At 71.8% G+C, this 54,420-nt stretch carries 57 protein-coding genes and 3 pseudogenes (1 of these 60 only partly in view); 34 read left to right on the top strand and 26 right to left on the bottom strand.

Annotated elements, in window-relative coordinates; all coding sequences use genetic code 11:
* Window positions 1-51: the end of a helix-turn-helix domain-containing protein gene (locus ACIA6T_RS25000; RefSeq protein WP_030858495.1), read on the top strand. It extends 171 nt beyond the left edge of the window; the window shows 51 of its 222 coding nt (coding positions 172-222); its start codon lies off the left edge, out of view; the stop codon is at window positions 49-51.
* A 107-nt stretch (window positions 52-158) separates the two neighbouring features.
* Complete coding sequence (locus ACIA6T_RS24995; RefSeq protein ID WP_399448687.1) at window positions 159-962, top strand: enoyl-CoA hydratase/isomerase family protein; 804 nt, start codon at window positions 159-161, stop codon at window positions 960-962.
* 279 nt (window positions 963-1,241) lie between these two features.
* Here ACIA6T_RS24995 and ACIA6T_RS24990 read toward each other — a convergent pair whose 3' ends face one another.
* Window positions 1,242-2,015, bottom strand: coding sequence for a nucleopolyhedrovirus P10 family protein (locus tag ACIA6T_RS24990; protein ID WP_399448686.1), 774 nt, complete (start codon window positions 2,013-2,015; stop codon window positions 1,242-1,244).
* An 86-nt stretch (window positions 2,016-2,101) separates the two neighbouring features.
* Between ACIA6T_RS24990 and ACIA6T_RS24985 the strand changes: the two genes are divergently transcribed.
* From ACIA6T_RS24985 to amaP, 5 genes are read left to right on the top strand one after another with little or no spacing between them, the layout of a single operon-like run.
* Window positions 2,102-2,596 carry an Asp23/Gls24 family envelope stress response protein gene (locus tag ACIA6T_RS24985; protein ID WP_399448685.1) on the top strand — a complete coding sequence of 165 codons (495 nt, stop codon included), beginning with the start codon at window positions 2,102-2,104 and terminating at the stop codon, window positions 2,594-2,596.
* 25 nt (window positions 2,597-2,621) lie between these two features.
* Window positions 2,622-2,807, top strand: coding sequence for a hypothetical protein (locus tag ACIA6T_RS24980; RefSeq protein ID WP_073937463.1), 186 nt, complete (start codon window positions 2,622-2,624; stop codon window positions 2,805-2,807).
* Window positions 2,804-3,181, top strand: coding sequence for a hypothetical protein (locus tag ACIA6T_RS24975; protein WP_399448684.1), 378 nt, complete (start codon window positions 2,804-2,806; stop codon window positions 3,179-3,181). The genes ACIA6T_RS24980 and ACIA6T_RS24975 overlap by 4 nt, the downstream gene beginning before the upstream one ends.
* Complete coding sequence (locus ACIA6T_RS24970; RefSeq protein WP_399448683.1) at window positions 3,181-3,795, top strand: DUF6286 domain-containing protein; 615 nt, start codon at window positions 3,181-3,183, stop codon at window positions 3,793-3,795. The genes ACIA6T_RS24975 and ACIA6T_RS24970 overlap by 1 nt, the downstream gene beginning before the upstream one ends.
* Window positions 3,796-3,797: 2 nt before the next feature.
* Window positions 3,798-4,376 carry an alkaline shock response membrane anchor protein AmaP gene (gene amaP, locus ACIA6T_RS24965; RefSeq protein ID WP_399448682.1) on the top strand — a complete coding sequence of 193 codons (579 nt, stop codon included), beginning with the start codon at window positions 3,798-3,800 and terminating at the stop codon, window positions 4,374-4,376.
* 180 nt (window positions 4,377-4,556) lie between these two features.
* Here amaP and ACIA6T_RS24960 read toward each other — a convergent pair whose 3' ends face one another.
* The 3 genes from ACIA6T_RS24960 to ACIA6T_RS24950 form a co-directional block, all read right to left on the bottom strand.
* The gene (locus ACIA6T_RS24960; protein ID WP_399448681.1) at window positions 4,557-5,312 is read right to left on the bottom strand and encodes an SDR family oxidoreductase; all 756 of its coding nucleotides are present in this window, start codon (window positions 5,310-5,312) and stop codon (window positions 4,557-4,559) included.
* Between the two features lie 4 nt (window positions 5,313-5,316).
* Window positions 5,317-7,119, bottom strand: coding sequence for a glycoside hydrolase family 15 protein (locus ACIA6T_RS24955; protein WP_399448680.1), 1,803 nt, complete (start codon window positions 7,117-7,119; stop codon window positions 5,317-5,319).
* A 241-nt stretch (window positions 7,120-7,360) separates the two neighbouring features.
* Window positions 7,361-8,155: an SURF1 family protein gene (locus ACIA6T_RS24950; RefSeq protein ID WP_399448679.1), complete on the bottom strand. Its 795-nt coding sequence runs from the start codon at window positions 8,153-8,155 to the stop codon at window positions 7,361-7,363.
* A gap of 240 nt (window positions 8,156-8,395) precedes the next feature.
* Here ACIA6T_RS24950 and ACIA6T_RS24945 point away from each other — a divergent pair, with 240 nt between their 5' ends.
* The gene (locus tag ACIA6T_RS24945) at window positions 8,396-8,644 is read left to right on the top strand and encodes a hypothetical protein (protein WP_399448678.1); all 249 of its coding nucleotides are present in this window, start codon (window positions 8,396-8,398) and stop codon (window positions 8,642-8,644) included.
* A gap of 136 nt (window positions 8,645-8,780) precedes the next feature.
* Here the strand turns inward: ACIA6T_RS24945 and ACIA6T_RS24940 are convergent, their stop codons facing one another.
* The 5 genes from ACIA6T_RS24940 to ACIA6T_RS24920 form a co-directional block, all read right to left on the bottom strand.
* Window positions 8,781-9,764, bottom strand: a complete 984-nt coding sequence (locus tag ACIA6T_RS24940; protein WP_399448677.1) for a DEDDh family exonuclease — start codon at window positions 9,762-9,764, stop codon at window positions 8,781-8,783.
* A 107-nt stretch (window positions 9,765-9,871) separates the two neighbouring features.
* Window positions 9,872-10,858 carry a copper resistance D family protein gene (locus tag ACIA6T_RS24935; RefSeq protein WP_399448676.1) on the bottom strand — a complete coding sequence of 329 codons (987 nt, stop codon included), beginning with the start codon at window positions 10,856-10,858 and terminating at the stop codon, window positions 9,872-9,874.
* 410 nt (window positions 10,859-11,268) lie between these two features.
* A complete protein-coding gene (locus tag ACIA6T_RS24930; protein WP_399448675.1) occupies window positions 11,269-12,630 on the bottom strand; it encodes a CoA transferase in 1,362 nt (453 codons plus the stop codon).
* Between the two features lie 79 nt (window positions 12,631-12,709).
* Window positions 12,710-14,242: a S8 family peptidase gene (locus ACIA6T_RS24925; RefSeq protein ID WP_399448674.1), complete on the bottom strand. Its 1,533-nt coding sequence runs from the start codon at window positions 14,240-14,242 to the stop codon at window positions 12,710-12,712.
* 64 nt (window positions 14,243-14,306) lie between these two features.
* Window positions 14,307-15,836: a S8 family peptidase gene (locus ACIA6T_RS24920; protein WP_399448673.1), complete on the bottom strand. Its 1,530-nt coding sequence runs from the start codon at window positions 15,834-15,836 to the stop codon at window positions 14,307-14,309.
* Window positions 15,837-16,104: 268 nt separating this feature from the next.
* Here ACIA6T_RS24920 and ACIA6T_RS24915 point away from each other — a divergent pair, with 268 nt between their 5' ends.
* From ACIA6T_RS24915 to moaA, 3 genes are all read left to right on the top strand, one after another.
* Window positions 16,105-16,461, top strand: coding sequence for a DUF485 domain-containing protein (locus tag ACIA6T_RS24915; protein ID WP_399448672.1), 357 nt, complete (start codon window positions 16,105-16,107; stop codon window positions 16,459-16,461).
* The gene (locus ACIA6T_RS24910) at window positions 16,458-18,086 is read left to right on the top strand and encodes a cation acetate symporter (protein WP_399448671.1); all 1,629 of its coding nucleotides are present in this window, start codon (window positions 16,458-16,460) and stop codon (window positions 18,084-18,086) included. The genes ACIA6T_RS24915 and ACIA6T_RS24910 overlap by 4 nt, the downstream gene beginning before the upstream one ends.
* 193 nt (window positions 18,087-18,279) lie before the next feature.
* The gene (gene moaA / locus ACIA6T_RS24905) at window positions 18,280-19,269 is read left to right on the top strand and encodes a GTP 3',8-cyclase MoaA (RefSeq protein WP_399448670.1); all 990 of its coding nucleotides are present in this window, start codon (window positions 18,280-18,282) and stop codon (window positions 19,267-19,269) included.
* Between the two features lie 94 nt (window positions 19,270-19,363).
* Here the strand turns inward: moaA and ACIA6T_RS24900 are convergent, their stop codons facing one another.
* Entirely contained in the window at window positions 19,364-19,585 is a 222-nt protein-coding gene (locus ACIA6T_RS24900) for a hypothetical protein (protein WP_399448781.1), read from the bottom strand.
* A 225-nt stretch (window positions 19,586-19,810) separates the two neighbouring features.
* Entirely contained in the window at window positions 19,811-20,209 is a 399-nt protein-coding gene (locus tag ACIA6T_RS24895) for a DUF3099 domain-containing protein (RefSeq protein WP_399448669.1), read from the bottom strand.
* 244 nt (window positions 20,210-20,453) lie between these two features.
* Here ACIA6T_RS24895 and ACIA6T_RS24890 point away from each other — a divergent pair, with 244 nt between their 5' ends.
* Window positions 20,454-20,738, top strand: a complete 285-nt coding sequence (locus tag ACIA6T_RS24890) for a GlsB/YeaQ/YmgE family stress response membrane protein (RefSeq protein ID WP_399448668.1) — start codon at window positions 20,454-20,456, stop codon at window positions 20,736-20,738.
* 138 nt (window positions 20,739-20,876) lie between these two features.
* Here ACIA6T_RS24890 and tyrS read toward each other — a convergent pair whose 3' ends face one another.
* The 3 genes from tyrS to ACIA6T_RS24875 form a co-directional block, all read right to left on the bottom strand.
* Window positions 20,877-22,145 carry a tyrosine--tRNA ligase gene (tyrS, locus tag ACIA6T_RS24885; RefSeq protein WP_399448667.1) on the bottom strand — a complete coding sequence of 423 codons (1,269 nt, stop codon included), beginning with the start codon at window positions 22,143-22,145 and terminating at the stop codon, window positions 20,877-20,879.
* A gap of 65 nt (window positions 22,146-22,210) precedes the next feature.
* Window positions 22,211-23,605, bottom strand: coding sequence for a metallopeptidase TldD-related protein (locus ACIA6T_RS24880; RefSeq protein ID WP_399448666.1), 1,395 nt, complete (start codon window positions 23,603-23,605; stop codon window positions 22,211-22,213).
* An 82-nt stretch (window positions 23,606-23,687) separates the two neighbouring features.
* Window positions 23,688-25,211, bottom strand: a complete 1,524-nt coding sequence (locus ACIA6T_RS24875; RefSeq protein ID WP_399448665.1) for a TldD/PmbA family protein — start codon at window positions 25,209-25,211, stop codon at window positions 23,688-23,690.
* Between the two features lie 315 nt (window positions 25,212-25,526).
* On the opposite strand from ACIA6T_RS24875, the gene ACIA6T_RS24870 reads away from it, so the two are divergent.
* Window positions 25,527-25,862, top strand: a complete 336-nt coding sequence (locus tag ACIA6T_RS24870; RefSeq protein ID WP_399448664.1) for a hypothetical protein — start codon at window positions 25,527-25,529, stop codon at window positions 25,860-25,862.
* A 109-nt stretch (window positions 25,863-25,971) separates the two neighbouring features.
* On the opposite strand, the gene ACIA6T_RS24865 is transcribed toward ACIA6T_RS24870, so the two are convergent.
* Window positions 25,972-26,172 (bottom strand): DUF397 domain-containing protein, encoded by a 201-nt coding sequence (locus tag ACIA6T_RS24865; RefSeq protein WP_399448663.1) that lies wholly within the window; start codon window positions 26,170-26,172, stop codon window positions 25,972-25,974.
* Window positions 26,169-27,065: a helix-turn-helix domain-containing protein gene (locus ACIA6T_RS24860; protein WP_399448662.1), complete on the bottom strand. Its 897-nt coding sequence runs from the start codon at window positions 27,063-27,065 to the stop codon at window positions 26,169-26,171. Before ACIA6T_RS24860 ends, ACIA6T_RS24865 begins: the two co-directional genes overlap by 4 nt.
* A gap of 175 nt (window positions 27,066-27,240) precedes the next feature.
* On the opposite strand from ACIA6T_RS24860, the gene ACIA6T_RS24855 reads away from it, so the two are divergent.
* The 5 genes from ACIA6T_RS24855 (at window position 27,241) to fabI (ending at window position 30,709) form a co-directional block, all read left to right on the top strand.
* The gene (locus ACIA6T_RS24855) at window positions 27,241-27,642 is read left to right on the top strand and encodes an ATP-binding protein (RefSeq protein WP_399448661.1); all 402 of its coding nucleotides are present in this window, start codon (window positions 27,241-27,243) and stop codon (window positions 27,640-27,642) included.
* Window positions 27,643-27,743: 101 nt separating this feature from the next.
* Window positions 27,744-28,886: an SEC-C domain-containing protein gene (locus tag ACIA6T_RS24850; RefSeq protein WP_399448660.1), complete on the top strand. Its 1,143-nt coding sequence runs from the start codon at window positions 27,744-27,746 to the stop codon at window positions 28,884-28,886.
* 61 nt (window positions 28,887-28,947) lie between these two features.
* Window positions 28,948-29,085: a hypothetical protein gene (locus ACIA6T_RS24845; RefSeq protein WP_399448659.1), complete on the top strand. Its 138-nt coding sequence runs from the start codon at window positions 28,948-28,950 to the stop codon at window positions 29,083-29,085.
* A gap of 131 nt (window positions 29,086-29,216) precedes the next feature.
* Complete coding sequence (gene fabG, locus ACIA6T_RS24840) at window positions 29,217-29,936, top strand: 3-oxoacyl-[acyl-carrier-protein] reductase (protein WP_385057558.1); 720 nt, start codon at window positions 29,217-29,219, stop codon at window positions 29,934-29,936.
* Between the two features lie 5 nt (window positions 29,937-29,941).
* Window positions 29,942-30,709, top strand: coding sequence for an enoyl-ACP reductase FabI (gene fabI, locus ACIA6T_RS24835; RefSeq protein WP_399448658.1), 768 nt, complete (start codon window positions 29,942-29,944; stop codon window positions 30,707-30,709).
* Between the two features lie 76 nt (window positions 30,710-30,785).
* On the opposite strand, the gene ACIA6T_RS24830 is transcribed toward fabI, so the two are convergent.
* A complete protein-coding gene (locus ACIA6T_RS24830; RefSeq protein ID WP_385057556.1) occupies window positions 30,786-31,478 on the bottom strand; it encodes a FadR/GntR family transcriptional regulator in 693 nt (230 codons plus the stop codon).
* 70 nt (window positions 31,479-31,548) lie between these two features.
* Between ACIA6T_RS24830 and ACIA6T_RS24825 the strand changes: the two genes are divergently transcribed.
* From ACIA6T_RS24825 to ACIA6T_RS24810, 4 genes are all read left to right on the top strand, one after another.
* Window positions 31,549-32,865 (top strand): CynX/NimT family MFS transporter, encoded by a 1,317-nt coding sequence (locus ACIA6T_RS24825; RefSeq protein WP_399448657.1) that lies wholly within the window; start codon window positions 31,549-31,551, stop codon window positions 32,863-32,865.
* A gap of 274 nt (window positions 32,866-33,139) precedes the next feature.
* A complete protein-coding gene (locus ACIA6T_RS24820) occupies window positions 33,140-33,256 on the top strand; it encodes an SGM_5486 family transporter-associated protein (RefSeq protein ID WP_385057552.1) in 117 nt (38 codons plus the stop codon).
* A 155-nt stretch (window positions 33,257-33,411) separates the two neighbouring features.
* A complete protein-coding gene (locus ACIA6T_RS24815; RefSeq protein WP_399448656.1) occupies window positions 33,412-33,609 on the top strand; it encodes a hypothetical protein in 198 nt (65 codons plus the stop codon).
* A gap of 65 nt (window positions 33,610-33,674) precedes the next feature.
* On the top strand, window positions 33,675-34,193 hold the full coding sequence (locus ACIA6T_RS24810) for a SixA phosphatase family protein (RefSeq protein ID WP_385057550.1): 519 nt from the start codon (window positions 33,675-33,677) through the stop codon (window positions 34,191-34,193).
* Between the two features lie 79 nt (window positions 34,194-34,272).
* Here ACIA6T_RS24810 and serB read toward each other — a convergent pair whose 3' ends face one another.
* Together serB and ACIA6T_RS24800 are read right to left on the bottom strand one after the other, a co-directional pair.
* Window positions 34,273-35,481 (bottom strand): phosphoserine phosphatase SerB, encoded by a 1,209-nt coding sequence (gene serB, locus ACIA6T_RS24805; protein WP_399448655.1) that lies wholly within the window; start codon window positions 35,479-35,481, stop codon window positions 34,273-34,275.
* A 96-nt stretch (window positions 35,482-35,577) separates the two neighbouring features.
* Window positions 35,578-37,629, bottom strand: coding sequence for a streptophobe family protein (locus tag ACIA6T_RS24800; RefSeq protein ID WP_399448654.1), 2,052 nt, complete (start codon window positions 37,627-37,629; stop codon window positions 35,578-35,580).
* Between the two features lie 241 nt (window positions 37,630-37,870).
* Here ACIA6T_RS24800 and ACIA6T_RS24795 point away from each other — a divergent pair, with 241 nt between their 5' ends.
* The gene (locus ACIA6T_RS24795) at window positions 37,871-40,432 is read left to right on the top strand and encodes an FHA domain-containing protein (RefSeq protein WP_399448780.1); all 2,562 of its coding nucleotides are present in this window, start codon (window positions 37,871-37,873) and stop codon (window positions 40,430-40,432) included.
* A gap of 90 nt (window positions 40,433-40,522) precedes the next feature.
* Here the strand turns inward: ACIA6T_RS24795 and ACIA6T_RS24790 are convergent, their stop codons facing one another.
* The 3 genes from ACIA6T_RS24790 to ACIA6T_RS24780 all read right to left on the bottom strand — a co-directional run bounded on the left by ACIA6T_RS24790 (window position 40,523) and on the right by ACIA6T_RS24780 (window position 43,334).
* On the bottom strand, window positions 40,523-41,254 hold the full coding sequence (locus tag ACIA6T_RS24790) for a transglycosylase SLT domain-containing protein (protein WP_399448653.1): 732 nt from the start codon (window positions 41,252-41,254) through the stop codon (window positions 40,523-40,525).
* Window positions 41,255-41,595: 341 nt separating this feature from the next.
* Window positions 41,596-42,639: an S-adenosylmethionine:tRNA ribosyltransferase-isomerase gene (locus ACIA6T_RS24785; RefSeq protein ID WP_399448652.1), complete on the bottom strand. Its 1,044-nt coding sequence runs from the start codon at window positions 42,637-42,639 to the stop codon at window positions 41,596-41,598.
* Window positions 42,636-43,334, bottom strand: a complete 699-nt coding sequence (locus ACIA6T_RS24780; protein WP_399448651.1) for an SDR family NAD(P)-dependent oxidoreductase — start codon at window positions 43,332-43,334, stop codon at window positions 42,636-42,638. Before ACIA6T_RS24780 ends, ACIA6T_RS24785 begins: the two co-directional genes overlap by 4 nt.
* Window positions 43,335-43,581: 247 nt before the next feature.
* Between ACIA6T_RS24780 and ACIA6T_RS24775 the strand changes: the two genes are divergently transcribed.
* From ACIA6T_RS24775 to ACIA6T_RS24765, 3 genes are all read left to right on the top strand, one after another.
* Window positions 43,582-44,727: a GAF domain-containing sensor histidine kinase gene (locus ACIA6T_RS24775; RefSeq protein WP_399448650.1), complete on the top strand. Its 1,146-nt coding sequence runs from the start codon at window positions 43,582-43,584 to the stop codon at window positions 44,725-44,727.
* Window positions 44,720-45,361: a response regulator gene (locus ACIA6T_RS24770; protein ID WP_399448649.1), complete on the top strand. Its 642-nt coding sequence runs from the start codon at window positions 44,720-44,722 to the stop codon at window positions 45,359-45,361. The genes ACIA6T_RS24775 and ACIA6T_RS24770 overlap by 8 nt, the downstream gene beginning before the upstream one ends.
* A 158-nt stretch (window positions 45,362-45,519) precedes the next feature.
* Window positions 45,520-45,765 carry a chaplin gene (locus tag ACIA6T_RS24765; protein ID WP_385057536.1) on the top strand — a complete coding sequence of 82 codons (246 nt, stop codon included), beginning with the start codon at window positions 45,520-45,522 and terminating at the stop codon, window positions 45,763-45,765.
* Between the two features lie 437 nt (window positions 45,766-46,202).
* Here the strand turns inward: ACIA6T_RS24765 and ACIA6T_RS24760 are convergent, their stop codons facing one another.
* The gene (locus tag ACIA6T_RS24760) at window positions 46,203-46,994 is read right to left on the bottom strand and encodes a hypothetical protein (protein ID WP_399448648.1); all 792 of its coding nucleotides are present in this window, start codon (window positions 46,992-46,994) and stop codon (window positions 46,203-46,205) included.
* Window positions 46,995-47,156: 162 nt separating this feature from the next.
* Here ACIA6T_RS24760 and ACIA6T_RS24755 point away from each other — a divergent pair, with 162 nt between their 5' ends.
* The 3 genes from ACIA6T_RS24755 to ACIA6T_RS24745 all read left to right on the top strand — a co-directional run bounded on the left by ACIA6T_RS24755 (window position 47,157) and on the right by ACIA6T_RS24745 (window position 49,578).
* Window positions 47,157-47,954: an ABC transporter ATP-binding protein gene (locus ACIA6T_RS24755; RefSeq protein WP_399448647.1), complete on the top strand. Its 798-nt coding sequence runs from the start codon at window positions 47,157-47,159 to the stop codon at window positions 47,952-47,954.
* Window positions 47,955-48,047: 93 nt separating this feature from the next.
* Complete coding sequence (locus ACIA6T_RS24750) at window positions 48,048-48,479, top strand: NfeD family protein (RefSeq protein WP_399448646.1); 432 nt, start codon at window positions 48,048-48,050, stop codon at window positions 48,477-48,479.
* Window positions 48,480-48,627: 148 nt separating this feature from the next.
* Window positions 48,628-49,578 (top strand): SPFH domain-containing protein, encoded by a 951-nt coding sequence (locus ACIA6T_RS24745; protein WP_399448645.1) that lies wholly within the window; start codon window positions 48,628-48,630, stop codon window positions 49,576-49,578.
* Between the two features lie 113 nt (window positions 49,579-49,691).
* Here ACIA6T_RS24745 and ACIA6T_RS24740 read toward each other — a convergent pair whose 3' ends face one another.
* The 3 genes from ACIA6T_RS24740 to ACIA6T_RS24730 form a co-directional block, all read right to left on the bottom strand.
* Window positions 49,692-50,198 carry an HNH endonuclease gene (locus tag ACIA6T_RS24740; protein WP_311649380.1) on the bottom strand — a complete coding sequence of 169 codons (507 nt, stop codon included), beginning with the start codon at window positions 50,196-50,198 and terminating at the stop codon, window positions 49,692-49,694.
* Window positions 50,199-50,411: 213 nt separating this feature from the next.
* Complete coding sequence (locus tag ACIA6T_RS24735) at window positions 50,412-50,951, bottom strand: YbhB/YbcL family Raf kinase inhibitor-like protein (protein WP_399448644.1); 540 nt, start codon at window positions 50,949-50,951, stop codon at window positions 50,412-50,414.
* Between the two features lie 42 nt (window positions 50,952-50,993).
* Window positions 50,994-51,776 (bottom strand): sporulation protein, encoded by a 783-nt coding sequence (locus tag ACIA6T_RS24730; RefSeq protein ID WP_399448643.1) that lies wholly within the window; start codon window positions 51,774-51,776, stop codon window positions 50,994-50,996.
* Between the two features lie 189 nt (window positions 51,777-51,965).
* Here ACIA6T_RS24730 and ACIA6T_RS24725 point away from each other — a divergent pair.
* The 5 genes and pseudogenes from ACIA6T_RS24725 to ACIA6T_RS24705 form a co-directional block, all read left to right on the top strand.
* Window positions 51,966-52,225 (top strand): annotated as a pseudogene (locus ACIA6T_RS24725) (DNA-3-methyladenine glycosylase); the annotation flags it as partial.
* Window positions 52,226-52,237: 12 nt separating this feature from the next.
* Complete coding sequence (locus ACIA6T_RS24720) at window positions 52,238-52,849, top strand: DNA-3-methyladenine glycosylase (protein ID WP_399448779.1); 612 nt, start codon at window positions 52,238-52,240, stop codon at window positions 52,847-52,849.
* Window positions 52,850-53,052: 203 nt separating this feature from the next.
* Window positions 53,053-53,700 carry a dihydrofolate reductase family protein gene (locus tag ACIA6T_RS24715; protein WP_399448642.1) on the top strand — a complete coding sequence of 216 codons (648 nt, stop codon included), beginning with the start codon at window positions 53,053-53,055 and terminating at the stop codon, window positions 53,698-53,700.
* Between the two features lie 62 nt (window positions 53,701-53,762).
* Window positions 53,763-53,906 (top strand): annotated as a pseudogene (locus tag ACIA6T_RS24710) (ATP-binding protein); the annotation flags it as partial.
* A 2-nt stretch (window positions 53,907-53,908) separates the two neighbouring features.
* Window positions 53,909-54,077, top strand: a pseudogene (locus ACIA6T_RS24705) (3-methyladenine DNA glycosylase); the annotation flags it as partial.
* Window positions 54,078-54,420: the final 343 nt, after the last annotated feature.

Genomic DNA, 54,420 nt, shown 5'->3' with positions numbered 1-54,420 from the left:
CTGCGAGGGCGTGGCGGGGCGACACGGGGCAAAAGGGCCCCTTCGGCCTGACCCCGGGCGCCCCGGGAACCCGATGGTGACCACCCGGTCGGCCGACTGACCGGCCGGGTGGTTACTGTGCAGTCACTTAGGTCGACCGCACCCATCGGAGGCGCCCCATGGCTTCGTCCGCCCAGGACCTCGGTCCCGTACTCGACAAGGACGGCGTACGGCTCACCGTCGACGACGCGATCGCCACGGTGACGCTGACCAACCCGGCCAAGCGCAACGTACAGAGCCCGGCTCTGTGGCGGGCGCTGACCGAGGCGGGCCGGCTGCTGCCCGGCTCCGTCCGGGTCGTGGTGCTGCGCGGGGAGGGCAAGTCCTTCTCCGCCGGGCTCGACCGGCAGATGTTCACGCCCGAGGGGATCGAGGGCGAGCCGTCGTTCGTCGACCTGGCGCGTCGCGACGACGCCGCGCTGGACGCGACCATCGCCGAGTACCAGGAGGCGTTCACCTGGTGGCGGCGCGGCGACATCGTGTCGATCGCGGCTGTCCAGGGACACGCCATCGGGGCCGGGTTCCAGCTCGCCCTCGCCTGTGACCTGCGCGTCGTCGCGGACGACGTGCAGTTCGCCATGCGCGAGACCAGCCTGGGTCTCGTCCCCGACCTGACCGGGACGCACCCCCTGGTCGGCCTCGTCGGCTACGCCCGCGCGCTGGAGATCTGCGCGACCGGGCGCTTCGTCACGGCCGAGGAGTCCGTGACCACCGGCCTGGCCAACCTCGCCGTACCCGCGAGCGACCTGGACGCGGCGACCCAGGACCTCGCCGCGGCCCTGCTGGCCGCCCCCCGCGACGCGGTCATCGAGACCAAGACCCTGCTCCGAGGCGCCCAGACCCGCACCTACGACGCCCAACGCACCGCCGAACGAGCAGCCCAGTCCCGCCGCCTACGAGACCTGGCCGGCCTCGGCGAATAACCCACCCCCCTCCCCCCGCCCGCGGGCTGCCGCCACACCGCTCCCGCGGGCTGCCGCCACACCGTTCCCGCGGGCTGCCGCGTGCCGCGTTTCCGCGGGCTGCCGCGTGCCGCGTTTCCGCGGGCGGTCGCATGTCGCGTTTCCGCGGGCAGTCGTGCCGCTGGGGCGGCACGGGTGGGCGCGACGGCACCCCGTGAGCGACCTGGCCGCGCGAATACCCCCGGCCCGCACTCGCGCGGGGCACCCCGCAAGGCTCCGGGCCGCGCGACCTCCCCACGGTCAGTCGACCGCCGTGATCAGTACACCCACGGTGGGACGATCCGGCAGCGATTCGGCCACCGCCGAACGGACCCTCCGGGCCACATCCAGAGGGCGGACGTCCGCCGCGACCGCAAGGTCCACGCGCGCGTGGCGACGAGACAGGACGGTGTCCCCCCGGTGCTCGGTCAGGTGAACCGACCGCCCCAGCACCCCCGTCAGCCGACTCACCCCCGCCACCGAGAGCGCCGCCGCAGCGACACGCCCCACCTCGGAGTCGCCGTCCGACGACGGCTCGGACCCCGCCTCCCGCCCCGGCACAGCCCCCGGCACAGCCCCTGGCACAGCCCCCGGCTCAGCCCCCGGCTCAGGCCCAGCCTCAGCCTCAGCCTCCGCATCCAACAACTCCACCATCCGCAGATCCACCTCCCCGACGGCCAACCCGACCCGCTCCACCGCCACTTCCGCCAACACCCCCCGCAGAAGCGACGCAGTCACCGGCACCGGCCGCGCCGCAGCGGCCGCGAACTCGACGGTCAGCCGCAACACCCCCGGCGGCACCGCCCCCGGCGGAGGCGGCACGACCGGCTCACCCGTCACCCCCGCCGGATCGGCGAGCCCGATCCGCACACCGTCCAGGCGTACGCCCGGAGCGTCCCTTACCACCGCGCGCCGCAGCACCGCCTCCGCCGCCCGCTCCGCGATCCACGCGCCGTCGCGCGGTCCTCCCAGGGCCAGGATCCTGCCCAGCCCCACCTGCTGCCGCACCGCCCAAGCCCACCGGTCCGCTGTCATTCCTCCAGCCTGACGCATCCCTGGCGCGGTACCGGGCAACCACGCATACCGTGGTCGGTGGAGGACGACCGAAAGGACGTACGGCGATGACCGACATGACCGAGGGAGGCCCGGGACGGGCCTCCGACCCGGAGAAGAACCTCTTGGAGACCACCCCCCGCAAGGGCCAGGGAACCCGGCGCGGCGGCGGTGACCCGGCGACACGTGGCCGCACCACCATCGCCGACGGTGTCGTGGAGAAGATCGCGGGGCTGGCCGCGCGGGACGTGCTCGGTGTGCACGCCATGGGCAGCGGTCTGTCACGGACCTTCGGCGCCGTACGCGACCGGGTGCCCGGCGGTTCGAAGGCGGTGACGCGCGGCGTGAAGGTCGAGGTCGGTGAGTCGCAGACCGCGCTCGACCTGGAGATCGTCGTCGACTACGGCGTGTCCATCACCGACGTCGCCAAGGCCGTAAGGGAGAACGTCATCGCGGCGATCGAGCGGATGACCGGTCTGGAGGTGGTCGAGGTCAACATCGCGGTGAGCGACGTGAAACTGCCCGAGGAGGAGGAAGAGGAACCGGAGACCCGCCTTCAGTGAGGCTCGGTGAGCGGAGGAGCACACCATGAACATGGCCGTGGTCGGCATGATCGCCGGCATGGCGTTGGGCTTCGCCGGATACTTCGGCGGATTCGGGGCGTTTCTGCTGGTGGCGGCCCTGGGCGCCGTCGGGTTCGTCGTCGGGCGGTTCCTCGAGGGGGACCTGGAGCTCGGTGACTTCTTCCGTTCCCGTGACGAACGGCGGCGATGACGGCGGTGAGCACGGTCGTCGAGTCCGGCCGGGGCCCGGCCGCCGTCGCGCCGGGTGAGCGCGGGGCGACCAGGATCGCCGACCGGGTGGTCGCGAAGATCGCCTCGCAGGCGGCCCGCGAGGCGGTCGGCCCCCTGCCGCCGGACGCCGCCCCGCCGCACGCCACGGTGGTGGTGCGCCACGAGGCCGCCCGGGTCCGGGTGCACATCGAACTCGGCTACCCCGGCGACATCGGCGGCCGGTGCGCGCGGGTGCGGCGCCAGGTGGTCGACCGGGTGCGCGCCCTGGCGGGGATGCACGTACCGGAGGTCGTCGTCCTGGTCGAACGACTGCACCTGACGGCCGCGCCCGAAGCGGCCCGGAGGAGGGCGTGATGAGCGGACCCGAAGGCACGGTCCTGGAGAAGGACCCGCCGCCCGCGGAGGCACCCGGCGGCCCCGGCGGGCACCGGCGCTTCTGGTCGGCCCGCCGGGTCCCCGCGGGCCTGGTCGCGCTGCTGGCCCTGGTGGTCACGGGCGCGTTCCTGTACGACGTCGTCGCGGTGCGGGCCCACCGTGCCGCGCTGGGCTGGCGCCGGGAACTGGCCCGGCAGCTCGCCGAACGGCCCCTGGACGACATCTGGGTGCTGACCGGCGCCGGCGTCGCCACCGCCCTCGGACTCTGGCTGCTGCTGCTCGCCCTGACGCCCGGCCTGCGCGCCCTGCTCCCGATGCGCCCCGTGGATCCCGGCGTCCGCGCGGCACTGCACCGGGACGCCGCCGCGACGGTGCTGCGGGACCGGGCCCTGGGGGTGGCCGGCGTGCGGTCGGTGCGGGTCAGGGTGAAACGCGCCCGCGCGGACGTCCGCGCGGTGTCGCACTTCCGTGAACCGGACGACGTACGGGCCGACTTGACCGCGGCGCTCGAGGCCGCCGTGGCGGGCCTCGGCCTGGCCCGGCCGCTCTCGCTGTCGCTGCGCGTACGGCGGCCCGGCCGGAAGGGGCGGTAGAGATGCTCAAGGGCGTCAACCGGGTGCTGCTCGGGATCGTGGGGTTGGTGCTGGTCGTCCTCGGCGGGTCCGTGCTGGCGATCGGGCTGGGGGCGCCGGCGCCCTCCTGGTGGCTGCACGACGGGCGGCACGACGTGCTGCTGGACGAGGCCGAGCGGACCCGGTGGCGGGACGAGGGCTGGTGGTGGCCGGTCGTCATCGCCGTTCTCGCCGTCCTGGTCCTGCTCTCCCTGTGGTGGCTGATCGCGGTGCTGCGCCGGCGCCGGCTGGCCGAGGTGCTGCTCGACACCGGCGACGACGAGGGCGCGTCACTGCGCGGAAGGGCCCTGGAACAGGCCCTCGCGGAGGAGGCGAGTCACCTGGACGGCGTATACCGGGCCCGTGTTCTCCTCACCGGCCACAGAAACGCCCCTAAGACCCGTGTACTCCTCCACCTACAACCCCACATCGACCCGGCGACAGCCCTGCAAGCCCTGACGAAGGGCCCCCTCACCCACGTCCGAACCGCCACAGGCCACCCCACCCTCCCCACCGAGGCCCGCCTGCAAGCCGTGAAACACCGCCCAGGACGAGTCACCTGACGGCGCCCCCGCGGGCAGCCGCATGCCGTGTCAGCCGCGGGCAGTCGTGCCTCCCCCAGTGCCTTAAGGGCCTGGGAGGTGCCCCCAGCGGCACGGGTGGGCGCGACGGCACCCCGTAAACGCCGGGCCGCGCGATCACCCCCGCCCCGCCCCAACGCGGCGCACCCATCAACAGGCGCGTCAGAACCCGTGCCGGAAACCACCGTCCACCGGCACCATCACCCCGGACAGGTAAGACGCCGCCGGCGACAACAAAAACGCGGCCGTACGGCCGAATTCCCCCGGCGTCCCGTACCGCCGCAACGGAATGCGAGACTCCGCAGCCCGCCGCGTAGCCTCCGGATCCGCCGACAACGAGTCCAACTCCCGCACCCGGTCCGTATCGATACGCCCCGGCAGCAGCCCCACCACCCGGATCCCCCGCGGCCCCAACTCGTCCGCCAGCGACTTCGCGAACCCGGCCAGCCCCGGCCGCAGCCCGTTGGAGATGGTCAGCCCGGGAATCGGCTCGTGCACCGACCCCGACAGCACGAACCCGATGACACCCCCCTCACCCAGCTCCGCCGCGGCCGCCCGCGCCATCCGCACCGCCCCCAGGAACACCGACTCGAACGCCGTCCGCCACTGTTCGTCGGTGGTGTCGGCGACGAACCCCGGCGGCGGCCCGCCCACGCTGACGAGGATGCCGTCGAAGCGCCCGAACCGCTCCCGCGCGGTGGCGATCAGCCGCGCCGGCGCCTCGGGGTCGGCGTTGTCGACGGCCATCCCGACCGCGTCCGGCCCCAGCGCGGACGCCGCCTCGGCGACGGACTCCTCCTCCCGCCCCGTGACGACCACCTTCGCGCCGTCGGCGACGAGCTCCCGCGCGGAGGCGTTGCCCAGCCCGCGGGTCGCCCCGGTGACGACGTACACCCGGTCCTTCAGTCCAAGATCCATGGTCCTATCCTGCCCCCTCGTCCCCGAACAGGGCGAGAGCGGTGTTCACCAGGCCGATGTGGCTGAACGCCTGCGGGAAGTTGCCCAGCAGCCGCCCGCCCGCCGGGTCGTACTCCTCCGCCAGCAGACCCACGTCGTTGGCGAGCCCCATCAGCCGCTCGAACAGCGCGCGCGCCTCCTTCGTCCTGCCGGTCATGTGCAGGGCGTCCGCGAGCCAGAACGAACAGACCAGGAACGTGCCCTCCCCACCGGGCAGCCCGTCGACGGCCGTCGCGTCCGGCGTGTAGCGGCGTACGAACCCGTCCTGCCCCAGCTCCGCGCGGACCGCCTCGATGGTGCCGAGCACCCGGGGATCGTCGGGCGGCAGGAAACCCACCCGGGGGATCAGCAGCAGCGCGGCGTCGAGTTCGCGCGAGCCGTACGACTGCGTGAACGTGTTCCGCGCGGGGTCGTAGCCCTTCTCGCACACCTCCCGGTGCACCTCGTCGCGCAGCTCCCGCCAGCCGTCCAGGTCCCCGTCCAGCCCCTGGTCGGCCTCCAGCGCGCGCACCGCGCGGTCGGCGGCCACCCACACCATCACCTTGGAGTGCACGAAGTGGCGCCGGCCGCCGCGCACCTCCCACAGCCCCTCGTCCGGCTGCCGCCACGCCGTGCGCAGGAAGTCCATCAGCACCGACTGCAACGCCCACACGTCCGGCTGCGCGGACAGCCCCGAACTCCGCGCCAGCGCAAGGGAGTCCATCACCTCGCCGTACACGTCGAGCTGGAGCTGGGTCACGGCGTCGTTGCCGATCCGTACGGGCGCGGCGCCGTCGAAACCGGACAGCCACGGCAGTTCGAACTCCGGCAGCCGCCGCTCACCCGCGAGCCCGTACATGATCTGCAGGTCCGCCGGATCGCCCGCGACCGCGCGGAGCAGCCAGTTGCGCCAGGCCTCCGCCTCGTCCTGGTACCCGGCGGCCAGCAGCGCGTTCAGGGTCAGGGTGGAGTCGCGCAGCCAGCAGAAGCGGTAGTCCCAGTTGCGCACCCCGCCCGGCTCCTCCGGCAGCGAGGTGGTGGGCGCGGCGACGATACCGCCGGTGGGACGGTAGGTGAGCGCCTTGAGGGTGATCAGCGACCGGACGACCGCGTCCCGGTGCGGGCCGTCGTAACGGCACCGCGCCGCCCAGGCGCGCCAGTCCTTCACACTGTGCCGCAGCGAGGAGTACGGGTCGACCAGCGGGGGCCGCGGCTCGTGGGAGGGGTGCCAGGTGAGCACGAACGCGACCCGTTCGCCCTCCCGCACCGTGAACTCCGAGACGGTGCCCAGGTCCTCGCCCCAGGTCTCCACCTCCGGGACGCTGCGCAGCCACGCCGAGTCCGGCCCGGCCACCGCCACCCGGTGGCCGTCCGCCTTGCGCACCCACGGCACGACCGAGCCGTAGTCGAAGCGCAGCCGCAGCGTGCTGCGCACGGTCACCTCACCCCGTACGCCCTGCACGATCCGCACCAGGTCCGGCGCGCGGTGGCGCTGCGGCATCAGGTCGGTGACCAGCACCGCTCCCTCGGGGGTCTCCCACTCGGTGTCCAGGACCAGGGTGTCCTCGCGGTAGGAGCGGCGGGCGCACCGGTCCGCACCGGCGGGGGCGATGCGCCAGTGCCCGTTGCTCTCGTCCCCGAGCAGCCGCGCGAAGCAGGCCGCCGAGTCGAAGCGGGGCAGGCAGAGCCAGTCGACCGAGCCGTCCGCGCCCACCAGGGCAGCGGTCTGTTCGTCGCCGATGAGCGCGTAGTCCTCGATACGGTGCACGGGGTGCGGGTTCCCGGCCATCGGGGGCGGCAATCAGGGGTGTGGCCGGGGGAGTGACGGACCGTCGGCCGCCGCCGCGCCGGCGCCGGCGCCGGAGAAGATGACACCGGGGCCCGGGGACGCCGTCCGCGTCCCACGGGGTGTTCGCTCCCGTCCGGTACGCCGCGTCACTCCCGCACGGGCCGCCCGAACCGGGGGAGGAGCGCGGGCCACGGCACCGGCCGGCCGTTCCCGGCCACGGCGCGTGTCCCCGGCGGGGCCGCTACACCGTCGCCGGTTCCGTCTCCTCGGCGTCCGTCTCCTCGGCCGCCGCGCGGGCCCGCTCCCGGGCCTCGCGGCGGACCAGCACGAACCAGCCGACCGGCACGGCCGCGGCGAACAGCCACCACTGGACGGCGTACGCGTAGTTCAGCGCGGAGTTCTCCTTGCCGGGGTTCCCGAGCCGCTCCGGGGTGCCGTCCTTCGGCTCGGGCGCCGTCTGCGCCACATAGCCGCCGAGCACCTGGGCACCGAGGCGCTCCGCCTCCTGCTCGCTGTTGATCAGCATGATCTGCCGGTCCGGCAGCCCCTGGAGGTCCTTGATGCCGCTCGCCTCGGTCGTCTCGTCCGGCATCAGCCGGCCCTTGATCGTGATCTCGCCGCGCGGCGGCGCGGGGACCTCGGGGAACGCGGTCTGGCCCGCCTCCGCGGGGATCCAGCCCCGGTTGACCAGCAGGACCTTGCCGTCGTCGAGGACGAAGGGGGTCAGGACGTGGAAGCCGACCCGGTCGTCGGCGTTGGTGCGGCGGCGGACGACGACCTCGTCGTCGGTGTCGAAGCGCCCCTTGGCGGTCACGGTGCGGTACCGCTCCGCGCGGGTCACGGCGTCCCCCGGCGCGGCGAGCCGCTCCACCGGCACCGGATCGGCGGCCAGCGCGTCGGCGACCAGCCGGTTCCGGGCGTCGCGCTCGCCGTAGCGGTCCATCTGCCAGAAGCCCAGCCAGACCATCGTGGGGATGAGGAGCAGGGCGACCAGTGTGATGATCACCCATTGGCGGGACAACAAGAAGCGGTACACCCCACGACCGTACAACTCGGTCGCGGGGTGCATTGAGGCGGGTACGTCCGTTCACACCCGGTCTACGGTCCCCGCCTTTCCCTCCGCGCGGACGCGGTGGGCGCCTCGCCCCTCCGGTCCTCACCGAGGCCCGGAGGGGCGAGACCCCCGAAATGACGGCCACGCCGGCCCGGTACCACACGCGGCCGATGCGGCGCCGTCGGCTTGCGGGCACCTTCCCGGCGGCTGACCATGCTGCTTATGACACGTTGCGAAGTGTGTGGGAACGATTACGCGCTGGCGTTCACCGTGGAGACCCGGGACGGCGCTCGCCACGTCTTCGATTCGTTCGCCTGTGCGATTCACCGCATGGCCCCCATCTGCGAGCACTGCCGGGTGCAGATCATCGGTCAGGGCGTCGAGGCCGACGGTCACTGGTACTGCGGTGCCCACTGCGCCCGCGCCGAGGGCAAGGCGGGCATTGTCGACAAGGTTGGATCACCGGCGTAGAAGGCGGTGTGGAACACCGGCCCCACCCGTGCGGGACCGAACCCGCCTCCCCGGCTCCCGGCCGGGTGAACGAGCACCGCTCGGAGCACCTTCCGGACGACGGTCCGCTGACGCACGGTCGGCTCCGGCGCCCCGGTCAGCCTTCCGGCGCGGCTTCGACGTCCCCGAGGAGCTGGCCGAACGCGGCCTCGTCGACGACCGGGGTGCCGTACTGCCGCGCCTTGACCACCTTGGACGTGCCCGAGTCCGGGTCGTTGGTGACGAGGAGGCTGGTGAGCCGGGACAGGCTGCCGGCGACATGCAGGCCCGCCTCCGTCGCGCGGTCCTCCAGCAGGTCCCGCTCGACCGAGGTGTCCCCGGAGAACGCCACCCGCATGCCCTGCTTGAGCCGCCCGCCCGGCTCGTACCGCCCGGGGTTGGGGTACGGGCACGCGGGCCGCTTGCGGGACGGACGCCAACCGGTCGGCCGGTAGCCGCCGGGACTCGCCTGCTGCCCGGTGCGGGGACGGTCCGTCCACTCGGTCAGCGGCAGGCACTCGTGCAGCGGCAACCGCACGCCGCCCGCCGCCGCGGCCCGCAGACTGGGCCGGAACGCCTCCGCCAGCACCCGCGCGTCGTCCAGCGCGTGGTGCGCCCGCTCCTGTACGACACCGAAGTGCGCGGCGAGCGACTCCAGCTTGTGGTTGGGCAGCGGAAGCCTCAGCTCCTTGGAGAGGGCGATGGTGCACAGCCGCTGCTTCACCGGAGCCTCGCCGCGCGCGCGGGCGTACTCCCGGGCGATCATCTGCCAGTCGAAGACCGCGTTGTGCGCGACCAGCACCCGGCCCTCCAGCCGGGTCGCGAACTCCGCGGCGATGTCCCGGAAGAGGGGCGCCTCCTCCAGCACGTCGCTCGTCAGGCCGTGTATCCACACCGGGCCCGGGTCCCGCTCCGGATTGACCACCGTGTACCAGTGGTCCTCGACCTCGCCGCGCGCGTCCAGCCGGTAGACGGCCGCGGAGATGATGCGGTCGTCCCGGGCCAGCCCCGTGGTCTCCACGTCGACGACCGCGTACCCCTGCGGATACGCGGCCGGCCACACGGTGGGGGAGGACGCTGCGGTCGTGAGGTCATCGAGCATGGTTCACGAGGATACGGGCCGGGACCGACACCGCCGTCCGTCAGGTCCCCCGCGCGGGCCCGCACCTTCGGACGCCGGGAATGTCCGTACGGGCCGCGAACCCCCGTTCACCAGCGGATCGGCACCGGAAGCGCCGTCAGCAGCCCCGACACCGCGACCACCACACCGAGCGCGTACACCTCCGCCCGCGCGGGGGAGCAGGCGGTCAGCGGATCCTCCGCGCGGGCCAGCCGGATCCGGGCCCACAGGGCGAGGACGGCGACCCCGGCCATCAGGACCACCTTGGCGAGCAGGACCCGCCCGTACGCCGTGTCCGTCAACTGCTCCACGATCGTCTCCGGCGGCATCCGCCGCAGCGAACTGCACACGCCCGTCGCGGTGACGGCGACGAGCAGAACGGCCGCCACGCGCGCGTAGCGCCCCAGCAGCGCGGCGCCCGCCTCCGCTCCCCGCCACAGCCGCAGGGTGCGCAGCGCGTGCAGCAGGCCGCCCACCCAGAGCGACGCGCAGACCAGGTGCACCAGGGTCAGCCCGGAGCCGACGAGCGGGCTGTACTCGGTCGCCGGATGCGCGCGCAGCGCCTCCGCGACCATCACCGCGGCCAGCGGCCACACCTGGGTGCCGGGACGGCCGGACGCCGCGCACAGGGCCGCCGCGAGGAAGGCGTTGACCTCCAGGAGGGCGAGCTTGCCGTCCCTGGAGCCGTAGAGACCGCCGACGTCGATGTCGGCGGGGCCGCCGGGCACCAGGTTGCCGGTGGCCACCACGGAGGCCAGTCCGAGGGCGGCCAGGAAGCCGACGGAGTTCGCCACGGTCGACCAACTGCGCGGCACGGCGGGCAGAGCACCGGGCACGGAACGCGCCAGCCGCCGCACGAACAACTCGCCGACGGGTATGGACAACGCCGCGAACAACACCGCCCGCAACAGGCCGATCCCCCCGGTACCGGGCGCATCGGCCTCCCCGGTCCCCCGCAACGCGGGCGCCGGCCCGAACAGCGGTATCACCACCCCGAGCCCCACCAGCACGAGCACGGCAACGGCCCGCCCCCGCCCGCTCCTTCGCGCACCATCCGCCCCGACCCTGGTTCTCATCAAACTCACCCCAGGATCTTCACAAGGCCCCACAGAAGCGGGCAAGTCCGCACCCCCGACTGCGAGCAGCCGTACCACTGGGCCTGCGCCCACCCCCAGCCGCGGGCAGCCGCGCCGCCTCAGCCGCGGGCAGCCGCGCCGCCTCAGCCGCGGGCAGCCGCGCCGCCTCAGCCGCGCCGCCTCAGCCGCGGGCAGCCGCGCCGCCTCAGCCGCGCCGCCTCAGCCGCGCCGCCTCAGCCGCGGGCAGCCGTGCCGCCTCAGCCGCGGGCAGTCGCGCCGCTCCAACTGCGGGCAGCCGTGCCGCTGGGTTTGCGCCCACCCCCAGCCGCGGGCAGTCGTGCCGCTGGGGCGGCACGGGTGGGCGCGGCGGCACCCTGCCGGCGCCGGCGAGTGAAACCCCGCGCGGTCCCTCAGACCCACCGAGCCGAATCGGCTCCCCAACACCCCGGCGCCCGCGCCCAGTCACGCGGCCCACCCTCGAACACCACCGGCGACAGGGCGTACCGCAGCCTCCCCAGCGGGCTGTCCCGCTCCGCGAGCCACTGAGCCACGGGTACATCGGCGGAAGTCCCGTCGCTTCGGGGCCCCTCCAGCAACCACCCGGCCGTCCGCGCCAACGCCACCCGCACCACCCTGCTCCCACCCCCCTCCACCTGCTCACCGATCGCCCGCAACACCCCCGCCGCCAGCAAATACCCCGTGCCGTGATCGAGCGCCTGCGCAGGCAGCACCCCCGGCCGCCCCGCCGAAGAACCTTCGACCACCGCGACCCCCGTCGCCACCTGCACCAGACTGTCGAACCCCCGTCGATCCCCCCACGGCCCGTACGCCCCCCACGCCGACAACTGCGCCACCACCACCCCCGGCCGCCGCTCCGCCAGCGCCCGAGGTGTCAGCCCGAAACGGTCCAGGGCCCCCGGCCGGTACCCCGTCACCACCACGTCCGCCGCCGCGAGCAACTCCTCGAACACCTCCCGGCCGACCGAGAGATCCAGCAACGCCGACCGCTTCCCGAACCCCGTGTCGGCGTGCTGGTCGGCGATCTCGGGCAACCCCGGCGCGTCCACGCGCAACACGTCCGCACCCAGCAGCGCGAGCGTACGGGTGGCGACCGGCCCCGCGATCACCCGCGTGAGATCCAGCACCCGCAGCCCCGCCGCGGGCAGCAGCGGATCCCGTCCCACCGGAGCGAGCACCCGCGCGGGGGCAGAGTCCAGCCGCTCACGCTCCACCAGGGGGCGCCCGGCCACTTCCACGCCCTGCGCGTGCGCCGCCCACTCCTCGGGCGTCCGCAGGGCGACGGCAAGCCCCCCGGCCGCGTACACCGCCTCCTCGACCTCCCGCGCGGAGCGCTCCGCGAGCGCCGCCGCCACCGCGTCCGGGTCCTCCGGCACGCCCAGCGCGGCCAGCAGCCGGGCCCGGTGGTGCGGATAGTTGGCGTGCGTGCGCACCCACCCGTCGGCCGTGCGCCAGAACCGCGACAGCGGCGCGAACGTCTCCGGGGCCCGTCCGTCGACCAGCAGGTGCCGCTCGCTGACGAACGCCGTGGCCACCGCCCCGTCGTCCACCCGCACCGCCGGCACCTCGCCGCCGCCCGTCCGCCGCGCCCCCAGCTCGGCGGCGGCCAGCGCGCACGCGCCCACACAGGCGCGCGCCAGTTCCCGTACCGGCAGCCGGGCGGCCGGCGCACCGGGCCGTTCGACGGCCGACACGCGCGGGAGGAGGGCGGGATCGCCGCCCAGGGCGGACCACACGGAGTCGAGACAGGTCATGACCGCACTATGCCGCGAGAGGGGCCGGGCGCAACCGCCCGGCCCCTCTCACCTCACACAGCTCCCGGAGGGCTGACGACTACCGCGTCACCGCGTCCAGCGCGTCGGCTATGCCCCAGCCGTAGAAGCCGTTGCGGTTCTTCGGCCCCTCGCACACCGCGTCGACCTTGCCGTCGCCGTCGATGTCGTACGGGTCCGTGCACGCGGTGGCGTCGGCCTGCGCGTACAGCAGGGCCTTGACCAGCGCCGGCGAGGCGTGCGGGTGCGTCGACTTGATCAGCGCGGCGACGCCCGCGACGTGCGGGGACGCCATCGACGTACCCGCCATGTAGCCCCACGACCCGCCGGGCAGCGTGCCCAGGATCAGACCGCTGGTGGCGGGCGGCTCGGGCGTCTGGTACCTCGTCGAGTCACCGCCGGGCGCGGCGATGTCGACGACCCCCCGGCCGTAGTTGGAGAACGACGACTTCAGCCCCTTCGCGCCGGTCGCCGCGACCGTCACCACACCCGGGAGCTGGGTCGGGATGTCGTAGCACTCGGACGGGTCGATCACCCGGTCCGACGGGGTGGAGTCGTTCGGGGAGACCGGGTCGGTGATCTCGTCGGACGCGAGGTCGTAGTTCTCGTTGCCGGCCGCGGCCACGTTCACCGCGCCCTTGCGCTCCGCGTACCGCGACGCCCGGGTGACGGCCTCGACGAGCGCCTTCTGGTCCGGGTCGTCCGTGCAGTTGAAGTACCAGGGGTCGGTGTAATAGCTGTTGTTGGTGACGTCGACCCCGTGCTCGGCCGCCCACACGAAGCCGCACACCACGGCCTCGGTGTAGAAGAAGCCGTCCGGGTTGGACACCTTGATGCCCGACACCTTCACGCCGGGCGCGACACCGGTCATGCCGACGCCGTTCTTCGCGGCGGCGATCTCACCGGCGACATGCGTGCCGTGCGGGCTCTCCTCCGCGCTCGGCCGCCAGGCGCCGTCGCTGGTGTCCGGCTTGCCCGACACGCAGTTGACCGACGCGTCCCGGTCGAAGTTGGGCGCGATGTCCGGGTGGGTGTCGTCCACGCCGGTGTCGATGACGGCGACGGTCACCTCGGAGCTGCCCAGGGACTTCTCGTGCGCCTTGTCCGCCTTGATGGCGGGCAGGTCCCACTGCAGGCCCTGGAGCGGGTCCTGGCCCTCGGCCGCCGCCGACTCGGCCCGGGCGATCTCGGAGGCGCTGAGCGCCTTCGGGGTGCCCATGTCCGTGGTGGCCGCCGACGGCAGCGGCGCGGTGCGGGTGGCACCGGCCGACTGCACTCCGCGCACCGTGCGGATGGTCTTCGCGAAGTCGGCGTTCGAGGAGTGGACGACGATGACGCCGATCTTGTCGTACGACGTCACGATCGTCCCGCCGGCCTTGCCGATCGCCTTCTTCACGTGCGCCGACGTACCGTGTCCGCCCTTGACGTTGACCACGTAGCTGAGCGGGGTCGCGTCGGCGGAGGCCGCGGCCGGCTGCTCGGCGGCCGGGGCGGCCGTGGCCGCGGTGTTCGGCAGGAAGGCGAGTGCCGTCGCCATGGCCATCCCGGCCGGGATGGCGAGCGCGCGGCGGTGACGCGGGTGGGACGCGGTCATGAAGTCTCCAGATCGTTCACGGGTGCGGTCGGACGGACGGGCGGGAAGTGCGGGACGGCGCGGGTCACTTGACGGCGCGCAGCGCGTCGACGATGCCGAAGCCGTAGAAGCCGTTGACCCGGTGGCCGCCCTCGCAGGTCGCGTCCTGCGCGCCGTCGCCGTCCTGGTCGTAGGACTCGGGACAGCCCGGGTTGTTCGCCTGGGACTTCAGCAGCGCCTGCAGCTGGGCGGGAGAGGCCCACGGGTGCTTGGACTTCAGCAGCGCGGCGACACCGGCGGCGTGCGGGGAGGCCATCGAGGTGCCCTGCAGCCAGGCGTACTCGCCGTTCGGCATGGTGGACAGGATGCGGCCGTCCTTCGACGGAGTGTCCGGAAGCTGGTAGCGGCGGTCGCCGCCCGGCGCGGCGACGTCGATGACGCCCTTGCCGTACGTGGAGTAGTACGACTTGAGGTTCTGCACGCCCGTCGCGCTGACGGTGACGATGCCCGGAAGCTGGGTCGGCACGTCGAAGCACTCGCTCGGGTCGATGGTGCGCGTCACCGGCGTGGAGTCGTCGGGGCTGGAGTCGTCGACGATCGCGTCGGAGGCCAGGTCGTGGTTGGAGTTGCCGGCCGAGGCGAGGTGCAGCGTGCCCTTCTTCTGCGCGTACAGCTGGGCCCGGTTGACCGCGTCGACGATCGCCTTCTGGTCCGGGTCGTCCATGCAGTTGTAGAGCCACGGGTCGACGTAGTAGCTGTTGTTCGTGATCTCCACGCCGTGGTCGGCGGCGAACACGAACGCGCAGACGACGTTCTCCGGGTAGAAGAGGCCGTTGTCCGGGTCGCTGACCTTGATGCCGGCCACCTTCACGCCGGGCGCGACACCGGCGACGCCGACGCCGTTGCGGGCCGCGGCGATCTCACCGGCCACATGGGTGCCGTGGTAGTCGTCGGCCGTGTACGGCCGCCAGGCGCCCTCGCCGGTGTCCGCCTTGCCGCCGACGCAGTTGGCCGACTGGGAGGCGGAGAAGTTCGGGGCGAGGTCCGGGTGGGTGTCGTCGACGCCGGTGTCGATGACGGCGACGGTCACCCCGCGGCTGCCGTCGTCGATCTTCGCGGCCTCGTCGGCGCCGATCGCCCGCAGGTCCCACTGGTCGGCCTCGAGCGGCTCGCTGCCGGGGGTCCGCGCGGAGGCGGCCTCCGTCCGCGCGGCCTCGGCGGCCGTCACGAAGTCGGCGGCGCCCTCGTCCGTCGTCCCGGCCGCGGTCAGCGGCGCGGTGCGGGTGGCGCCGGCGGACTGGACCCCGCGCGCCGCGCGGATCTCCTTACCGAAGTCCGGGTTCGCCGAGTGGACGACGATCACGCCGATCCTGTCGTACGTGACCACGACCTTCCCGCCGGCCGCGGCGATCGCCCGCTCCACCGACGCGATCGTGCGGCGGTCCGCCTTGGTGTTGACGACGTACGCCAGGGCGGGCGCGTCCGTCGCCTGCCCGGCCGACACCGCCCGGGGGGCCGCCGAGGCCGCCGCCGGGAGGAAACCGAGCGAGGCGGTCAGGGACAGCACGACGGGCACGGCGAGGGCGAGCCGGCGTCTGGAACGCAGATGAGCCATGGGGTCTCCACATCATCCGGAAACGAAACCGGCCCGAGAACACGGGTGGTGCTCGGGCAGGTACATGACGGGGTGGTGCAGGGTGAAGCTATCCCGCGCTCTCGCTGGCCAGCAATGTTTTGCCGGAAACGCCTTCGGAAAACGCCCGGGGAAAAGAACGGCGGGGAGTTGAACCGGTCCTCGCGTGGCGCCGTGCCCTTGGGCAGGAAGCGCGAGGACACTCGCCTTTCGTCCCCGCCCGAACCGAACCGCACCGCGAGGAGACCCCGTGGCCGCCGAAGCACCGCCCCCCTCGACAGAACAACGCAAACTCCCCACCCCCGAGGAGTTCACCGAGGTGCAGGAGAGCGCTGAGTTCGGTGAACTGCGCCGCTCCTACCGCTCCTTCGCCTTCCCGCTGACCGTCGCCTTCATCGTCTGGTACCTGCTGTACGTCCTGCTCTCCAACTACGCGGGCGACTTCATGGGCGCGAAGCTGTTCGGCAACATCAACGTCGCCTTCGTCTTCGGCGTCCTGCAGTTCGTCACCACGTTCCTCATCGCGTGGTGGTACTCCCGGCACGCCGCCGCCGAGCTCGACCCCAAGGCCGAGGCCATCAAGACCCGTATGGAGGGCGGCGCATGAGCCCCTCGATCACCCATGTCACCCTCGCCGCGAGCGAGGCGAGCGAACACCGCGCGCTGATCATCACCTTGTTCGTGCTGTTCGTCCTCGCGACCCTCGGCATCACCATCTGGGCGGGCCGGCAGACCAAGGACGCCGCCGACTTCTACGCGGGCGGACGTCAGTTCAGCGCCTTCCAGAACGGGCTCGCGGTCTCCGGCGACTACATGTCGGCCGCCTCCTTCCTCGGTATCGCGGGCGCCATCGCCCTCTTCGGCTACGACGGCTTCCTGTACTCGATCGGCTTCCTGGTCGCCTGGCTGGTGGCACTGCTGCTGGTCGCCGAGCCGCTGCGGAACTCCGGCCGCTACACCATGGGCGACGTCCTCGCCTACCGCATGCGCCAGCGCCCGGTGCGCACCGCCGCCGGCACCTCCACCATCGTCGTGTCGATCTTCTACCTGCTGGCCCAGATGGCGGGCGCGGGCATCCTCGTCTCGCTGCTGCTCGGCATCACCTCCGACGCCGGCAAGATCCTCATCGTCGCCCTCGTCGGCGTCCTGATGATCGTGTACGTCTCCATCGGCGGCATGAAGGGCACCACCTGGGTCCAGATGGTCAAGGCCGTGCTGCTCATCGGCGGCACGATCCTCATCACCTTCCTGGTGCTGCTGAAGTTCAACTTCAACATCTCCGACCTGCTGGGCAGCGCCGCCGAGAACAGCGGCAAGGGCGACGCCTTCCTCGAGCCCGGCCTCCAGTACGGCGCCGACGGCACCACCAAGCTGGACTTCATCTCCCTCGGCATCGCCCTGGTGCTCGGCACCGCCGGTCTGCCGCACATCCTGATCCGCTTCTACACGGTGCCCAACGCCAAGGCCGCCCGTAAGTCCGTGAACTGGGCCATCGGCATCATCGGCGGCTTCTACCTGATGACCATCGCCCTCGGCTTCGGCGCCGCCGCGCTGATCTCCCAGGACGAGATCATCGCGTCCAACCCGTCCGGCAACACGGCGGCCCCGCTGCTCGCCCTGCACCTGGGCGGCGTCGACTCGGCCTGGGGCGCGATCCTGCTCGCCACCATCTCGGCGGTCGCCTTCGCGACGATCCTCGCCGTGGTCGCCGGACTCACCCTCGCCTCGTCGTCCTCCTTCGCGCACGACATCTACGCCAACGTCATCCGCAAGGGGCAGGCCACCGAGAAGGAGGAGATGAGGGCGGCCCGCTGGGCGACCGTCCTCATCGGCGTCGTCTCCATCGCGCTGGGCACCCTCGCCCGCGACCTGAACGTGGCCGGCCTGGTCGCGCTGGCCTTCGCGGTCGCCGCCTCCGCCAACCTGCCGACCATCCTCTACAGCCTGTTCTGGAAGCGGTTCACCACCCAGGGCGCGCTGTGGTCGATCTACGGCGGTCTCGTCGTCGCCGTCGGCCTGGTGCTGTTCTCGCCCGTGGTGTCCGGCGACCCCAAGGCGATGTTCCCCGACGTCGACTTCGCCTGGTTCCCGCTGAAGAACCCGGGCATCATCTCCATCCCGTTCGGTTTCGCGATGGGCTGGCTCGGCACCGTCCTGTCGAAGGAGGAGCCCGACGCCAAGAAGTACGCGGAGCTGGAGGTCCGGTCCCTGACCGGCACCGGCGCCCACTGATCCGTCCACTGATCCGCACACCGCGCGACGGCCGCGTCACAGGGACCCCTGTAGGTCCCTGTGACGCGGCCGTCCGTCCCTCGTCACATCGGGTCGCTGTGGGTTGTCGGTGGCGTCACGTAGGCTCGCGGGTAGCCGGGCACGAGTGATGCGTGTACCGGGCACGAGCGATTCGCGTAGAGGGAGGGGCCACGTGCTCATCGACACCTACGGCCGAGTGGCCACCGATCTGAGGGTCTCGCTGACCGACCGGTGCAATCTGCGCTGCACCTACTGCATGCCCGAGGAGGGGCTGCAGTGGCTGGCCAAGCCCGACCTGCTCACCGACGACGAGATCGTCCGCCTCGTCGACATCGCCGTGACCTCCCTCGGTATCGAGGAGGTCCGCTTCACCGGCGGCGAGCCGCTGCTCCGTCCCGGCCTGGTCGGCATCGTCGAGCGCGTCGCCGCCCTGGAGCCCCGCCCGCAGATGTCCCTCACCACCAACGGTATCGGGCTGAGGCGCATCGCGCCCGCCCTGAAGGAGGCGGGCCTGGACCGGGTCAACGTCTCCCTGGACACGCTCCGCCCGGACGTCTTCAAGACCCTCACCCGCCGCGACCGCCACCAGGACGTCCTCGACGGCCTCCACGCGGCCCGCGAGGCCGGCCTGACCCCGGTGAAGGTCAACTCGGTCCTGATGCCGGGGCTCAACGACGACGAGGCCCCCGACCTCCTCGCCTGGGCCGTGGAGCACGACTACGAGCTGCGCTTCATCGAGCAGATGCCCCTGGACGCCCAGCACGGCTGGAAGCGCGAGGGCATGATCACCGCCGGGGACATCCTGGCCTCCCTGCGCACCCGCTTCGAGCTGACCCCCGAGGGCGACGAGGCGCGCGGCTCCGCACCGGCCGAGCGCTGGCTGGTCGACGGCGGCCCGCACCGCGTCGGCGTCATCGCCTCCGTCACCCGCCCCTTCTGCGCGGCCTGCGACCGCACCCGCCTGACGGCCGACGGCCAGATACGCACCTGCCTGTTCGCCACCGAGGAGACCGACCTCCGCGCGGCCCTCCGCTCCGACGCCCCCGACGAGGAGATCGCCCGCATCTGGAAGCTGGCGATGTGGGGCAAGAAGGCGGGAGCGGGCCTGGACGACCCGACCTTCGTCCAGCCGGACAGGCCGATGTCCGCCATCGGGGGCTAGCTGCAACCCCCCAAAGGGGCGCGGGGAACTGCGTGATCAACCACAACGGCGCCGCAGCCGCGGGAATCACGCACGTCCCCTGCGCCGATGGCGCTCAAACCCCTCGCGCTTCCCATTCCTCCAGAGGAACAACCTCCTTCAGGAACCCCCGCACCCCCAGGAACTGGGACAGATGCTCCCGATGCTCCTCGCAGGCAAGCCACGTCTTCCGCCGCTCGGGCGTATGAACCTTCGGGTTGTTCCAGGCGAGCACCCAAGCGGCAGCCGCACGGCAACCCTTGGCGGAACAGATCGGCGTCTCGGGATCGGGGAGCATCACACCCCTGACCCTAACCCGCCCGAAAAAGGCGACGCCGGGCAGCCACGGGGGGAGCTGCCCGGCGTCGGTCCGTCGCTCCGACGGGGGATGCGGAGCGCGTACGAAGTATGTCACGGGTCACCCCGCCCCCGGCACCGGAACAACATGATTGATCTGAGCTTTTCTTGAGCTTGGCGGGTAAGTGCCTTCCGCTTCGCGCGGCCCGCGCTCGCGCCCCGGTCTTCACGACCCCTCGGGCCGCTCCGTTCGTGCGCCCGGTGCCGCCTGTGACGCCACATCTTCCGCATCGGGTTCCGCGGAACCGTCATTCGTCCGTGACGGCGCGATCATCGGCTTCATCGGCGTCGTCACGAAGGTCGACGGCAGGGACGGCGCGTTCTCGCGCCCGGCGTTGGCGATCACCACCGCGATGTACGGCAGGACCGCCCCGAGCACCAGCGCCACGATCGCGACGTGCCGCTCCACGTTCCACAGTGTCGCCGCGAGGATGACCGAGATCGTACGGACGGCCATCGAGATCACGTACCGGCGCTGCCGCCCCCGTACGTCCTCCTGGAGGCCCGTCCGGGCACCGGTGATCCGGAACACCTGGGCGCTGCCGCCACCATGCTGCTTCCGCATCACATTCCACCATCCGCCCGCATCGGACCTTCCCTGTACCTGACCGGCCGCCGCCCCGTTCCGTGACGTCGGGTCCGGACATGTCCACGTTACGCCGCGCCCGGCCGGGTCACGAGAGCGGGTCACCCCGCCCCGTGGCGCACCGTCTGCGCCGTAGCGCGTACGGCATGTCCGACATGCGGCGTACCGCGTCTCGGCCGACACTGGCCGTACTGCTCGCGTCAAGCCGTACGAGGAGGCAGCCATGGGCTGGTTGTGGGCGATCATCGTGGGATTCGTGCTCGGCCTGATCGCCAAGGCGGTGATCCCCGGCAAGCAGCACCTCCCGCTGTGGCTGGCCACCATCTGCGGCATGATCGGCGCCGTCGTGGGCAACGCCATCGCGCGGGGCTTCGGGATCGAGGAGACACGGGGCATCGACTGGGGCCGGCACATCTTCCAGCTGGGCGCGGCGATCGTCGTCGTCCTGTTCGCGGAGATGCTGTACACCGCGATGCAGCGCAGGAAGCACGAGCGGCAGCGGGTCTGACCCGGCACATACGGCGGCGACGACGGTGTACGGCGATGACGGCGTGCGACGACGGCGTACGGCGAGGCGTCTTCCGGCGTACGACGAAGGGGCGGCCTCCGGCGCACGCCGGAAACCGCCCCGCACCGGCCCGTCGGCTCAGCCGGCCGTGACCTCCACGGCCGCCAGGTTCTTCTTGCCCCGGCGCAGCACCAGCCAGCGCCCGTGCAGCAGGTCCTCCTTGGCGGGGACGGCGTCCTCGGCGGTGACCTTGACGTTGTTCACGTAGGCGCCGCCCTCCTTCACCGTGCGCCGCGCGGCCGACTTGCTCGGCACCAGACCGACCTCGGCGAACAGGTCGACCACCGGGGCCGGCTCGGTCACCTTGACGTGCGGCACCTCGGAGAGCGCCGCCGCCAGCGTGCGGTCGTCCAGCTCGGTCAGCTCGCCCTGGCCGAAGAGGGCCTTGGACGCGGCGATCACGGCGGCCGTCTGGTCCGCGCCGTGCACCAGCGTCGTCAGCTCCTCGGCCAGCGCGCGCTGCGCGGCGCGGGCCTGCGGACGCTCCTCCGTCTGCCGCTCCAGCTCCTCCAGCTCCTCACGGGACCTGAAGGACAGGATCCGCAGGTAGCCGGAGATGTCCCGGTCATCCGTGTTCAGCCAGAACTGGTAGAACGCGTACGGCGTCGTCATCTCCGGGTCGAGCCAGACGGCGCCGCCCTCGGTCTTGCCGAACTTGGTGCCGTCGGCCTTCGTCATCAGCGGCGTGGCGTAGGCGTGGGCGACGGCGTCCGGTTCCAGCCGGTGCAGCAGGTCCAGGCCGGCCGTGAGGTTGCCCCACTGGTCGCTGCCGCCCTGCTGCATCGTGCAGCCGTAGCGCCGGTAGAGCTGGAGGAAGTCCATCGCCTGGAGCAGCTGGTAGCTGAACTCCGTGTAGCTGATGCCCTCGGAGGACTCGAGGCGCCGGGCGACCGAGTCCTTCGTCAGCATCTTGTTGACGCGGAAGTGCTTGCCGACGTCCCGCAGGAACTCGATCGCGGACAGCCCCGCGGTCCAGTCCAGGTTGTTGACCATCGTGGCCGCGTTCTCGCCCTCGAAGGACAGGAACGGCTCGATCTGGCCGCGCAGCCGCTCGACCCAGCCCGCGACGGTCTCCGGGGGGTTCAGCGTGCGCTCGGCGGTCGGGCGCGGGTCGCCGATCTGGCCCGTGGCACCGCCGACCAGTGCCAGCGGCCGGTGACCGGCCTGCTGGAGCCGGCGCAGGGTGAGCACCTGCACCAGGTGCCCCACGTGCAGTGACGGCGCGGTCGGGTCGAAACCGCAATAGAACGTGACGGGACCGTCCGCGAGCGCCTTGCGCAAAGCGTCCTCGTCAGTGGACTGGGCGAACAGCCCGCGCCACTTCAGCTCGTCGACGATGTCCGTCACGGTTCTCGTGTCTCCTCGATGATCTTCGGCCGGTCGGGTGACAGCCGATTACGACGCCTACGAGGTTATACGCCCTGGCTGACAGAGCTCATATTGAAATCGGGGACGCGCAGCGCGGGCATCGCCGCCCTGGTGAACCAGTCGCCCCACTCCCTGGGCAGCGTCTTCTCCGTACGCCCGGCCTCCGTGGCCCGGCCCAGCAGGTCCACCGGCGACTCGTTGAACCGGAAGTTGTTCACCTCACCGGTGACCTCACCGTTCTCGACGAGGTAGACGCCGTCCCGGGTCAGGCCGGTGAGCAGCAGCGTCGCCGGGTCGACCTCGCGGATGTACCACAGGCAGGTCAGCAGCAGCCCCCGCTCGGTGGCCGCGACCATCTCCTCCAGCGAGCGGTCGTCGCCCCCGTCCAGGATCAGGTTGTCGATCCCGGGCGCTGTCGGCAGCCCGGTCAGGCCCGCGCCGTGCCGGCTGGTGGTCAGGTGCTTCAGTTCGCCCTCGCGGATCCACTCCGTCGCCGACAGCGGCAGCCCGTTGTCGAACACCGACTGGTCGCCGCCGGAGGAGTGGGCGATCACGAACGGCGCCGACTCCAGGCCCGGCTCGTTCGGGTCGCTGCGCAGGGTCAGCGGCAGCCCGGTCAGCCGCTCGCCGACCCGGGTGCCGCCGCCCGGCTTGGAGAACACCGTGCGCCCCTCGGCCGCGTCCCGTCCCGAGGCCGACCAGAGCTGGTAGATCAGCAGGTCCGCCACCGCGGTCGGCGGCAGCAGCGTCTCGTACCGGCCCGCGGGCAGTTCGAGGCGCCGCTCGGCCCAGCCCAGCCGTACGGCCAGCTCCGCGTCGAGCGCCGCCGGGTCGACGTCCTTGAAGTCCCGCGTGGAACGCCCCGCCCACGCCGACCGTGTACGGTCCGGCGACTTGGCGTTCAGCTCCAGCGTGCCGTTCGGCTGGTCGTGCCGCAGCCGCAGCCCCGTCGACGTGCCGAGGTAGCTGGAGACCAGCTCGTGGTTGGCGAAGCCGTACAGCTCCCGGCCACCGGCACGCGCGCGTGCGAACGCCTCGCCCAGCGCCGGGGCGAAGTCCGCGAACACGGCGGAGGAGGTCTCGGCGGGTGCCTCGGTGAACTCGGGCGACGGGGCCACCCCCGTGACCAGCGGCTGGGCGTCCTCGGCCGGACCCGCGCCCCGCGCGGCGGCCTCGGCGGCCCGCACCAGCGGCTCCAGCTCGTCCACGGTCACCGCGGACCGGGACACCACTCCCGAGGCGGTGCCCCGCGCGCCGTCCACCGTGGCGATCACGGTGAGCGTGCGCCCGCGCGTGACACCGTTCGTGGTGAGCGCGTTGCCCGCCCAGCGCAGATTGGCGGTCGAGTGCTCGTCGGCGATCACGACACAGCCGTCGGCCCGGGACAGTTCGAGAGCGCGCTCGACGATCTCGTGCGGCTTGTTGGTGCGTGCGCTCATCGACCGGCCTCCTGGGTCGTGTTGAGACTGTGCTTTCCCGGGGGGCGACCCCCGGACCCCCAGCCGATCCCGGTGCTGACGCTCATCGACCGGCCTCCTGCGTGGTGTTCAGAATGTTGACTCCCTTGAAGAGGGCGGACGGGCAGCCGTGCGAGACCGCCGCGACCTGTCCCGGCTGGGCCTTGCCGCAGTTGAAGGCGCCGCCCAGGACGTACGTCTGCGGACCCCCGACGGCCGCCATGGAACCCCAGAAGTCGGTGGTCGTGGCCTGGTAGGCGACGTCCCGCAGCTGCCCCGCGAGCCGCCCGTTCTCGATCCGGTAGAAGCGCTGCCCGGTGAACTGGAAGTTGTACCGCTGCATGTCGATCGACCAGGACCGGTCCCCGACGACGTAGATGCCCCGGTCCACGCCCCCGATCAGGTCCTCCGTCGACATCCCGGCCGGATCGGGGCGCAGCGACACGTTGGCCATGCGCTGCACCGGCACATGGCCGGGGGAGTCCGCGAACGCGCACCCGTTGGACCGCTCGAACCCGGTCAGCTTCGCGATCCGCCGGTCCAGCTGGTAGCCGACCAGCGTGCCGTCCTTCACCAGGTCCCAGGACTGCGCCTCGACGCCCTCGTCGTCGTAGCCGACGGTGGCGAGCCCGTGCTCGGCGGTGCGGTCACCGGTGACGTTCATCAGCTCGGAGCCGTACCGCAGCTTGTTGATCAGGTCGAAGGTGGCGAACGAGGTCCCGGCGTACGCCGCCTCGTAGCCGAGCGCGCGGTCCAGCTCGGTGGCGTGCCCGATGGACTCGTGGATGGTCAGCCACAGGTTGGACGGGTCCACCACCAGGTCGTACAGCCCCGCCTCGACGCTCGGCGCCCGCATCTTCTCCGCGAGCAGCTCCGGAATACGCCCCAGCTCGTCGTCCCAGTCCCAGCCGGTGCCCGTCAGGTACTCCCAGCCCCGGCCGACGGGCGGCGCGACGGTGCGCATGGAGTCGAACTCACCGCTGGAGTCGTCGACGGACACGGCCGTGAGCACCGGGTGCAGCCGCACCCGCTGCTGTGTGGTCACGGTCCCGGCGGTGTCGGCGTAGAACTTGTTCTCGTGCACGGTGAGCAGCGAGGCGTCGACGTGGTCCACCCCGTTCGCCGCCAGCAGCCGCGCGCTCCACTCGGCCAGCAGCCCGGCCTTCTCCCCGTCGGGCACGGCGAACGGATCGATCTCGTACGACGACACCCATGTCTTCTCCGAGTGCACCGGCTCGTCGGCCAGCTCGACGCGCTCGTCGGACCCGGCCGCCCGGATCACCTGGGCGGACAGCTTCGCCATCGCCACCGCCTGCGAGGCGACCTTGGCGGCGGCGTCCAGGGTCAGGTCCACCCCGGACGCGAACCCCCAGGTCCCGCCGTGCACCACGCGCACCGCGTAACCGAGGTCGGTGGTGTCCGACGACCCGGCCGGCTTGGCGTCCCTCAGCCGCCAGGACGCGCTGCGCACCCGCTCCAGGCGGAAGTCCGCGTGCTCCGCCCCCAGTGCACGCGCGCGTGCCAGCGCGGCATCGGCGAGCGCGCGCAACGGCAGCGCGAGGAATGACTGATCGACCTCATGGGCCACGAGCGGCCTCCCCTTTTTTCTCACCATCCGAGATGTGTTCGTCCGGCAGCAGTGAATCACGCGGTGCCCCGGGGAGCGTGCCGCACGGCGGGCTGTCCGGTGTCATCGCCCCGGCGCCGACGAGCAGTCCGGCTGCCCGGGGCCGCGGGCGGCCGCCGTGGCGCGTCACACGCACCCATGGGTTCCCAACCGCCCCTGCAGCAACGGTTGTTCATCAAGTGGTACACGTCCCGTCACGGTCCGTGCGCGGAGTCGCCGTACGTTCGGGAGCGCCGGTCCGGGCGATCGCCGGACGGCCCGACACAAGGAGTGCGTATGCGTATGCGTCGTGTGGCCGCCCTGGCGGCCGCGACCGCCGGTCTTCTCACGGCCCTGTCCGCCCCCGCCGCGGTCGCCGACGAGCCCTTGAGCAGGACGGGCGGGCTGACGGCCTGCAACCACCGCGCGCAGGCCATCAACGTGGAGTTCCCGCTGCGGGGCGGCTTCAGCACCTACATGATCAACCCCGGCACCTGCCTGGACACGAGCCTGAGCAACGGCCGGCCCGGCGAGCAGGCCGTGGCGTACGCCCACTACAGCGGCGGGCACAAGCTCGCCGTGGACCACTTCTTCTTCGACAGCGGAACGTGGTACACCCGTCACGTGTACTGAGCCGCAGCACACGGGAAGCGCTCCCGCACCGTCACCCTGACGCGGGAGCGGGCGGGTACGGGAACGGACTTCCGTACCCGCCCGCCGCGACGTCACGTACTGGGCGAACTCAGCCGTCCAGGGACGTCTCGGCTGCGAGTGCCGCGAACGCCGTCCAGGCGGTCGGCGTGACGACGAGGGGGCGGATGCGCTTGTCCTTGGAGTCGCGGATGCGGACGGCCTCGGGGCGCACGGCGACCTCGACGCAGTTGTCGTTCTCGCTGCCGCTGTAGCTGCTCTTGAACCAGCTCAGCTCGTAGGCGGTGGTCATAGCGCTCCTCGCATCTGTTCCAGCAGCGTCACGGTAGCCCGACAGTCCAGGGCTTGGGAACGCAGCTTGCCATAGCGCTGGAGCAGGACACTCACGTCCTTGGGCGCGGAGATCAGGCTGCTCGACCGCTGGCCCTCGGTGTAGCCGAGCCACTGATGAGCAGTTGTCTCCGCGAGGTACATCTGACCGTCGATGCCGCAGTGGTCCTCCTGGACAGTGGCCATGATCTGGATCTCGACATTGCGCCGCGTGCTCATCTCAAGCAGGCGATCGATGACTTGCCTGGTGACATCGCGTCCCCCCATGCGCCGGGCTACGACGCTCTGCTCGATGACGAAGCTGAACGCGGTGTTCTGGTTGGCGGAGATGAGCTGTTGCCGTTCCAGTCGAGACGCGACCTCACGTTCGATCTGCTCCTCGGATGCCGGTGGCAGTCGTCGGTCGAAGATGGCCCGGATGTACGCCTCGGGTTGAAGCAACCCTGGAATCGCTCGGCACTCGTATGCGTACAGAGAGATCGCATCCTCTTCAATCTCCGCCCACTGGCGAAACCAGGAAGCCAACACTGCCCGCCGCGTCAGACTTTTCGCCGCCGCGGTCAGGACCTTGCTCGCGACCGACCCCAGGACCTCCTCCGCCCGCGCGGGCAGATCCGCCGGCGGGAACCGCTTCCCCTGCTCGATCTTGGCGACGTAGGCGGCCGAGTACCGCACCCGCACCGCGAACTCCTCCTGCGTCAGGCCGGACTCCTCGCGCAGGGCCTTGAGGACCGCGCCGAAGGTCTTCAGACTGTCGGAGAGTTCCGCCTCCGTGCCGTTCGCGATCGCGCCGCCGTTCCCGCCTCCGCCGTGTCCGTCCTCATCGCCGCGCGCCTCCCGTGTCCGCGTCTCCACGCCTCGCTCAACCCCGCCCGGCCCGCCCGGGGTCACGGCGAGTTACCCACCCAGTCCAGAGTGTGCACCGATACAGCCACGCCTGTACGGGTGTCGTCCCTGTTGAGGGCCGGGAGCGGCCCGGGACGCTGGCCGCATGCCAGCGCCACGGGCCCAAGAGGCCGTAACCGTAAGTGTGTTCTCCCAGCGTTTCTCCGCCACGCGCCGCGGCGCACGGCTCGCCCGCAGACTCGCCACCCACCGGCTCGACCTGTGGGACCTGCCCTACGACAGCCCGGCCTCCGACGCCGTCACCCTCGTCGTGGCCGAACTCGCCTCCAACGCGGTCCTCCACGGCCGCGTCCCGGGACGCGACTTCGAGCTGCGGCTCATGTACGACCGGCCCGCGGGCCTCGTCCGCGTCGAGGTGTCCGACACCCACCCGGAACTCCCCGAGCCGGTGGGCCGGTCCTCCGCGGACGCCGACGGCGGGCGAGGCCTGTTCCTCGTGGAGGCCGTCGCCGCCCGCTGGGGCGTGGACGGGCGGACGGGGCCGGGCAAGACCGTGTGGGCGGAGTGTGTGCTGTCCACACCGTGATGTCCGTGCGAGTGCGGCGGGCTCTGCCCCGTACCACCCGGTCCGGTGATGCCTGGAGGTTTCCCGGCCTTCCCGATCCCGGGCGCACTACCGTCAGCGCCATGTCCAGCAAGAGCCGTACCGCCGGCAAGAGCAAGAAGACCCGGAAGAACGGGCGCGTCCCCGCCCCGCGAGCGGCGGCGTCCGTGCCCGTCACCCCCGTCCAGGCCGCCGAAGAGTGTGAGCGGCTCGCGGGGCAGTACCCCGAAGAGCGTGAGGAACTGCTCCTGGAGGCAGCCGAGGCCTGGCGGGACGCGGGGGAGACGGACCGTGCCCTCGCCCTGTACGAAGGGCTTCTCACCGTCGGGGAGGACGGCATCGACGAGTACGACCTCGTGGACGCCTCCCGCATCAGCCTGCTGTGGGACCTCCAACGGCTGGAGGAGGCCCGTGAGGCCGCGGTGGCGTTCCGCGCGCGCCGTCCCCGGGACGCCGGCGCGTGGATGCTCGTCGCCGAGTGCTTCGAGGAAGCGGAGGAGACGGCGACGGCCGCCGAGTGGTACACGGCCGGCATCACGCGTGTCCTGGGCGCGGGAACGCCGGTCACGACGGACACGGTCGAGGAACATTCCGGCTTCGACCTGCAGACACTGTTCATCGGCCGCCACCGGGTACGCCGTCTGCTGGGTGCCGCGCACGACGACTGGGACGAGACCGCCGACGAACTCCACGAACGACGCGCCTCACCCCTGTACGGCCGGATGCGTTCCCTGGACGAGCTGCATGACCCGATTCGCCTCAGGAGACTCAGGGACGGGGGCCCGGACATGCTCGAGGCCGAGATGAGGGAGCTGTCGGAGGCACTGGAGGACGAGCGAACCGCCCGCACCGGCCCGCTGCGGACCTGCGTCCTGTTCTGGCCCGCCGACGAGCTCGCGCTCCTGCTCCAGCGTTGGCCGAAGGCCGTGGAAGCCTACGGCGACGACCCCGCCGCCCACCTCCGGCAGGTCGAACGCACGCTGCGTGAGCTGTCGGACGAAGGCGCCCCGAGTCTCGCGGTCGGCCGTGCCACGGTGGCCGGGCTGGAGGCCCGCGCCGAGGCGGTGGGCGGTTCCGCCGACGCTCCGGCGACCCGTTCCGCGTACGCGGCCGAGCTCGCCCGTCGCGGGCAGGCCCCCGCCTGGCCGCCGCCGCGCAACGGCCCCTGCTGGTGCGGCTCGGACCGCAAGTACAAGAAGTGCTGCGGAAACCCGGCTCTGGCCTGATAGGGGAACAGCGCCGCTGTCGCAGGGAGGGGGCCCCGTCACCGCCGCCGACCGCCACGCCATGCCGCATCATGAGGTGCCGGAGGACATCGACCCCCTGGCGGTACTCCTCGCCGCACGCGAGGAGAACGACCGCAGGATGCTCGAGACCGCTCGCGCCGAAGGGCTGTCGGCTCACGCACCAGGTATGGCGGACTGACCGGACGGCGTGGCGTTCTGTAGGGACCCGACAGAGGCGGTGCGAAGGTGCTGTGGGTGGCCGATCGCTCGGATCGGTCCCCGTACCGATAGGTTTTCGGTGTACCAGACCGCTATTGAAAGGGTGACCCGATGAGCCGCTCGGTTCTCGTCACCGGTGGAAACCGGGGTATCGGCCTCGCCATTGCCGGCGTCTTCGCGGAGGCGGGCGACAAGGTCGCGATCACGTACCGTTCCGGTGAGCCGCCCCGGGTGCTCACGGAGCAGGGTGTCCTGGCGGTCCGGTGCGACATCACCGACCCCGAGCAGGTGGAGCAGGCCTACAAGGAGATCGAGGAGGCGCACGGCCCCGTCGAGGTACTCGTGGCCAACGCCGGTGTCACCAAGGACCAGCTCCTGATGCGCATGTCCGAGGAGGACTTCACCTCGGTCGTCGACACCAACCTCACCGGCACCTTCCGGGTCGTCAAGCGCGCCAACCGCGGCATGCTGCGCGCCAAGAAGGGCCGCGTCGTGCTGATCTCCTCGGTGGTCGGACTGCTCGGCTCCGCGGGGCAGGCGAACTACGCCGCCTCCAAGGCCGGCCTGGTCGGCTTCGCGCGCTCCCTCGCCCGTGAGCTGGGCTCGCGCAACATCACTTTCAACGTCGTCGCGCCCGGTTTCGTCGACACCGACATGACCAAGGTGCTCACCGACGACCAGCGGGCGAACATCGTGTCGCAGGTGCCGCTCGGCCGGTACGCGCAGCCGGAGGAGATCGCCGCGGCTGTGCGGTTCCTCGCGTCGGACGACGCCTCGTACATCACTGGAGCCGTCATCCCCGTTGACGGCGGACTGGGAATGGGTCACTGAACGACATGAGCGGAATTCTCGAGGGCAAGCGCGTCCTGATCACCGGTGTGCTGATGGAGTCCTCCATCGCCTTCCACACCGCCAAGCTGGCCCAGGAGCAGGGCGCCGAGATCATCCTGACCGCGTTCCCGCGGCCCACCCTGACCGAGCGCATCGCCAGGAAGCTCCCCAAGCCCACCAAGGTCATCGAGCTCGACGTCACCAACGACGAGCACCTCGGCCGGCTGGCCGACGTGGTCGGCGAGGAGCTCGGCGGCCTCGACGGCGTCGTGCACTCCATCGGCTTCGCGCCGCAGGACGCGCTCGGCGGCAACTTCCTGAACACGCCGTTCGAGTCGGTCGCCACCGCCATGCACGTCTCGGCGTACTCCCTGAAGTCGCTGACCATGGCCTGCCTGCCGCTGATGCAGAACGGCGGCTCGGTCGTCGGCCTCACCTTCGACGCGCAGTACGCCTGGCCGCAGTACGACTGGATGGGCCCGGCCAAGGCCGCCCTGGAGGCCACCAGCCGCTACATGGCCCGTGACCTGGGCAAGCAGAACATCCGCTGCAACCTGATCTCCGCGGGCCCGATCGGCTCCATGGCCGCCAAGTCCATCCCGGGCTTCGGCGAGCTGGCCTCCGTGTGGGACAACCGCGCCCCGCTGGAGTGGGACCTGAAGGACCCGGAGCCGGCCGGCCGGGGTGTCGTCGCCCTGCTGAGCGACTGGTTCCCGAAGACCACGGGCGAGATCGTCCACGTGGACGGCGGTCTGCACGCCGTCGGCGCCTGACCGGACGCCTCACCGAGGGCCCGCATCCCGTACGGGGGTGCGGGCCCTCGCGTCGCCCCGGCCCGGCCGACGGAGGTCAGCCGACGGAGGGCGGACCGAACAGCCCCGGACGGCACACGAACGGATAGGCGGCGGCCTCCTCGGCCGCCGTCGCCGCGTCGCCCGCGCGGATCGCGTCCACCAGCCGGCCGTGGTCCATGTGCATCTCCGGGGTCATGCCCTCGCCCACGTCGCCGCGCAGCCAGTCCCGCAGCACCTCGCTCAGGTCCGCGTACATCGCGGTCATCACGTCGTTGTGCGAGGCGGCCACGACCGCCAGGTGGAACGTGGCGTCCGCCGCCACGAACGCCTCCGCCTCACCCGACTCCCAGGCCTCCTCCCGGCGCAGCAGCAGGGTGTCGATCTGCTTGAGGTCCTTCTCCGTCCGCCGCTCGGCGGCCAGCCGCGCCGCCGCCGACTCCAGGGTCGAACGCAGCTCGGCGATGTGCCGGGGGTCGGCGTCGGCGAAGCGGCGGTGCATCACGCCCGCCAGCTCGCTCGTGGCCACCACGTACGTGCCCGAGCCCTGGCGGATGTCCAGCAGCCCGTTGTGCGCCAGCGCGCGGACGGCCTCGCGGACCGTGTTGCGGGCCACCCCCAGCTGCTCCACCAGCTCCGGCTCGGTGGGGATGCGCGCGCCGACCGGCCACTCGCCCGAGGTGATCTGGGCGCGCAGGGCGGCGATGACCTGCTCGGACAGGGCCGAACGACGGGGATGGCTCAACGGCATGACACACCTTCGCACGACAGGGGCGCCGCACGGCGGCCACGGCATGGACAACCAATCATCCTATGATTCTATGATGGGCGTCATGGCTAGCGAGGAGAACCGGACGATCACGTCCACGACCGTACGTACGTCGGCCGCGTCCGGGGTCCGGACCGTCCCCGGGGCCGGGGCCGGGGCCACGCGCGGGTGGCGGACGCGACTGCTCGTCGTCGGCATCGTGCTGGCCGCGCTCAACCTCCGCCCCGCCATCACCAGCCTGGGCGCGCTGCTGGAGGAGGTCCGCGACGGGCTCGGCATGAGCGGGAGCGTGGCCGGACTGCTCACCTCCGTGCCCCCGCTGTGCTTCGCCGTCTTCGGCGTCACCGCGCCGCGGCTGGCCCGCAGGTTCGGCGCGGGCGCGGTGGTCTGCGCCGGCATGGTCGCCATCGGCGCCGGCCTGCTGATACGCCCGTACGTGGGCGGCACGGCGGCGTTCCTGGCCACCAGCGCGCTGGCGCTGATGGGCATCGCCGTCAGCAACGTCCTGATGCCGGTCATCGTCAAGCGCCGGTTCCCCGACCGGGTCGGCTCCATGACCGGCCTGTACTCCATGGCCCTCGCCCTGGGCACCGCCACGGCGGCGGCCGTGACCGTGCCGCTGACCGACGCGCTGGGCGGGAACTGGCACTCGGGCCTCGCCCTGTGGGCGGCCCTGGCGGCAGCCGCCGTACTGCCGTGGCTGCCCTTCGTACGGGCACGGGAACCGGAGCACGACGGGGCGCGTGCCGGACGGGACACTCCCGCCGAGGCGCCGGTACGGCTGCGCGTCACCCGCAGCCGTACCGCCTGGGCGCTGGCCGTCTTCTTCGGGCTCCAGGCCACCGCCGCCTACATCACCATGGGCTGGATGGCGCAGATCTTCCGGGACGCGGGCGTCCCCGCCGGCACGGCCGGGCTGCTCCTCGCGGTCATCATGGTGATGGGCGTACCGCTGGCCTTCGTCATCCCGCGCCTCGCCACCCGGCTGCCCCACCAGGGCCCGATCGTGCTCGCGCTGGGCGTCAGCGGTCTCGTCGGATACGCGGGTCTGTACTTCGCGCCGGCCGCCGGTGCCTGGGCCTGGGCGCTGCTGCTGGGCGTCGCGAACTGCGCCTTCCCGCTGGCGCTCACCATGGTCGGGATGCGCGCCAGGACCGGCGCGGGCGTGGCCCAGCTGTCGGCCTTCGCCCAGAGCACCGGCTATCTGATCTCCATCCCCGGCCCGCTCCTGGTGGGCGTCCTCTACCAGCACAGCGGCGGCTGGGGCCTGCCGATCGCCCTGATGGCCGCCCTGATGATCCCCCAGATGATCGTAGGCGTCCTGGCAGGCCGCCCCCGCACAGTGGAGGACGAGGCAACAGCCCCCTAAGGGGCGCGGGGAACCGCGCAACGGGGGTCTGGGGGCGGAGCCCCCAGGGACGGGACGGGAAGGGGCGGCGGGGGCGAGACGAACGACCGCCCCACGGCCAGAAGCCCTCCGCCCCGACTGCCCCAGTCCCCTGCCCCAGTCCCCCTGGTACCCAGTCCTGGCCCCACCGCACCGCACGGACCGCTCGACGGAACCACCGCACCGGAGCACCCGGCCACCCCTGCCGTACGCCCCCGAAGCCCGCCGCAGGCGACCGAGGTGCGAGACTTGCCCCATGCCAGTCCTCGACCCCAATCCGCAGAACGGCCAGAAGAAGATGCTGCTCGTCTTCGGCGCGTTCTTCGCCATCTTCATCATCATCGGCGTGATCGCGACAATCCTCGCCCCGTGACGCCCCATGGTGGTGCTGGCACCACCATCCCCTAGGGGGCCAGGCTCAGGGTCAAGTGGGTGGGTCACCGGATGGGTTGACCACCAGGGAATCCGTACCTTCGAGATGTGGCCGCGAGACGCCGGCCACGGACCATGCGAAGAGCGGAGGCCCCCATGTCGGCGCGCACGCACACCCGGCCCCACCCGGCCCCCGTCGACACCCGGCTGCCGTGGTGGGCCCTCGCCCTGCCCACCCTCGCCTTCGTCGCCCTGCTCACCCTGGTCCTCAACCCCTCCGACGCCCACGCGGCCGTCGGCGAACCCGCGCTCACCCACCTCGTCGAGCGCGCGCAGCGGCTCATGGCCCGCTGAACACCCCCGGAGGCGCCGGTCAACTCCCTGCGCCCCGTGGCCTGTTTCATGCGAAGCTGGGTCACATGAGCGTCGCAGAACCCCGCAGGATTGTCCTTTTCCGGCATGCGAAAGCCGACTGGCCCCCGGTCTCCGACCACGAGCGCCCACTCGCCGAGCGGGGCCGCATGGATGCCGCCGTCGCCGGGCGCAAGCTCGCCGACACCGGTATCGCCTTCGACCTGGCCCTGTGCTCCACCGCGGTCCGGACCCGCGAGACCTGGAAGCTCGCGGTCCACGAGTTCCCCGAGCGGCCGAAGACCGTCTACGAGGAGCGGATCTACGATGCCTCGCCCGGCGAGCTGATCGCCCTGCTCAACGAAACCCCCGACGACGCGCAGAACGTCCTCCTGGTCGGCCACAACCCGGGCGTCCAGGGACTCGCCGACATCCTGGCCGGCGCGGCGGAGGGCGACGCCCGCGAGCGCATGAGCCGGCTCGGCTACCCGGCCGCCGCCTTCGCCGTCCTGTCCTTCACCGGCTCCTGGAAGTCCCTCGAGCCCGGCGTCGGCACGCTGGTCGACTACTGGGCGCCCACCGAGTGACACCCGGCACGGCAGGGACCCGGCACTCGACGTCCGTCGGTGCCGGGCCCGCCCGTCTCCGTGCCCCGGTCCGGGCGGCTCAGCCCACGTCGAGCGTGTCCGCCGCCTCGACCTCTTCGCGGGTGACGCCGAGCAGGTACAGGACCGTGTCCAGGAAGGGGAAGTTCACCGCCGTGTGCGCGGCCTCGCGCACCACCGGCTTGGCGTTGAAGGCGACACCGAGCCCCGCCGCGTTCAGCATGTCGAGATCGTTCGCACCGTCACCGATCGCCACCGTCTGCGACAGCGGCACACCCGCCTCGGCGGCGAACCGGCGCAGCAGCCGGGCCTTGCCCGCCCGGTCCACGATCTCGCCGGTGACCTTGCCCGTCAGCTTCCCGTCGACGATCTCCAGGGTGTTGGCCTGGGCGAAGTCCAGCCCCAGCCGCTCCTTCAGATCATCCGTGACCTGGGTGAACCCACCCGAGACCACGCCCACTTGATAGCCGAGGCGCTTCAGCGTACGGATCAGGGTGCGGGCACCCGGTGTCAGCCGCACCTCGCTGCGGACCTTGTCCACCACGGAGGCGTCCAGCCCCTCCAGCAGCGCCACGCGTGCGTGCAGCGACTGCTCGAAGTCCAGCTCTCCGCGCATCGCGGCCGCCGTCACCTCGGCGACCTGGTCCTCGCAGCCGGCGTGCGCGGCGAAGAGCTCGATCACCTCGTCCTGGATGAGCGTGGAGTCCACGTCCATGACGACCAGGCGCTGCGCCCGCCGGTACAGCCCCGCCCCGACCACGGCCACGTCGACCCCGAGCCGCGCCGCGTCGGTCACCAGCGCGGTCCGCAGCGGTTCCGTCTCCACGCCGGACACCGCGAACTCCACGGCGGTCACCGGGTACTTGGCGAGCCGGAAGATACGGTCGATGTTGCCGCCGGCCTTGGTGATCCGCGCGGCGATCGCCGCCGTGGCCTCCGAGGTGAGGGGGTGCCCCAGCACGGTGACCAGGGAGCGGCCGAGCCCGCGCGGACGGTTGTCGCCCTTGCCTGAGATGATCTCCGCCTGCATCTTCATCGACTCCGCCCAGCTGTGGACGGTCGCCCGCAGATTCCCCTCCAGCCCCTTGGGCGGCTCGGTCACGAGCGCGCAGAGCACGATGCGGCCACGGGTGACGACCTGCTCGATGTCGACCACGTCGACCGAGTAGGCGGCGAGGGTGTCGAAGAGGCCGGCCGTGATGCCCGGCCGGTCCTTGCCGAAGATCTTGACAAGGAGGGTGGGAACGTCGGTGGTCTGCGATGCGCTCATGGTGTTCCCACCGTATCCGGCACCCAGTGCCCCGCGCCTCCGAGGTCCGCCAGCCGGACAATGAACACGACCCGTCACCGGGATGTCCCGCAGCTCTTACGTACGGTCCGGCTTCCGGGGCGCCGGGGGAGGAGGCGGCGGTGGTGGCGGAGGAGGCGGAGGCTCGTCCGGCCACAACGGCGACCGCCCCCGCGACCCGGCTCCCCGCCGGCGCGGCTCGACCGGCCCGATCACGGTGGGCGCCCCATGGACATCGCCGTTCCCCTCAGGATCCCCGGCCACCTGCGGCTCACCACCCCCCGGCACCCCGCCTGCCGCGGGCACCGCATCCTCCGGCTCCCGCGGTCCCTGAGCCCCGGCTTCCCGCGGCTCGTGCGGCCCTCGTGGCGACGGCTCCCGCGGTCCCTGAGCCCCGGCTTCCCGCGGCTCGTGCGGCCCTCGCGGCCCCGCCTTCCACGGTTCCTGCTGCCCGTGTGCTTCCTGCTGTCCTCGTGCAGGTGGCCCCCACGGCCCCTGAGCCCCGGCTTCCCGTGATCCGCGCCCTTCCCGCCCCCCATGCGATGCTCCCGGTCCCCACGCTTCTTCCCGCACCCCTGACTGCTGAGGCCCCCGCGGCTCCCACCCCACCCGCAGATACGGATTGGTGTCCGGGTCGGGGGCCCGGTAAGGAACCCCCGGCTCGTACGGCCCGGCGGCCGGCGCCCCGTCCGGGCCCTCGACACCACCCACCGTCCGCCATCCACCGCCCGCCTTCATGTCACCCCGTGCCAACGGCGCCGCCCGCACCCCCGCCGCGCCGCTCGCCCAGGCCAGCAGCGCACCCACCGCACCCGCCCCCGCGCCCCACACCGCGCCCAGCAGGAGCGCCGTGCCGAGCCGGCCGCGCAGCTCGATGCCGGCGCCGAACGCGTCGAAGCCCAGCACGGACAGCGAGGCGTTCGCCGACACCTCCGTCAGCCAGACCAGCAACGGCAGAGTCAGCGCCGTAGCGACACCCAGCCGCAGCGCACACCGCCCCGCGAAGCCGGCCGCTCCGCGATCAGCCGCGCCCCCGACCGGCGTGCGCACGCCCGTCAGCACCCCCGCCAGCGACATCATCAGCGCGGCGGCCACCACCAGCAGCCACACCCGCCCGTCGAACTCCGCCAGCCGCCCCAGCGTGACGGACCGGTCCGAGCCGGTCCGCAGCAGATCGTCCACGGGGTGCGGCAGCACCCCGAGCAGCGCCCCGCTCGCCCGCCCGTCCCACGGCACGAACAGGCCGAGCGGTACCCCGGTCCACACTCCGTTCGGCGCCCCCAGCAGCGCCGCCCCCGCGATCCGCCGGGGATGGTCGTCGCCGATCGCCGCGTACCCCGCCGCCGCGAGCCCCGCCGCCACCGCCACCAGCCCCACCGCGACGAGCGCGGACACCGCCGGTCGTACGACACGGTGCACGGCGTCCCAGCCGTCCGGCAGGGGAGTGCGGCGGGACGCCAGCAGCGCGACGAGCAGGACGCCGGCCGCCCAGCCGAGGCCACCGAGCAGCGTCGGCACGGTATCGACGGTGAACCCCACCGCCGCCTCCGCGTCGACGAGATCACCCACCCGGTCCGGCAGCAGCCCCCCGACATCACCCAGCCCCGGGATCTCGACCCCGCCACCACCCGTCCCCGGCAGGTCGTCAAGGCCCAGCGAACCACCGTCGACGGTGATGACGTCGTGCCCCGCCCAGGCCGGCCCGCCCGTCATCGCCACGAACAGCGCGACCACCGCGCCCGCACGCGCGAGGAGTTCGGCGCCGGAGACCACGGCTCCCGCCGCCCGCAGGGAGCGCAGAAAGAAGTACGACAGCAGCAGCGCACCCACCAGACCCACGCCCAGCGGCGTGACCTCCAAGGTTGTACCGGCCTCCGCACCCGACAGCCCGAAGGCGGACACGTCACCGGACGGCGTGACCGAACCGCCCGCCCCCAGAGCCACCACCGCGGCGGTCATCGGACCCAGCGAACCGGCCGCGTCCGCGTCCAGCAGGTGCAGCCCGAGCGCCGCCGTCCCCGCCATCCCGATCAGCGCCCAGCTCACCGCGGCGACCGCGGACATCACCACATCGGCCCACGGCACGCGCGTACCGTGCCCCGCTGCTCCGACGCCCGTGGCAGCACTCATGGCAGACCCCCCGATCCGCGACGCGGCGTGACGGCCGCACATGTCCCCCTCGCGTGATTTACCACTCTCCGGGACGATTTCAACCTCGTCGACGAAAACCGGTGAACACCTTGGTGCGCGCTCGTGACAAGGCCCGACTTTCGGTCAGAGGGCCGAGCCTGAAATAGTTCCCCCCGATGTTCGCCATCCCTAGACTCCCTGCGACGGGGGAAATTCGGGGGACAACTCAGTGGGGCATGGAGTGCCGGAACTCGTACTGGAATCAAACGGACGGACCTGGACGCTCGATCCGTCCAGGGCCTACACCCTCGGACGCGATCCGCAGGGGGACGTCGTGCTGGACGACGCCAGGGTCTCCTGGCGTCACGCCACGATCAGCTTCGACGGGCGCAGTTGGGTCGTCGAGGACCACGGCAGCACCAACGGCACGTTCGTGCGGGGGCAGCGGATCCACCACCTGGAGTTCGACTCCGACACGGTGCTGAACCTGGGCAACGCGGCCGACGGCCCGCGCGTGACGCTGTCCGGCGCCGGTGCGGGCGCCGGCACCGCGGCCCCGGCCGCCACACCGCAGGCCCAGCCGCAGCAGCCGTACGCCGCCCAGGGTGCGAACCCCGGCTGGTCCCAGCAGGCGCCGCAGCAGCAGCCCGGCTGGCAGCAGCCGCAGCAGCCGGCACCGCAGCAGTCCGCGCCGCACATCCCGCAGCAGCAGGGCGGTCCGGGCGAGCAGTACGCACAGAAGGTGCCCGGCGGCGGCGCGGGCGCGCCGCCGGTCTACGGCGACCGCAGCCCCACCACGTTCCACCAGTTCTCCCTCGGCCGCGTGATGCGCATCGGCCGTGCCCTGGAGAACGACCTGGTCGTCTCCGACCTCCAGGTCTCCCGCCACCACGCCGAGTTCCACTCGACGCCCGACGGCCGCATGGAGATCCGCGACCTCGGTTCGCACAACGGCACGTACGTCAACGGTCAGCCGATCGCCAAGGGCGGCGCCCAACTGCTCGGCCCCACCGACATCGTGGGCGTCGGCCACTCGACGTTCCGGATCGTCGGCGACCGGCTCGAGGAGTTCGTCGACACCGGTGAGGTGTCCTTCTCCGCCCGTCACCTGACGGTCACCGTCGACGGCGGCAAGCAGATCCTCAAGGACGTCTCCTTCGGGGTCCCCGAGAAGTCGCTGATCGCGGTCATCGGCCCGTCCGGCTCCGGCAAGTCGACCCTGCTCAAGGCGCTCACCGGCTACCGCCCCGCCAACCAGGGCGAGGTCCTCTACGACAACCGCAACCTCTACAAGCAGTTCGCCGAGCTGCGCCAGCGCATCGGTCTGGTCCCGCAGGACGACATCCTGCACAAGGAGCTGACCGTCAAGAAGGCCCTCAAGTACGCGGCCAAGCTCCGCTTCCCCGCCGACACCACGGCCGCCGAGCGCGAGTCCCGCATCGACGAGGTGCTGCGCGAGCTCAAGCTGGACATCCACAAGGACAAGAAGGTCACGTCCCTGTCCGGCGGCCAGCGCAAGCGCGTCTCCGTCGCCCTGGAACTGCTCACCAAGCCGTCGCTGATCTTCCTGGACGAGCCCACCTCCGGCCTCGACCCGGGCATGGACCGCGACGTCATGCAGCTCCTGCGCGGCCTCGCCGACGACGGCCGCACCGTCCTCGTCGTCACCCACTCGGTGGCCGAGCTGGCGATCTGCGACAAGCTCCTGGTGATGGCGCCCGGCGGCTCCGTCGCCTACTTCGGCCCGCCCGAGGAGGCGCTGAACTTCTTCGGCTACGACACCTGGGCCGACGTCTTCTCCGCCTTCGAGAACTACCGCGACTACGACTGGGCGGGCCGCTGGAAGGGCTCGCAGCACTACCAGATGTACGCCGCGGACATCGACGCGGTCGCGCCGCAGTCCGTACAGGTCCCGCCGATGCAGGCGATGCGGCCACCGAAGCCGCAGGGCTGGATGTCACAGTTCGTGACCCTGGTGCGCCGCTACGTCTCGGTGATCGTCTCCGACAAGGGTTTCCTCGCCCTGATGGTGATCCTGCCGGCCGTCCTCGGCGCGGTCAGCCTGCTCATCGACGCGGACAAGGGCCTGCTGCCCAACCCGCCCAACCCGCAGACCGGCCGGATCATCCCGAACGGCACGGCGACCACGGTCCTGCTGATACTCGCGGTGGGCGCCTGCTTCGCGGGCGCGGCGAACTCCGTGCGTGAGCTGATCAAGGAACGGGTCATCTACGAGCGGGAGCGCGCCACCGGCCTGTCCCGCTCGGCGTACCTGATGTCCAAGGTGTTCGTGCTCGGCATGATCACCGTGCTGCAGGGCCTGCTGGTCGGCGTGATCGGCTTCTCCAGCCGGGAGATCCCGGAGGAGGGCCTGGTCTTCGGCGGCTTCACGCTGCTGGAGCTCTCCGTGCCGATCATGGCGCTCGGCTTCACCTCGATGATGTTCGGCCTGATCATCTCCTCGCTGGTGAAGACCGCGGAGAAGACCATGCCGCTGCTGGTGATGTTCGCGATCATCCAGGTCGTCTTCACCGGCTGCCTGTTCGCCCTGCACGGCTCGATCGGTGTCAACCAGTTCTCGTTCCTGATGCCGTCGCGCTGGGCGGTCGCCGCCTCGGGCGCCACGCTGGACTTCAACAGGATCAGTCCGCCGGAGACGGCCGGCGACACCGACCCGCTGTGGGAGCACACGGCCGGGGCCTGGGCGATGGACATGGGCGCGCTGATCGTCCTCGGCGTGATCTGCGGCTTCTTCGTGGCCCGCTTCCTGCGCCGCCACGAGCCCGAGGTCATGCGCAAGTAGTCGGCGCCGTACGCCCCGAAGGGCGGCACCCCGTCAGGAGGGTGCCGCCCTTCGGCGTCTTCGGTTCGCGAGAAGAGGTCCGCGCCGACCTCAGTACGCGCTGTCGACGTTGTCCATGGTGCCGTACTTGTCGGCCGCGTAGTTGCAGGCGGCGGTGATGTTGGCGACCGGGTCGTAGATGTCCTTCGGGGTGCCCGGGACGTGGTACGCCTCGAACGTCGGCGGGATCACCTGCAGCAGGCCCTTGGACGGGATGCCGTTCTGGGCGTTGATGTCCCAGAGGTTGATCGCCTTCGGGTTGCCGGAGGACTCCCGCATGACGTTGCGGTGGATGCCCTCGTAGGAGCCCGGGATGCCGTGCTTCTTCATGATGGCCAGGGACTCGCGGATCCAGCCGTCCAGGGTGTCGCTGTAGGTCTTCTGCGGGGCGGCCTGCTTCACCTCGGCGCGCTCGGCGGCACGGCCGGCGGCCTCCTCGGCCTGGCGGGCCTTCTCCGCCTTGGCCTCCGCGGCGGCAGCGGCGGCCTTCTTCTCGGCGGTGGCCCGGTCCGCGGCCTCCTTCTTCGCCGCGATCTGCTCGATCTTGACGCTGGAACCGGCGAGCTGGTCGGTGACGCTCGCCTTGACGCCCTGGATCGGCTCGGTGCTGTACGCGACCTTCGCGGTCGGGGCGGCCTCGGCCGTGGTGGCCGGGGACGCGTTGCTCGGGACGGCCGAGAAACCGATGGCGGCGGCGCCCAGGGCCGCGACACCGGCGACGGCGAGCCTGTGGTGACGGGTCAGGGCGCGACTATGACCACGGGTGAGGATGTTCTTGGACATGCGGGACGGACCTCTTCGAATAGCGCGGAGGTCGCTCAACGTCCGGTGGGGACAGGGTGCTTCCGGCACAAACGCCGCGGGGAGATACCCACGGCGCTGAGCGACGCAGCCATTCTTAGCGGCCGCAAAATGACGGGGCAAAGATGTGACGTACGAAGCCGGGTAGTGGATCAGGGAGGGGTAAACCGGGGCAGAGACGGCCATATATCCCGCTCATGCGGGCGGTATGTCTCTCCTAACCCCCTTCGTACGTGACGTGCGCCCTATGCCCGGCCTCACACCGGCCACCCCCCGTCCTCACAGTTGGTTGCTTAAGCAATGCTCTACGTGAGGAGGTCCGGTCACTCCGGCAGGACCAGGTGCACATCGCCGAACTCGTGCCACAGGTAGCGCCCGCGCAGCGCCTCCTCGTACCCCCGGTCGATCGCCGCCCGCCCCGCGACCGCCTCCAGCATCAGCAGGTGCGAGGCCTCCGGCTCGTGCAGCCCGGTCAGCAGCCCGTCCACCACCCGCACCCCGCGCCCGGGCGTCACCACCAGATCGGTCCACCCCGCGCGGGCCCGCACCACGCCGTCCGCACCGGCCGCCGACTCCACCGCCCGTACGGCCGTCGTCCCCACCGCGATCACCCGGCCGCCCCCCGCCCGCACCGCCCCGATCAGCCGCGCCGACGCCTCCGGCACCACGAACCGCTCCGGATACGGCGGCTCGTGCGCCTCCGCCGACGCCACCCCGGTGTGCAGCGTGACCGGGGCGAACTGCACCCCCCGGCTCACCAGCTCCGCCACCATCCGCGCGGTGAACGGACGCCCCGCGCTCGGCATCTCCGCACTCCCCGCACCGTCCGGCGACGGCAGCGCGAACACCGTCTGGTACGCCGACAACGGCTGGTCCCGCTCCGTGTACGCGTACCGGATGGCCCGCCCGTGCTCCCGCAGCACCTCGAGCACGTCCCCCGGCACGCGCGCCCACCACAGCCGCTCCCCGCGCGCGCTCAGCGGCTCCTCCAGCACCAGCCGCACACCCCCGACCAGCCGCACCTCTGTACCCGCGGGCGCCCCCGCGCGCGCACGCGTGGTGCCACGCCCGTCCGGCTCCCGCAGCTCGACCGCCCACCGGCCGTCGTCACCGCGCGTGGAGAAATGCACCACCACGCGCGCGTGCCCGGCCCATCCCCCGACGGCCGCCGCCAGCGTCGGCGAGGTGTTCACCACCAGCAGGTCCCCGGCCCGCAGCAGCCGCGGCAGCTCCACGAAGGCGTGATGCGACACCGCCGTGCCCCGCGACACCAGCAGCCGCACCGAGTCCCGCTCCAGACCCGGCCCCCGCTGCTCCACCGGCACCCGCGCGGACAGCTCCTCCGGCACCTCCACGGCCACGGTCATCGCCGCTCCTCCAACAGCGCCGGGGCGCCGTAGCGACCGCTCGCCGGCCGCTCGTCCAGCAGCCGCAGGAAGGCGGGCACCACACCGGCCGGCTCAGGACGCGGATCGTCGTCGTCCGGTACGGCCGCCGCGTACAGGTCCGTCGCCATGTCGCCGGGATCGACCGACCAGACCCGCAGCCCCGGCTCCTCCACCGCCAGCACCGCCGCCAGCTGGTCCAGGGCCGCCTTGGACGCCCCGTACCCGCCCCACGTCGGATACGCCTCGGCGGCGGCGTCCGAGCTGACCACCAGCACCGCCCCGGCCGCCGCCGACCTGAGCAGCGGCAGTGCCTCCTGCACCAGGCCCAGCGCCGCCACCAGATTCACCTCCAGCGCCCGCCGCAGCCCGTCCAGCGGCAGCTCCTCCAGAGGGACCAGCGGCTCGGCGCCCAGCGCGCTCGCGTTGTGCACCACCAGGTCCACCCCGCCCAGCCGCCACGCCGCCGCCACCAGTTCCGCGCGGTGCGCGGCGTCCGTGACGTCCCCGGGCAGTGCCGTCACACGCGTGCCGTGCGCCGACACCAGCCCCGCCGCCTCCGCCAGCGGAACAGGGTCCCGCGCGTCCAGCACCAGATCCCAGCCACGCTCCGCCAGCCCCTGGGCGAGCGCCTCCCCGAGCCCTTTCGAAGCCCCCGTGATGATCGCAACCGGCATGGCAACCGTCCCCTCGTCCTCGGACGCCGCTCGATCGGCGTGCCCTCAACCTAGGGACCGGCCCACCGCCACCGCCTCGGGCCCGGGACGCGACGCCCCGGGTCCCTTCGCCCTACGCCACCGACCCCGGTCCCGCGGTCCTACGCCCCGGCCGGGACCGCGGGACCTCCGACCTAGGTCCCGCGGCCCGCCCGACGGCCGCCACACGTCCGATCCCGCTGTCACGGCCCGCCGGTACCGTGAGGACATGAGCCACGGCCCCCGGTCCGGCCTCGCCGCGGTGAGCTCCGCGTTGCTGGCCATGAGCAGGCACCTCGAGGTGCGCGACGTCCTCAAGACGATCGTCGCCTCGGCCCGCGAACTCCTCGACGCGCAGTACGCCGCGCTCGGCGTGCCCGACGACCACGGCGGCTTCGCCCAGTTCGTGGTCGACGGCGTCGGCGACGACGAGTGGAAGGCCATCGGCCCCCTCCCGCGCCAGCACGGCATCCTCGCCGCGATGCTGAACGAGGCCACGCCGCAGCGCCTCGCCGACGTGCGCCGCGACCCCCGCTTCGAGGGCTGGCCCAGCGCCCACCCCGACCTGGTCGATTTCCTGGGCCTGCCCATCCGCGACGGCGACGAGGTCATCGGAGCCCTGTTCCTCGCCAACAAGAGGTGCCCCAAACCCGAGGGCACCTGCGGCTTCACCGAGGACGACGAGGAACTGCTCGGCATCCTCGCCCAGCACGCCGCGATCGCCCTGACCAACGCCCGGCTCTACGAACGCAGCCGCGAACTGACCATCGCCGAGGAACGCTCCCGCCTCGCCCACGAGCTCCACGACGCCGTCAGCCAGAAGCTCTTCTCCCTGCGGCTCACCGCCCAGGCCGCCGCCCGCCTCGTCGACCGCGACCCCTCCCGCGCCAAGGGCGAACTCCAGCAGGTCGCCGCCCTGGCCGCCGAGGCCGCCGACGAACTGCGCGCGGCGGTCGTCGAGCTGCGCCCCGCGGCCCTCGACGAGGACGGCCTCGTCGCCACCCTGCGCACCCAGATCCAGGTCCTCGACCGTGCCCACACCGCGCGCGTGACCTTCACCGGGCACGGTGTACGCGCCCTGCCCGCCGCCCAGGAGGAGGCGGTGCTGCGCGTCGCCCAGGAGGCGCTGCACAACGCGCTGAGGCACTCCGGCGGCGACCACGTCGACGTCACCCTGGACCGACGCGGCGGCGGAGCGGTCCTGCGGGTCAGCGACGACGGCGGCGGCTTCGACCCGCGGATCGTCCGCCGCGCGGGCCGCCATCTGGGCCTGGTCTCCATGCGGGACCGGGCGAGCGGGGTCGGCGGCAGGCTGACCGTGGAATCGGCGCCCGGCAAGGGCACCACGATCGAGATGGAGGTCCCCGGTGGCTGACGCAATCAAGGTGCTGCTGGTCGACGATCACCAGGTGGTACGCCGGGGGCTGCGCACCTTCCTCGAGGTGCAGGACGACATCGAGGTCGTCGGCGAGGCCGCGGACGGCGCCGAAGGGGTCGCCCTGGCGGGGGAGCTGGGACCCGACGTCATCCTCATGGACGTCAAGATGCCCGTCATGGACGGCGTGGCCGCGCTGCGCCGGCTCCGCGAACTGGACCACCCCGCGCGCGTGCTGATCGTCACCAGCTTCACCGAGCAGCGCACGGTGGTCCCCGCCCTCCGCGCGGGCGCCGCCGGTTACGTGTACAAGGACGTCGACCCCGACGCGCTCGCCGGAGCCATCCGCTCCGTGCACGCCGGGCACGTCCTGCTCCAGGCGGAGGTGGCCGGGGCGCTGTTGTCCCAGGAGGAGACGGGCTCGGGCACGGGACGCGCGGGCTCCCTCACCGAACGGGAGCGCGAAGTGCTCGGGCTCATAGCGGACGGCCGTGCCAACCGGGAGATCGCCCGCGCCCTGGTGCTGTCCGAGAAGACCGTGAAGACCCACGTCTCGAACATCCTGATGAAACTCGACCTGGCGGACCGCACCCAGGCCGCCCTGTGGGCCGTACGCCATGGTCTGAGTGGCTGACCCGTGACGCCTCGGACCGGTCGGAAGGTTCCCCTCCGATCCGAGATTCATACCGTAGTGGGAATGTCCCTCGGATGGCCGTATCCATGGTCGGCACCGGCCGTTCTCCAGTGCACGCCGCGGCGCCTGCCGCGGTCATCGCGAGGAGGGCTCGGAAAGTGAAGAACCTGAAGAAGGCAGCGGCCGTGACGATGGTGGCCGGCGGTCTGCTCGCGGCCGGCACGGGAATGGCCTCCGCCACCGACGGCAGCCACGCCGACGGCACGGCCGTGGGCTCCCCGGGCGTCGTCTCCGGCAACGTCGTCCAGGTGCCGGTCGACGTCCCGGTCAACGTGTCCGGCAACAGCATCAACGTCATCGGGCTCCTCAACCCGGCCTTCGGCAACACCGCCGTCAACCACTGACGCGCACCCACCCCAGCCCCGGCCGCCCGCCCCCACCGAGCGCCGGGGCTCCCCCACACCCCCACCCGCCGCCCCCGGCTCCCCACGAAGCCCTACCTGCCGCCCCCGCTCCCCGCGTGCCCCCGCCACTCCCCGCGGAGCCCCGCGTGCCGCCCCTGCTTCCCGCGTGCCGCCGCCGCTTCCGCGGAGCCCCGCGTGCCGCCCCTGCTTCCCGCGTGCCGCCGCCGCTTCCCGCGTGCCGCCCCTGCTTCCGCGGAGCCCTGCCTACCGTCCCCGCTTCCGCGGGCAGTCGTGTCGCTGGGGCGGCACGGGTGGGCGCGACGGCACCCCGCAAGCGCCGGGCCGCGCAGACACCCCCCCCGGCCGGCACCCACGCCGGGGCACCCCGCGAACACCGGGGCCGCACCCCCACGCCGGACACCCACCCCGGGGACACCTCACCCCACCCCCCGCTCCTCCACAACGGAGTTGTACGCAGCCACCTGCGCCCGCCGAGCCGTCCGCTCCACAGGCCGCAACGCACCGGCCCGCGCCGAAATCTCCGAAGCGCTCACCGCACCCCCGTGCTCCCCGGCCGCCACCGCCAGAGAAACCAACGCCCCCACCCGCTGCGCCAACTCCAGCACCCGCACCGCCCGAGGCGGATACCCCGGCGCCAACACCTCCCGCCCCCGCGAGCCCGAGGCCCGCGCCCGATACGCATCGATCGCCGCCTCAGCCACCGGCCCCGACCCGGCCACATCCAGCCGCGTCAACACCTCCGTCGCCTCCCGCAACGCCTCCGCCAGCTCCCGCTCCGCCTCCCCGAGCGACGGCACATCCGCCGGCGGCGCCTCCCGCACCGGCAGGCAGTGCCACACCACCTCCACATGCACATCACCCGCGGGCCCGGCCTCGTAGACCTCCGGCACCAGCCCGACCGCGGCCCCGGAACAGACCACCGCCTCCTCCGCCTCCAACGCCCGCGCGTTGAACTCCGGCGGCCCGCTCAGCCCCAGCGGATGCCCCGGCGCCGGCAGCGCCACCCGCAGCCCACCCACCCCCAGCGCCCGCAGCCGCCCCAGCGCCAGCGTGAGCCCCACCGGCGCCGACTCACCCGGCAACCCCTCCACCCGGTGCACCGCGTCCTCCCCGACGATCGCGAGCACGGCGTCATCCGGTGGGACAAGTCCGGCAAGAAGGGCGTTTCCCCAAGCGGCAAGGCGTCCAGAGCGAGGTTCCGAGAGCATGCGTACACCCTAGACAGAGCCCAAGAACCGGACCGGAGGAATGTCCGGGTCGACCAGTGGCGTAGATTTCATGATGGGCTGCGCCCACGGGTGCGGCGGACCGACCCACAGGCGTACGCGACAGCCGAGACCGGCCACACTGCAAGGGGAGACAACGCGCTCATGAGCGATGTTCTGGAGCTTCAGGACGTATCCGTGGTCCGTGAGGGCCGGGCTCTGGTGGACCAGGTCTCCTGGTCGGTCAAGGAGGGCGAGCGCTGGGTCATCCTCGGCCCCAACGGCGCCGGCAAGACCACCCTCCTCAACATCGCGTCCAGCTACCTCTACCCCAGCAAGGGCACCGTCAGCATCCTCGGCGAGGCCCTCGGCAGGCCCGGCACCGACGTCTTCGAGCTGCGCCCCCGCATCGGCGTGGCCGGCATCGCCATGGCGGACAAGCTGCCCAAGAAGCAGACCGTCCTGCAGACCGTGCTCACCGCCGCCTACGGCATGACCGCCGGCTGGCAGGAGGAGTACGAGGACATCGACGAGCAGCGCGCCCGCGCCTTCCTCGACCGCCTCGGCATGTCCGAGTACCTGGACCGCAGGTTCGGCACCCTCTCCGAGGGCGAGCGCAAGCGCACCCTCATCGCCCGCGCCCTGATGACCGACCCCGAACTGCTGCTCCTCGACGAGCCCGCCGCCGGACTCGACCTCGGCGGCCGCGAGGACCTCGTACGCCGTCTCGGCCGGCTCGCCCGCGACCCGATCGCCCCCTCCATGATCATGGTCACGCACCACGTCGAGGAGATCGCCCCGGGCTTCACCCACGTTCTGATGATCCGCCAGGGCAAGGTCCTCGCCGCCGGCCCGCTGGAGCTGGAACTCACCTCCCGCAACCTCTCCCTCTGCTTCGGCCTCCCGCTCGTCGTCGAACAGGTCGGCGACCGCTTCACCGCCCAGGGCCTCCCGATGTCCTGACCTCTCCCGCAGCCCAAGACCCGGAGCCGCACGGCGCGTTCAAACCGATCGGCGCCCTGTCGGCGACCGGGTGTGCGGTCCTACCATGACCACGTGGACATCGACGCATGGCTGTGGTGGCTGATCGGCGCGGCGGTACTCGGCATCGGGCTCGTGATCACCGCGATGCCCGAACTCGGCATGCTCGCGGTGGGCGCCGTCGCCGCGGCAGTGGTTTCCGGCATCTTCGGCGGCGGCGCCGTCGCCCAGGTCGTGGTCTTCGCCGTCGTCTCGACCGCCCTCATCGCCGTCGTACGGCCCATCGCGAACAGACACCGCGCCGGACGGCCCCAACTCGCGACCGGCGTGGACGCCCTGAAAGGGAAACAGGCCGTCGTCCTGGAGCGCGTCGACGGCTCCGGCGGCCGGATCAAGCTGGCCGGCGAGGTCTGGTCGGCACGCGCACTCGACGCCGGCAGCGCCTATGAAGTAGGCCAGGAAGTGGACGTCGTGGACATCGAGGGGGCCACGGCCATCATCATGTGACCTCCCGCGACACAACTGGGGCGAACAACCTCGCAGTTGCACCGATGGTCTGTCAGACTCGACCAGCAAGATCTTCAACAGCGAGATCTTCCACAGGCACAAGAGCTGCCGCAGGCGCCGAGGCTAAGAAGGGTTCGGGGAACCGACGATGCAACCGATCATCATCGTCCTGATCATCCTGGTGGTGCTGGTCTTCATCGCCCTGATCAAGACGATCCAAGTCATCCCACAGGCCAGCGCCGCCATCGTCGAGCGCTTCGGCCGCTACACGCGGACACTCAACGCGGGCCTCAACATCGTCGTCCCGTTCATCGACACCATCCGCAACCGCATCGACCTGCGCGAACAGGTCGTCCCGTTCCCACCGCAGCCGGTGATCACCCAGGACAACCTGGTCGTCAACATCGACACCGTCATCTACTACCAGGTGACCGACGCCCGGGCCGCCACCTACGAGGTGGCCAGCTACATCCAGGCCATCGAACAGCTCACCGTCACCACGCTCCGCAACATCATCGGCGGCATGGACCTGGAACGGACCCTCACCTCCCGCGAGGAGATCAACGCGGCCCTGCGCGGCGTCCTCGACGAGGCCACCGGCAAGTGGGGCATCCGCGTCAACCGTGTCGAGCTCAAGGCCATCGAACCGCCCACCTCCATCCAGGACTCGATGGAGAAGCAGATGCGCGCCGACCGCGACAAGCGCGCCGCGATCCTCCAGGCCGAGGGTGTCCGCCAGTCGGAGATCCTGCGGGCCGAGGGTGAGAAGCAGTCCCAGATCCTGCGCGCCGAAGGTGAGGCCAAGGCAGCGGCCCTGCGTGCCGAGGGCGAGGCCCAGGCCGTCCGTACGGTCTTCGAGGCGATCCACGCCGGCGACCCCGACCAGAAGCTCCTCTCCTACCAGTACCTCCAGATGCTCCCCAAGATCGCCGAGGGCGACGCCAACAAGCTCTGGATCGTCCCCAGCGAAATCGGCGACGCCCTCAAGGGCCTCTCCGGCGCCATGGGCAACTTCGGCGCGATGGGCGGCGGCAACACCCCCTCGGGACCCGCCAACGTCCCCGCCCAGGAACGCCGCGAAAAGCCCTCCATCGACTAAGGGCACTCTGGAAACACGGGCTCCCCGCACCCCCTCAGGGGCGCGGGGAACTGCGCGCCAAGCCACAACGCACCCGCAGCCGACGAAGCACAAAGCCCCCTACGGCGAAGCCCTCACGCCGCGTCCAGCGTCAACCACTCGGGCAACGCCTCGAAGTCCTCGGCGCCCAGCGCCAGCAGCATCGCGTCAGCCGGCGTGGGCTCGAACGGCCGCCGCAACAGCGGCATGTCCGCCTGCTCGGGCGTCCGATTCGCCTTCCGGTGATTGTCCTCCGCACAGGACGCCACCGTGTTCAACCACGTGTCCTGCCCACCGTGCGACCGCGGCACCACGTGGTCCACGGTCGTCGCCCGCCGCCCGCAGTACGCGCACCGGTGCCGGTCCCGCACCAGGACACCCCGCCTCGACCACGGCGCTTGTCTTCGGAACGGCACCCTCACGTACTGGCAGAGCCTGATCACCCGGGGCGCCGGTATGTCGACCGCGGCTCCACGCATCCGCAGCTCGGGGTGGGCCTGCTCGACGACGGCCTTGTCCTGAAGCACCAGAACGACGGCTCGGTTCAGCGTCACCGTCGACAACGGCTCGAAGCTCGCGTTCAGCACCAGCGTGTCCCGCATACCAGCCCACCTCCCGTGTGCACCGGCCCACCCCTCGGCGGGCTGGGATCAACTCTGGCCGGGCACGCCGGGATGGACAACGCAATATCTGCTGCTCCTGCGGGAGGTGACCCCCGCGACCCCCGGCAACAAAAAAATGCCCGCCCCTGATCAATTCCAAGACCAGGGGCGGGCAAACGTTCCATGAACGCTCGAGGCCGCGCGGGAAACCGCTCAGGACTCCGCGGGCACCTCGTACTCACCGATCAGCTGGGCACGCCCCAGCGTGTGGAACCGCAGGTTGAAGCCCACCACGGCGGGAGACGCGTCCGAGTCCGGACCGAGCTTCTCCTGGTCCACGGCGTACACCGTGAACACATACCGGTGCGGCCCGTCCCCGGGCGGCGGCGCGGCACCGCCGAAGTCCTTGCTGCCGTAGTCGTTGCGCGCGTGGACCGCGCCCTCGGGCAGCCCCTCGAACATGCCGCTGCCCGCACCGACCGGCAGCTCGGTCACCGAGGCCGGGATGTCGAACACCACCCAGTGCCAGAACCCGCTGCCCGTCGGGGCATCGGGGTCGTAGCAGGTCACGGCGAAGCTCCTGGTCTCCGGCGGGAACCCCTCCCACCGCAGGTGCGGCGAGGTGTTGCCGGCCGCGTGGACCTGAGCGTCCTTGAGCGTCGCCCCCTCCCGCACGTCCTCGCTCGACACCGCGAACGACGGCACGGGCGGATGGAAGGCATGGGGGAGCGGCCGCCGCTTGAGCTCGGTCACCTCGGTACCTCCTGATCGGTTGCGTTCAGTCGGGGACCGAGCCTAGAACCAGTTGCGCCTGCTGCCGACCTCCGACAGCCACTGGTTGAGGTACGCCGTCCAATCGGTCCCCTGGTAGTCGTTCAGCCCCACCTTGAAGGAGCGGAACGTGTCGCTGCCCTCGCTGAACAGACCCGGCTTCTTGTCCATCTCCAGTACCACGTCCATGGCCTGCTCATCGGCCACGAAGCTCAGCTCGACCTGGTGCAGCCCCCGGTACTGCTGCGGCGGGAAGAACTCGATCTCCTGGTAGAACGGCAGCTTCTGCCGGGTGCCCCGGATGTGGCCGCGCTCCATGTCCGCGTTCTTGAAGCGGAAGCCCAGCTGGATGAACGCGTCCAGGATCGCCTTCTGCGCCGGCAGCGGGTGCACGTTGACCGGGTCCAGGTCACTGGAGTCCACGGCCCGCGCGATCGCCAGCTCGGTGCTCACCCCGATGTTCATCCCGCGCAGCGGCTGCCCGTCGATCATCGTGATCGGCGTCTCCCACGGGATCTCCAGCCCGAACTGCACCGCGTGCACCGCGCCCGCCTGGAGCTCGAAGGCACCGCCCAGGCTCGACTTGGTGAACTCGATGTCCTGCTTGTACTCCTGGTCGCCGCTCTCCACCTCGACCTTGGCCTGCAGCCCGACCGACAGACCCTCGATCTGCTGGTTCACGGACCCGCCCTGGATCCGCACCTCGCCCTGGACGACACCGCCCGGAACCACGTTGACCTCGTGCAGCACCGTCTCGACCGAGGCCCCGCCGGCACCCAGACTCGCCAGCAGCTTCTTGAACGCCATGTCTCTCCCTCTCCAGGCGACCCCCGTGGGCCACACCTGATCCGTCGTCCTGCGTCGAGTCGTACGTATGGACCCTTGATCCCTAACAACGCGATCCGGCCGTGGCCGGTTCCGCGTCCCACACCCTGGCAACCGCGGAGCCCGCCGACCACCCCGCGGCGCCGTCCGTCTCCAGTACCCTCGGACGGCATGATCGCGGCCCCCGACCGTACGCCCCTGCCCAGAGAGTTCTCCGACCGCCCCGACCTCGAGGTCGCCCCCGACCGCCTCGGCCGGACCCTGGTCCGTACCGCCCCGGACGGTCCGATCACCCTCCGCCTCACCGAGGCCGAGGCCTACGACGGCCAGAACGACCCCGGCTCCCACGCCTACCGCGGTCGCACCGCCCGCGACGAGGTGATGTCCGGTGCGCCCGGCCACATGTACGTCTACTTCACCTACGGCATGTCAAGGCAGTCAGCATGAACGTCGGTCTCCTCGCCCACCCTGCCGAAGAAGTCGCCCCCAAGCTGCTCGGGAGTGTACTCACCTGCAAAACCACCGAGGGAACCGTGAGCATCGCCATCACGGAGACCGAGGCGTACTCCGGCGCGGCCGACCCGGCCTCCCATGCCTACCGCGGCCGGACACCCCGTAACGCGGTCATGTTCGGACCCGCAGGACACCTGTACGTCTACCGGTCCCACGGCCTGCACTGGTGCGCCAACGTCGTCACCGGGACGGACGGCATCGCCTCGGCCGTCCTCATCCGGGCAGGCAGGGTCATCGAGGGGGAGGACCTGGCACGCGAGCGGCGAGGGGAGAGGGTCGAGAGCGCACGGCTCGCCCGAGGCCCGGGGAACTTCTGCCAGGCACTCGGCATCACGGCGGAGCACAACGGCGCAGACCTCCTGACAGGTACCTCGGTCGTGTTGTCCGAGGGCGAGCCGGCACCTGCCGCGCTCATCCAGGTTGGTCCTCGGGTAGGCGTGAGCAAGGCCCACGACTGGGAACACCGGTTCTACCTCGCCGGTGATCCGACGGTCTCGGCGTACCGACTGAGCCCGCGAGCCAAACCGACCACCGGAACCTGACGCGCTGTGTGCCTTGCGCACGGCCCGCCGGCACGTCGGCGCGGTGTCCATGGGCACCTCATGGGGCTCCACCACACGGATCGGAATGGGCTCCGCGGCGTGAGCTGCCGGGCGCCGGAATCCTGGCCTGTCCTGGACACAGCGATGAGTTTTCGCGGCCTGGAGAGTCTCATCACCGTCATCGACAACACAGGAGGAAACACGTGGCTCAGCTACTGAGAGTCCAGAACTTCAACGTCTCGAGTGACGGCATCGGTGCCGGTGAGGACCAGACCTTCGAGAATCCGTTCGGCCACGGCGTCGATCCCGCGAAGCTGTTCGCGTGGGCCGGCGCCACGGCGAGCTGGCCCATGCGCACGGACCCCGGGGGCAGCCGTGGCCTCGACGACTACTTCACGCGGGACTACGCACGCAACATCGGCGCCGAGATCATGGGCCGCAACAAGTTCGGACCCCAGCGCGGTCCCTGGGAGGACCATGAGTGGTGCGGCTGGTGGGGTGACGAGCCCCCGTTCCGCACTCCGGTGTTCGTCATGACCCACCACAAGCGTCCTTCGTTCACGCTTTCCGACACCACGTTCCACTTCGTCGACGGCGAACCGGCCACGGTCCTCGAACAGGCGCGGGAGGCGGCTCAGGGCAAGGACGTCCGACTGGGCGGCGGGGTCACCATCATCCGGCAGTTCCTCGACGCCGACCTCGTCGACACCATGCATGTGGCGGTCTCACCGGTGAAGCTGGGATCCGGACTGCGGCTCTGGGACTCCCCGGATGAGCTGCTCGACCGGTTCCACCTGGAGGTCGTGCCCAGCCCGAGCGGCGTGACGCACCACCTGTTCTGGCGAAAGTGACTCGCAGAAGCACACCGCCCGCCGGATCACGGTGAGGCAGTATCCGCGGCTGGCCCGGCGCCACGACCACGGTCAACCTGGTCAACGAACTCGCGGAAGCCGCCGACGAGAAGAAGCTGACCCGCACCGTCGCCCGCTGTGGCCGTGTTGACCTTCTCCGTCTGGACGAGTTCGGCTACCTCGACCTGGACGAGGCCGGGGCCAAATCACCCCGCTACGGATCCTCACCGGCACCCCCGTGCCCTCCGAGCAGGTGAGCAACGGCCTGTGCACCAGGGTCTCCGGCGAGGGGGCCGTCCCCCTGGCGCTACTGGGTCACCGACGACCCGACGGTGGGGCCCTGCCGGGCCCGCGTGCCGTGGCGCCACCGAAGTTGACTCGACCTTGGAAGGTGCGTAATGTAGTCCGAGCCGCTTGAACCGGGTACGGCGATCGCCTGCAGCCGGAAGCGGCCAACCCACTACCTACGATCACCCCTCAGCGGGGTCGAATTCGTCATGCCTGCATGTCTGAATTCCGAACCGCGGAGCCCGATTATGAATCGAGCGGGGGAATCGGTTAGCGTAGTGAATGTCGAAAGGCCGACAGGCGAAAGCCGAGGGCTTAACGGCATACCCCACCGACTGGGAATCAGGCCCGAAAGGATCTGATAGAGTCGGAACCGCCGGAAAGGGAAACGCGAGAGCGGAACCCCGGAAAGCACCGAGGAAATCGGATCGG

This window comes from Streptomyces sp. NPDC051740 (genome assembly GCF_044453165.1).
GTDB classification, from domain to species: Bacteria; Actinomycetota; Actinomycetes; order Streptomycetales; family Streptomycetaceae; genus Streptomyces; species Streptomyces atrovirens.
Note: the sequence above shows the minus strand (reverse complement) of the source record. Positions and strands in the feature narration are given on the sequence as shown.

Bases quoted from the DNA above. Each gene is read 5' to 3' on its own strand.
- ACIA6T_RS24995 (WP_399448687.1), top strand. From the start codon at position 159: ATGGCTTCGTCCGCCCAGGACCTCGGTCCCGTACTCGACAAGGACGGC.
- ACIA6T_RS24990 (WP_399448686.1), bottom strand. From the start codon at position 2,015: ATGACAGCGGACCGGTGGGCTTGGGCGGTGCGGCAGCAGGTGGGGCTG.
- ACIA6T_RS24985 (WP_399448685.1), top strand. From the start codon at position 2,102: ATGACCGACATGACCGAGGGAGGCCCGGGACGGGCCTCCGACCCGGAG.
- ACIA6T_RS24980 (WP_073937463.1), top strand. From the start codon at position 2,622: ATGAACATGGCCGTGGTCGGCATGATCGCCGGCATGGCGTTGGGCTTC.
- ACIA6T_RS24975 (WP_399448684.1), top strand. From the start codon at position 2,804: ATGACGGCGGTGAGCACGGTCGTCGAGTCCGGCCGGGGCCCGGCCGCC.
- ACIA6T_RS24970 (WP_399448683.1), top strand. From the start codon at position 3,181: ATGAGCGGACCCGAAGGCACGGTCCTGGAGAAGGACCCGCCGCCCGCG.
- amaP (WP_399448682.1), top strand. From the start codon at position 3,798: ATGCTCAAGGGCGTCAACCGGGTGCTGCTCGGGATCGTGGGGTTGGTG.
- ACIA6T_RS24960 (WP_399448681.1), bottom strand. From the start codon at position 5,312: ATGGATCTTGGACTGAAGGACCGGGTGTACGTCGTCACCGGGGCGACC.
- ACIA6T_RS24955 (WP_399448680.1), bottom strand. From the start codon at position 7,119: ATGGCCGGGAACCCGCACCCCGTGCACCGTATCGAGGACTACGCGCTC.
- ACIA6T_RS24945 (WP_399448678.1), top strand. From the start codon at position 8,396: ATGACACGTTGCGAAGTGTGTGGGAACGATTACGCGCTGGCGTTCACC.
- ACIA6T_RS24940 (WP_399448677.1), bottom strand. From the start codon at position 9,764: ATGCTCGATGACCTCACGACCGCAGCGTCCTCCCCCACCGTGTGGCCG.
- ACIA6T_RS24935 (WP_399448676.1), bottom strand. From the start codon at position 10,858: ATGAGAACCAGGGTCGGGGCGGATGGTGCGCGAAGGAGCGGGCGGGGG.
- ACIA6T_RS24930 (WP_399448675.1), bottom strand. From the start codon at position 12,630: ATGACCTGTCTCGACTCCGTGTGGTCCGCCCTGGGCGGCGATCCCGCC.
- ACIA6T_RS24925 (WP_399448674.1), bottom strand. From the start codon at position 14,242: ATGACCGCGTCCCACCCGCGTCACCGCCGCGCGCTCGCCATCCCGGCC.
- ACIA6T_RS24920 (WP_399448673.1), bottom strand. From the start codon at position 15,836: ATGGCTCATCTGCGTTCCAGACGCCGGCTCGCCCTCGCCGTGCCCGTC.
- ACIA6T_RS24910 (WP_399448671.1), top strand. From the start codon at position 16,458: ATGAGCCCCTCGATCACCCATGTCACCCTCGCCGCGAGCGAGGCGAGC.
- ACIA6T_RS24900 (WP_399448781.1), bottom strand. From the start codon at position 19,585: ATGCTCCCCGATCCCGAGACGCCGATCTGTTCCGCCAAGGGTTGCCGT.
- ACIA6T_RS24895 (WP_399448669.1), bottom strand. From the start codon at position 20,209: ATGCGGAAGCAGCATGGTGGCGGCAGCGCCCAGGTGTTCCGGATCACC.
- ACIA6T_RS24890 (WP_399448668.1), top strand. From the start codon at position 20,454: ATGGGCTGGTTGTGGGCGATCATCGTGGGATTCGTGCTCGGCCTGATC.
- ACIA6T_RS24880 (WP_399448666.1), bottom strand. From the start codon at position 23,605: ATGAGCGCACGCACCAACAAGCCGCACGAGATCGTCGAGCGCGCTCTC.
- ACIA6T_RS24870 (WP_399448664.1), top strand. From the start codon at position 25,527: ATGCGTATGCGTCGTGTGGCCGCCCTGGCGGCCGCGACCGCCGGTCTT.
- ACIA6T_RS24865 (WP_399448663.1), bottom strand. From the start codon at position 26,172: ATGACCACCGCCTACGAGCTGAGCTGGTTCAAGAGCAGCTACAGCGGC.
- ACIA6T_RS24850 (WP_399448660.1), top strand. From the start codon at position 27,744: ATGTCCAGCAAGAGCCGTACCGCCGGCAAGAGCAAGAAGACCCGGAAG.
- ACIA6T_RS24845 (WP_399448659.1), top strand. From the start codon at position 28,948: ATGCCGCATCATGAGGTGCCGGAGGACATCGACCCCCTGGCGGTACTC.
- fabG (WP_385057558.1), top strand. From the start codon at position 29,217: ATGAGCCGCTCGGTTCTCGTCACCGGTGGAAACCGGGGTATCGGCCTC.
- fabI (WP_399448658.1), top strand. From the start codon at position 29,942: ATGAGCGGAATTCTCGAGGGCAAGCGCGTCCTGATCACCGGTGTGCTG.
- ACIA6T_RS24830 (WP_385057556.1), bottom strand. From the start codon at position 31,478: ATGCCGTTGAGCCATCCCCGTCGTTCGGCCCTGTCCGAGCAGGTCATC.
- ACIA6T_RS24825 (WP_399448657.1), top strand. From the start codon at position 31,549: ATGATGGGCGTCATGGCTAGCGAGGAGAACCGGACGATCACGTCCACG.
- ACIA6T_RS24820 (WP_385057552.1), top strand. From the start codon at position 33,140: ATGCCAGTCCTCGACCCCAATCCGCAGAACGGCCAGAAGAAGATGCTG.
- ACIA6T_RS24815 (WP_399448656.1), top strand. From the start codon at position 33,412: ATGTCGGCGCGCACGCACACCCGGCCCCACCCGGCCCCCGTCGACACC.
- ACIA6T_RS24810 (WP_385057550.1), top strand. From the start codon at position 33,675: ATGAGCGTCGCAGAACCCCGCAGGATTGTCCTTTTCCGGCATGCGAAA.
- serB (WP_399448655.1), bottom strand. From the start codon at position 35,481: ATGAGCGCATCGCAGACCACCGACGTTCCCACCCTCCTTGTCAAGATC.
- ACIA6T_RS24800 (WP_399448654.1), bottom strand. From the start codon at position 37,629: ATGAGTGCTGCCACGGGCGTCGGAGCAGCGGGGCACGGTACGCGCGTG.
- ACIA6T_RS24790 (WP_399448653.1), bottom strand. From the start codon at position 41,254: ATGTCCAAGAACATCCTCACCCGTGGTCATAGTCGCGCCCTGACCCGT.
- ACIA6T_RS24785 (WP_399448652.1), bottom strand. From the start codon at position 42,639: ATGACCGTGGCCGTGGAGGTGCCGGAGGAGCTGTCCGCGCGGGTGCCG.
- ACIA6T_RS24780 (WP_399448651.1), bottom strand. From the start codon at position 43,334: ATGCCGGTTGCGATCATCACGGGGGCTTCGAAAGGGCTCGGGGAGGCG.
- ACIA6T_RS24775 (WP_399448650.1), top strand. From the start codon at position 43,582: ATGAGCCACGGCCCCCGGTCCGGCCTCGCCGCGGTGAGCTCCGCGTTG.
- ACIA6T_RS24760 (WP_399448648.1), bottom strand. From the start codon at position 46,994: ATGCTCTCGGAACCTCGCTCTGGACGCCTTGCCGCTTGGGGAAACGCC.
- ACIA6T_RS24755 (WP_399448647.1), top strand. From the start codon at position 47,157: ATGAGCGATGTTCTGGAGCTTCAGGACGTATCCGTGGTCCGTGAGGGC.
- ACIA6T_RS24745 (WP_399448645.1), top strand. From the start codon at position 48,628: ATGCAACCGATCATCATCGTCCTGATCATCCTGGTGGTGCTGGTCTTC.
- ACIA6T_RS24740 (WP_311649380.1), bottom strand. From the start codon at position 50,198: ATGCGGGACACGCTGGTGCTGAACGCGAGCTTCGAGCCGTTGTCGACG.
- ACIA6T_RS24730 (WP_399448643.1), bottom strand. From the start codon at position 51,776: ATGGCGTTCAAGAAGCTGCTGGCGAGTCTGGGTGCCGGCGGGGCCTCG.
- ACIA6T_RS24720 (WP_399448779.1), top strand. From the start codon at position 52,238: ATGAACGTCGGTCTCCTCGCCCACCCTGCCGAAGAAGTCGCCCCCAAG.